Here is a 57671-nt window from a genome sequence, read left to right as displayed (position 1 = left end):
CGGGTTCGGGCAAATCGACCCTTCTGCGCTGCGTGAACGGGCTGGAGACCATCAATGACGGCGCCATCACCGTCGCCGGCGCCCAGCTCCTGCCGGACGAGGTGCACCTGCGCGCGCTCCGGCTGAAGGTCGGAATGATCTTCCAGGGCTTCAACCTGTTCCCCCACCTCACCGCGGGGCGCAACGTGATGCTCTCGCCCATGGTGGTGAAGAAGGTGTCGCAGAAGGAGGCCGAGGCCGAGGCACGGGTGCGCCTCGAGCAGGTGGGCCTTGCCCACAAGTTCGATGCCTACCCCGATGAACTCTCGGGCGGCCAGCAGCAGCGCGTCGCCATCGCGCGGGCGCTCGCCATGAAGCCGCTCGCCTTGCTGTGCGACGAGATCACCTCCGCCCTCGATCCCGAGCTGGTGAACGAGGTGCTGGCCGTGGTGAAGAAGCTGGCCGAGGAGGGCATGACCCTGCTCATGGTCACGCACGAGATGCGCTTCGCGCGGGAAGTGTGCGACCGGGTGGTGTTCATGCACCAGGGCCGCGTGCACGAGATCGGCCCGCCTGAAGATGTATTTGCGAATCCTCAGACGGCGGAGCTCAGGCAGTTTCTCGGCCAAAGCTGAGGCCCTGACGCGGGTTGCGTTACGGTCAAGCCTGACGCGGTGCGGCAATGCGGCCTATGCGCCATCCTCCCGTCATGTTGCCGCCTTGATCCGCCTGTGTTAGGCACTCCGGGATTTCGAGGGACGGGTTCAGCCCCCTCGCGAGGTCGCATAATTTTATTCCCAACAGATCAAGGGCTTGGGGAGAGGTGACGCAAGGTGCGTGACCGGCCCTGGAAGTCCGAGAGAGGTGCGGGGTGGCGGATACGATCGTGTCAGGCATGGCGGGGCGCTATGCGACCGCGCTGTTCGAACTGGCGAGGGAGGCCGGCGCCGTCGATTCCGTTAAGGCGGATCTCGATCGACTGTCGGCCATGATTGCTGAAAGCGCGGATCTGGCGCGGCTGGTGAAGAGCCCGGTCTTTTCGGCCGAGGAGCAGCTCAAAGCCATCACCGCGGTTCTTGGTCAGGCGGAGATTTCCGGTCTTGCCGGGAATTTCGTGAAGCTGGTGGCGCAGAATCGCCGTCTCTTCGCGCTGCCCCGGATGATTTCCGACTATGCCGCCCTCGTTGCCGCCCAGCGCGGCGAGACGACGGCGCAGGTGACGGTGGCCGCTCCCCTGAGCGACACCCACTTCGCCGCGCTCAAGGAAGCGCTGGCGCAACAGACCGGCAAGGACGTGAACCTCGACGTCACCGTCGATCCGTCCATCCTCGGTGGTCTCATCGTGAAGCTCGGCTCCCGCATGGTCGACGCCTCCCTCAAGACCAAACTCAATTCTATCCGGCATGCGATGAAAGAGGTCCGCTGATGGACATTCGAGCCGCTGAAATCTCCGCCATCCTGAAAGAGCAGATCCAGGGCTTCGGCCAGGAGGCCGAGGTCTCCGAGGTCGGTCAGGTGCTCTCCGTCGGTGACGGCATCGCCCGCGTCTACGGCCTCGACAATGTCCAGGCCGGCGAGATGGTCGAGTTCGAGAATGGCACGCGCGGCATGGCGCTGAACCTCGAAATCGACAACGTCGGTATCGTGATCTTCGGCTCCGACCGCGAGATCAAGGAAGGCCAGACGGTCAAGCGCACCGGCGCCATCGTGGACGCCCCGGTCGGCAAGGGCCTGCTCGGCCGCGTCGTGGACGCCCTCGGCAACCCGATCGACGGCAAGGGCCCGATCATGTTCACCGAGCGTCGCCGCGTCGACGTGAAGGCGCCGGGCATCATCCCGCGCAAGTCGGTGCATGAGCCCATGCAGACCGGCCTCAAGGCCATCGACGCGCTGATCCCGATCGGCCGCGGCCAGCGCGAGCTGATCATCGGCGACCGCCAGACCGGCAAGACCGCCGTGGCGCTCGACGCCATCCTGAACCAGAAGCCCCTCAACGCCGGCGACGCCCCCGAGAGCCAGAAGCTCTATTGCGTGTACGTCGCGGTGGGCCAGAAGCGCTCCACCGTCGCGCAGTTCGTGAAGGTGCTCGAGGAGCAGGGCGCGCTGGAATATTCCATCGTCGTCGCCGCCACCGCCTCGGACGCCGCGCCGATGCAGTTCCTGGCGCCGTTCACCGGCACCGCCATGGGCGAGTATTTCCGTGACAACGGCATGCACGCGCTCATCATCCACGACGACCTGTCCAAGCAGGCCGTGGCCTATCGCCAGATGTCGCTGCTGCTGCGCCGCCCGCCGGGCCGCGAAGCCTATCCCGGCGACGTGTTCTACCTCCACTCCCGCCTGCTGGAGCGCGCGGCCAAGCTGAACGACGCCCACGGCGCCGGTTCGCTCACCGCTCTCCCGGTCATCGAGACCCAGGCGAACGACGTGTCGGCCTATATCCCGACCAACGTGATCTCCATCACCGACGGCCAGATCTTCCTTGAGTCCGACCTGTTCTACCAGGGCATCCGCCCGGCGGTGAACGTCGGCCTCTCGGTGTCGCGCGTGGGCTCCTCGGCCCAGATCAAGGCGATGAAGCAGGTCGCCGGCAAGATCAAGGGCGAGCTCGCCCAGTATCGTGAGCTCGCGGCCTTCGCCCAGTTCGGTTCCGACCTCGACGCCTCCACCCAGAAGCTGCTCAACCGCGGTGCCCGCCTGACCGAGCTGCTGAAGCAGAGCCAGTTCGCTCCGCTGAAGGTTGAGGAGCAGGTGGCGGTGATCTTTGCCGGCACCAACGGCTATCTCGACCCGCTGCCGGTCTCCAAGGTCCGCGAGTTCGAGCAGGGCCTGCTTCTGGCGCTGCGCTCGCAGCATCCCGAAATCCTGGAAGCCATCCGTTCGTCCAAGGAAATCTCCAAGGACACCATGGAGAAGCTGACGAAGGCCATCGACGCCTTCGCCAAGAGCTTTGCCTGAACGGCGCCTGTTCCTCGAACCTGACGGACGGGCACGATGGCGAGCCTGAAAGACCTAAGAAACCGCATCGCCTCGGTGAAGGCGACGCAGAAGATCACCAAGGCGATGCAGATGGTCGCCGCGGCGAAGCTGCGTCGCGCCCAGATGGCGGCGGAAGCGGCCCGTCCCTATGCCGAGCGCATGGAGACGGTGCTGGGCAATCTTGCCGCCGGCATCATCGGCGGCGGGCAGGCGCCCGTCCTCATCGCCGGCACCGGCTCCACCCAGAAGCAGCTGCTTCTGGTGGCGACCGGCGAGCGCGGCCTGTGCGGCGCCTTCAACACCTCCATCGTCCGCCTCGCCCGCGAGCGGGCGCAGCAGCTGATCGGAGAAGGCAAGGACGTCAAGTTCTTCTGCATCGGCCGCAAGGGCTACGACCAGCTGCGCCGGGTCTATCCCGACCGCATCATCGAGCTGGTGGACCTGCGCTCCGTCCGCACGCTGAGCTTCAAGGATGCCGACGCCATCGCGTCGAAGATCCTCGCCCTGCTCGACCAGGGTGCGTTCGACGTGTGCACGCTCTTCTACGCCCAGTTCAAGAGCGTGATCTCGCAGGTTCCGACCGCCCAGCAGATCATCCCCGCCACCTTCGAGGCGCGGGACGCGGGCGCGGCCGGTCCGGACTATGAATACGAGCCGGCCGAGGAGGACATCCTCTCCGACCTCCTGCCCCGCAACATCGCGGTGCAGATCTTCCGCGCCCTCCTGGAAAACCAGGCGTCGTTCTATGGCTCGCAGATGAGCGCCATGGACAACGCGACGCGGAACGCGGGCGACATGATCAAGAAGCAGACGCTGATCTACAACCGGACGCGTCAGGCCATGATCACGAAGGAACTCATCGAAATCATCTCCGGCGCCGAAGCGCTCTGACCACGGCCTGGACGAGGACAAAGGACGACGAACATGGCGAATCCCACCGGACGCATTACCCAGGTCATCGGCGCCGTTGTCGACGTGCAGTTCGACGGCCATCTGCCGGAAATCCTGAACGCGCTCGAGACCACCAACCACGGCAACCGCCTGGTGCTCGAAGTCGCCCAGCATCTCGGCGAGAACACCGTCCGCACCATCGCGATGGATGCCACTGAGGGCCTCGTGCGCGGCCAGCCGGTCGCAGACACCGGCGCGCCGATCCAGGTGCCCGTGGGCGAGGCCACCCTCGGCCGCATCATGAACGTGATCGGCGAGCCGGTGGACGAGCTCGGCCCGGTGATCGGCGACGGCAAGCGCGCCATCCACCAGCCCGCCCCGTCCTACGCGGACCAGTCGACCGAGGCGGAAATCCTCGTCACCGGCATCAAGGTGGTGGACCTGCTCGCGCCCTATTCCAAGGGCGGCAAGATCGGCCTGTTCGGCGGCGCCGGCGTGGGCAAGACCGTGCTCATCATGGAGCTCATCAACAATATCGCGAAGGCGCACGGCGGTTATTCCGTGTTCGCCGGCGTGGGTGAGCGCACCCGTGAAGGCAACGATCTCTATCACGAGATGATCGAGTCCAAGGTGAACGTGGATCCCCACGAGCACAACGGCTCTGCCGCCGGCTCCAAGTGCGCCCTCGTGTACGGCCAGATGAACGAGCCTCCGGGCGCCCGCGCCCGCGTCGCGCTCACCGGCCTCACCGTCGCCGAGCACTTCCGTGACCAGGGCCAGGACGTGCTGTTCTTCGTGGACAACATCTTCCGCTTCACCCAGGCCGGCTCGGAAGTGTCGGCGCTGCTCGGCCGCATTCCCTCGGCGGTGGGCTACCAGCCGACGCTGGCCACCGACATGGGCGCGCTGCAGGAGCGCATCACCACCACCACCAAGGGCTCGATCACCTCGGTGCAGGCCATCTACGTGCCGGCCGACGACCTGACCGACCCGGCGCCCGCCGCCTCCTTCGCCCATCTCGACGCGACGACCGTGCTCTCGCGCTCCATCGCCGAGAAGGGCATCTACCCGGCGGTGGACCCGCTGGACTCCACCTCGCGCATCCTCTCCCCGCTGGTCATCGGCGAGGAGCACTACAACGTGGCGCGTCAGGTGCAGCAGACCCTCCAGCGCTACAAGGCGCTGCAGGACATCATCGCGATCCTGGGCATGGACGAGCTCTCCGAAGAGGACAAGCTCACCGTGGCCCGCGCCCGCAAGATCGAGCGCTTCCTCTCGCAGCCCTTCCACGTCGCGGAAGTGTTCACCGGCTCCCCGGGCAAGCTCGTGGACCTGAAGGACACCATCTCCGGCTTCAAGGGCCTGGTGGAAGGCAAGTACGACTACCTGCCCGAGCAGGCCTTCTACATGGTCGGCTCCATCGACGAAGCCATCGAAAAGGGCAAGAAGCTGGCCGCCGAGGCGGCCTGATCCCAAACACGCGGCGGAGCGATCGCGATGAACATCAAGATCGTCTGCCTCGTGCTCGGGCTGCTGGCCGGTGGCATCACCGGCTGGCTCACCCGGCCCCAGGTGGCGGAGTTGCGCCTCCCGGGAATCGATATCCGCGTACAGGGGGAGGGGCCGCGCGGCGGCCTCACTTCCGAGCAGACCCGCCACATCCTGCTCGCGGCCGTGGTGGGCGCGATCATCGGCCTGGGCGTCGGCTTCGTCGCCGACCGCCGCCGCTGACCGGACACGAGATTTCACGGAGCCGTCCGGCTCCTACCCATGGCGGAGCCGTTCCGCCGGCCTGATCCTCCCGAGGGCGGCCGGCAGGCTCCCGCGGGATCCCCGGCGGGGACGACCCGGAGATTGAACAGATGGCGACCTTACCTTTTGAGCTGGTCTCCCCCGAGCGCCTCGTCTTTTCCGGCGCCGTGACCGAGGTGATCGTGCCGGGCGCGGAAGGCGAGTTCGGCGTTCTGGCCGGCCATGCGCCCTTCATCGGCATGCTCAAGCCCGGCATCCTCACCATCAAGGCCGACGGCGGCGCCAAGCGCTATTTCGTCCGCGGCGGCTTCGCCGAGGTGAACCCGGCTGGACTCACCATCCTCGCCGAAGAGGCGAAACCGGTCGAGGAGCTTGATCTCGGTGCCCTCGCCCAGCAGATCCAGGACGCCCGCGAGGACGCGAACGACGCCACCGGCGACGACGCCAAGCAGCGTGCGGCCCGCCATCTCGCCGACCTGCAGCAGGTCTACGAGGCGCTGGAGCGCGACCGAAGCGGCGCCACGACGCACTGAGCCGTTCGGCGAGACAAATGAAGGGAGGCCCGGGCTGCAAGCCCGGGCCTTTTCTTTTGGGGTGACCTGTGGCGCGGGCTGTTGTTCCAATCAATGCGGCGTGGTCAGCTACGCGCTGCGGGGGATGCCATGACCGCTGCTGACGCGACGACGAAGAGGCGGCCCGAGCCGTCCGCAGGTGCCCCGAGCCGACGGAGCGTTGTCGCCGGACTTGCCGCCGGGGCCGGCAGCGTCCTGGCGCTCTTCCCATCCCCAACCCGCGCCGACGCGATGGTCGGGCCGCCAAGGCCCGGGGACGAGGACCTGATGCGCGAGGCCATCGCCCTGGCCGCTCAGTCGGACTTCCCTTTCGGGGCGGTGATCGCACGGGGCGGGACAATTCTGTCCCGTGGCCCCAATCTCGGCCGGCAGCTGAACGACCCCACCGCCCATGCCGAGATGGTCGCCATTCGCCGCTTCCTCGCCGCGCGGCCCGCCGAAGAATTGAAGGGGGCGACGATCTACGCCACGGCCGAGCCGTGCCCCATGTGCATGGGCGCGATTCTGTGGTGCGGCCTTTCTCGCGTGGTCTTCGGCGCATCGCTGGAGGAGGTTGCGGCGAAATACGGCCGCCAATCGCAGATCGGGCTCCCTGCCCTCGACGTTGCGCGGAGGATGGCCGATGCGGCGCCGTTCCTGAAGGTGGAGATCACCGGGGGCGTGCTGGGGTCCGAAGCGCTGGCGATCTTCGATAATAAACTAAAACGATAGACATTATATTATTATGGCTGGTATGCTTCTTGCGGCTTGGAAGTCGTCCAAACGGGAGAAACCTGCATGCAGCCCGCCCCCCTGCACGCCCAATCCGCGCCCCCCGCGTCCCCGCTTCTGGCTGGGTCCAACCCCGCGCAGGCGCTGCTGCTCACCGAGAACGCCGCCCTCACAAACGGCCCGCCCCTCCTCTTCCAGCGACTCACCGCCAAGGAGCGCGAGGAGGTGCTGCGCGAGGGCCAGAAGCGCGTCGTCTATCGCGGCAAGATGCTGTTCTCCCAAGGCACGCCGCACGATGGCATCTTCCTCATCGAGAGTGGCCGCATACGTGTTTTCTACATCGCGCCTTCGGGCCGGGAGATCACGCTGGCCTACTGGAGCGCGGGTAATTTCGTCGGCGGGCCGGAGCTGTTCGGGCAGGGGCAGCACGTATGGTCCGGCGTCGCGGCGACCAACAGCGTGGTGGTCCATCTCTCGGGCAAAACCCTGCGCCGGCTGATTGCCCAGGTGCCGGCTTTCGCCATCGGCCTCATCGAAGGGCTCACCTTCAAGGGCAAATGCTACTCGGCCCTTGCCCAGATGCTGGGCACGCGGTCCGTCACCGAGCGGCTCGCTCATCTGCTCATCCACCTCGCCGACACCTATGGCGTGAAGGAGGACGGTGCCATCGCCATCGGCTCGGCCTTCACCCACGCGGACCTCGCCCACATGGTCGGGGCCACCCGTCAATGGGTCACCATCAGCCTCAAGCGTTTGCAGGAGCAGGGGGTTCTCAGGGCGGAGAAGGCCAAGATCGTGGTCTACGACCTCGAGGCCCTCCACGTCATGCGGGGCGACCGGTAAGTCCGATAGCTGTTTGCGCGCAGCAATGCGCACGATGATGAAAAAGGAGGCGGGTCCGCAAAGGAGGCAACTAATCGACACCTCGGCCGCATCTTCCTTTGAACGGATCGAACCTGACACCCGAAGATCACCGTCGAGAGCCGTCTTAGCCCCGAGAGGTGGATCTGATGAACCCGTTTCGACCCAGCATTCTTCGCAGCATTGCCGTTGCCCTCGCCACATCGTGCGCCGTTCTCCCGGCGGCGGCGGAGACCATCACCTTCGGCATCGGCACGCAGGATACGACGACCAACACGGTGACCACCGGCGTCGTCATCAAGGAGCTGAAGCTTCTGGACAAGTACCTGCCGAAGGACGGCAAGTACGCCGGCGCCACCTACAACATCGAGTGGCAGAACTTCACCTCCGGCCCGCCCGTCACAAATGGCATGATGGCCGACAAGCTCCAGTTTGGCGGCATGGGTGATTATCCGCTGGTGGTGAACGGCTACACCTTCCAGTCCAATCCGCAGTCCAAGTCCCAGCTCATCGCGGTGGCCGCCTACAACATCTACGGCTCCGGCAATGGCGTGGTGGTGCACAAGGACTCGCCCTTTTTCGAACTGAGCGATCTGAAGGGCAAGGTGCTCAGCGTGCCGTTCGGCTCCGCCGCCCACGGCATGATCCTCAAGGCCATGCAGGACAAGAACTGGCCGGCCGACTACTTCAAGCTGGTCAGCCAGTCGCCGGAGGTGGGCTCCACCAACCTCCAGGAAAAGAAGATCGACGCCCACGCCGATTTCGTGCCCTTCGCCGAGCTGCTGCCGTTCCGCGGCTTCGCCCGCAAGATTTTCGATGGCGTCGAGACGAATGCCCCCACCTGGCACGGCGTGGTGGTGCGCACCGACTTCGCCGAGAAGTATCCGGAAGTCGTGGTCGCCTATATCAAGGCGGTCATCGAGGCCAATGACTGGGTCCGCAAGAACCCGAAGGAAGCCGCCGAGAAGATCGCCAAGTGGACCGGCATCGACAAGGAAGTCGTCTACATCTTCCTCGGCCCGGGCGGCATCATGACCATGGACCCCACCATCAAGCCCCAGCTGGTCGATGACGCCGCGCAGGACGCGAGCGTGTTGCAGAAGCTCGGCCGCATGAAGGAATTCGACGTCAAGGCCTGGGTCAACGACAGCTACGCCCGCCAAGCCTACAAGGAGTTGGGGCTCGATTACGAGGCGCAGCTGAAGAGCCTTGCCAATTACGAGATCTCCGGCGACGACACCTTCTGCAAGACCAAGATTTCCGAACCCCGCAAGGCCGGCGAGATCTGGGTGGAAGGCGAGGGCATCAAGCCTTATTCCAGCGCTGCCTGCACCCTGGGCGCCCTCGCGGAGCTGAATGCCGCCGGCAAGAAGGTCAACATGACCTATCTGTTCGACTCCTCTCGCGGTATCAAGCTGTTCGCGACGGATGCCTTCTATGCGGTCTCCACCAAGGACGGGAAGACCGAGATCCAGCCCTTCATGCTGAAGGCCGATGCGGAAGCGGCGGCGGCCAAGGGCGGCGGCAAGGTGCTGCCCTTGGCCGATGCGCTGAAGGCCGCGTCCGCGGCCCGCGGGTGAGCGTCATGAGCAGCATTGCCGTGAAGGCCGCGCCCGTGAAATCCACGACGCTCCACCTCGCCGGCGACGGCGGGGCGGCAGCCCGTCCCGTCGCGCCCGGTCATATCGTCCTGCGGCCGGAGCGGGAGGCGGTGGCGGCGATGCCGGCGCCGGACCGGTCCGTCGCGGGGCGCGCGCGGCGCTGGCTCAAGCTCAATGCCGGTACCATCCGCGCGACGCTGCTCGGGGCGCTGGCCATCGGCCTGTTCATCCTCGCCTGGCATGTGGTGACGGTGAACCGCATGTCCTTCTATGTGCGGTTCATCAACGTGCCCTCGCCCGAGCAGGTGCTGGAGAGCGCGCGCGCGGCCTTTTCCACCGGCGCCTTCCTCAACCACATCTTCATTTCCTGCCGGCGCATCTTCATCGGCTTCGCGCTCGCCGCTTTGGTGGCGGTGCCGCTGGGCCTGCTGATGGGGCGCTTCCAGTTGCTGAAGGAGTTCGTCTTTCCTGTCTCGGAAGTGCTGCGGCCCATCCCGGCCATCGCCTGGGTGCCCATGTCCATCATGCTGTGGCCGACCAACGAGGAAAGCATCGTCTTCATCACCTTCCTCGGCTCCTTCTTCCCCATCCTCATCAACACGCTGCATGGCATGGCCAATGTGGACGAGGTGCTGGTGCGCGCCGCCCGCTGCCTCGGCGCCACCGAGCGGGCGACCTTCCGCGAGGTCTATTTCCCCGCCGTGCTGCCGCAGGTGTTCACCGGCCTCACCGTGGGCATGGGCGTCGCCTGGGTCTCGCTGATCGCGGCGGAGATGATCTCCGGCCAGTTCGGCATCGGCTATTTCACGTGGGAGGCTTACTCGCTGGTGCAGTATCCGGACATCGCGCTGGGCATGATCACCATCGGCGTGCTCGGCCTCGCCTCCTCCTTTCTCATCCGCATCGCGGGCCGGGCGGTGACGCCCTGGTCGCGCGCCAAGTGAGGCCTGCCATGGCGATCCCCGCGACCCCGCCGGTGAGGACCGGCCTCATCGAGGTCACCGACTTCAACCTCGCCTATGACACCATCGACGGCGCCGTCATCGCGGTGCGCGATGCGGATCTGGTGGTGAACCCCGGCGAGTTCGTCTCCATCATCGGACCTTCGGGCTGCGGCAAGTCCACCTTCCTCAATGCGGTGGCCGGCTTCCTCAAGCCCACATCAGGCATGGTCACGGTGGACGGCGAGCCGGTGAAGGGGCCCTCCGCCGACCGGGGCATGGTTTTCCAGCAGTATTCGCTGTTCCCCTGGAAGACGGTGCGGGAGAACGTGGAGTTCGGCCTCAAAATGCGCGGCATGGGCAAATCCGAGCGGGCGGTCGCCGCGCGGACCCTGCTCGGCCTTGCCGGCCTGTCCGCGTTCGAGGACCATTATCCCGATCGCCTCTCCGGCGGCATGAAGCAGCGCGTGGGCATCGTCCGGGCGCTCGCCACCGGGCCGAAGGTGCTGCTGCTCGACGAGCCGTTCGGTGCGCTCGACGCGCAGACGCGGGTCATCATGCAGCAGATCCTCACCAACCTCTGGCAGCGGCTGGGCATCTCGGTGCTGTTCGTGACGCACGACATCGACGAGGCGATCTTCCTCTCCGACCGCATCTACGTGATGACCGCCCGCCCCGGCACCATCAAGGCCGAGGTGACGGTGCCCCTGCCACGCCCGCGCGACGCCGCCCTTCAGCTGACGCCGGAATTCGTGCAGCTTCGGGCCGAACTCGGCGCGCTTATCCGCGAGGAGAGCCTCAAGGCCATGGGTGGCGAGCTGAACGAGGACGCGCTGAAGGGTCTGGCAGTGAACCTCAATGGGGCGAGCCTCGCCGAGGTCGTGTGAGGCTGGCGCGCCTTTGCCCTGTTGCCGTCGCCCTCCGGCTTGACCGGAGGGTCTGTCTTTCCACCCTCTCTGGCTTGGTAAGACAGGGACAAACGTTGGCATGGGTCCTCCGGTCGAGCCGGAGGACGACGGCGGTTGACGTGGCACTTTCCACATCTTCACGTATTCAAAAAATCCGCAATTAATTGACCCTGCAAGGCCTTAGTCCTCAAGAGCGCGGCACTCCCCGGCTAAAATAAAATCGAACAACAACCGGACCTGCCCCATGGCCTACGTCGTCACCGACAAGTGCATCCGCTGCAAATTCATGGATTGCGTCGCCGTCTGCCCGGTGGACTGCTTCTATGAGGGCGAGAACATGCTCGTCATCAAGCCGGACGAGTGCATCGACTGCGGCGTCTGCGAGCCGGAATGCCCGGCCGCCGCCATCTCCGCCGACAGCGATCCGGCCGCCGCGCCGTGGATCGCGCTCAACGCCGAATATGCGGCCCTGTGGCCCAACATCGCCGAGAAGAAGGAGCCGCCGGCGGATGCCGCGCAGTGGATGAACGTGGACGGCAAGTTCGAAAGCGTCTTCTCCCCGGCGCCGGCTGACGCGTGAGGCGATCATGAGCAATTTGAACACCGAGACCGTGCTCGAGGTCCGCCACTGGACCGACCGCCTCTTCTCCTTCACCGCCACCCGCGACAGCGCCTTCCGCTTCAAGAGCGGCCAGTTCACGATGATCGGCCTCGACGTGAACGACAAGCCGCTGCTGCGCGCCTATTCGCTCGCCTGTGCGCCGCACGAGGAGCAGCTGGAATTCTTCTCCATCAAGGTGCCGGACGGCCCGCTCACCTCGCGTCTCCAGATGCTGCAGCCGGGCGATCCCGTCCTCGTCGGCCGCCGGCCCACGGGCACGCTGCTGCTGGACAATCTCAAGCCCGGCAAGCGCCTTTATCTGCTCGCCACCGGCACCGGCCTCGCGCCCTTCGTGTCCATCGCCAAGGACCCGGAGGCCTATGAGCGTTTCGAGCACATCATACTCGTCCATGGCTGCCGCGAGGTGGCGGAACTCGCCTACGGCGAGCAGGTGGTGGCGGACCTGAAGGCCCACGACTTCCTCGGCGAATATGCGCAGACGCAGCTGCTGCATTATCCGACCGTCACCCGCGAGCCGTTCCGCAACCGCGGCCGCGTCACTGACCTCATGGAGAGCGGCCAGCTCTTCGCCGACCTCGGCCTGCCGGACCTCGACGCCGAGCACGACCGGGTGATGCTGTGCGGCTCACCGCAGATGATCGCCGATACCAAGGCGCTGCTCGAATCCCGCGATTTCGCGGAGGGCGCGGGCAATCGGCCGGAGACCTATGTGGTGGAGAAGGCCTTCGCCGAGCGCTGAGCGTTGCACATTGCAAAATCATGCAACGGGCCGGTAACGATCCGAAGCTAGGCTGTCGCGCCAGATCCCGATGATGGAGATGCTGGTGTCGATACGTTCTGAATTTGGATCGCGCCTGCGCGCAATGGCCGGAGCGGCTGTCATGCTGGCCGGCGTCCTCGCCGCCGGAGCCGCCGCGGCGGCCCAGCCGGCGGTGGCGGTGACGAATGTGAACCTTCGGGCAGGGCCGAGCACCAGCTTCCCCACCGTCGTCACGGTGCCGGCCGGCGCGGCGCTGCAAACCTACGGCTGCCTTGCGGACTATTCCTGGTGCGATGTTGCGCTCGGCAACGTGCGCGGCTGGATGGCGGCGCAATACATCAAGGTCGTGCCCTCCGCCGGCGCCTCGCCGGTGGTGATGACGGCGGCGGTGGCGGCGGGCCTCGGCATCGCGGCGGTGGCGTTCAACCAGTCGTACTGGAACACCCATTATGTGGGTCGCCCCTGGTACGGCCAGTGGAACCGCTATTACGGCCCCTATGCGCGCGGCCCTGTCGGCCATGTAGGCGCCACCAGCTGCCGCAATGGCGTCTGCCGTCATGTGGACGCGACGCGCGGCCCGGCTGGCAACACGGTGGTGCGCCGGGGCGTGGTGGTGCGTTGATCGAATAAATCGATCAATTGTAGAAAAACAACTCGTTTGATCGATCCATGTCAGGGGGGCATCCTCGTCTCAAGAGGACCCCCTGCCATGACCGACAAGCACCTGACCGATCCCGCGCTCATTCCCCCCGTTCCCCTGCCTGCCCCCGCATCGGGTGGCCCGCTGGTGACGGCCTTCGGCGGCATCCTGCCGGGCGTCGCCTACACGGTGGTGATCGCGGCGGCGGCCTACGCCATCCGCCAGGTTCCGGGCATGGGGCTCGTCAGCCCGCTCATCATCGCCATCGTCATCGGCATGGCGCTGCACAACATCTTCGGCACGGCGGCCATCATCAAGCCCGGCGTGAAGTTCGCGCTCCGGCGCATCCTGCGCTTCGCCATCGTGCTTTTGGGCCTCCAGCTCACCTTCGAGCAGGTGCGCTCGGTGGGCGTGGTGGGTTTCTCCATCGTCGCCTTCACCCTGTTCGCCACCTTCTTCGTCACCCGCTGGCTCGGCCGCGCCATGGGGGTGGACCGGCAGCTCTCGGAGCTGATCGCCGCCGGCACGGCCATCTGCGGCGCCTCGGCGGTCATCGCCACCAATACGGTGACGCGCGGCTCGGACGAGGACGTGGCCTATGCGGTGGCCTGCGTCACCATCTTCGGCTCGCTCTCCATGCTGCTGATGCCGGCGCTGATCCCGTTCACCGGCTTCGACGCCCATGCCTTCGGCCTGTGGACCGGCGCCTCCATCCATGAGGTGGCGCAGGTGGTTGCGGCGGCCTTCCAGGGCGGCCAGCAGGCCGGCGAGTTCGGCACGGTGGCGAAGCTCTCGCGGGTGATGCTGCTGGCCCCCCTCGTCATCGGCCTTGGGGCTGCGGCGGTGATGCGGGCGCGCGGCGACAAGTCGGCCGGACATGCGAGCCCCCCCATGCCGTGGTTCGTGTTCGGCTTCATCGCCATGGTGATGGTGGCCTCCAGCGGCTACGTGCCCCCCGAAGTGAAGATGCCGGTGGCCACCACCACCACCTTCCTTCTCGCCGTTGCGCTGGGCGCCATGGGTCTGGAGACGGACATGCGCAAGCTGCGCCTCAAGGGCATCAAGCCCCTCCTGCTCGGCGCTGCCGCCTGGCTGTTCATCTCGGTGCTTAGCTTCATCCTCATCAAATCCTTCATGTGATACGAAGGCCCGTGGGCGTCGCCCACGGGCCTTTTACATTGAGCCCGCGCGGCGTTTGAGCGGGGCAAGGGTGATCGGGCGGGATGACGCTGGAGCAACTGAAGGTCTTCGTCGCCGTCGCCCGCGCGCTCCACATGACCCGCGCCGCCGAAACTCTGAACATGACCCAGTCGGCCGTCAGTGCCTCTGTCGCGGCCCTTGAGGCCTCCTGCGGGGTCGCCCTCTTCCATCGCGTCGGACGCCGCATCGAGCTGACCGAGGCGGGCCGCGTCTTCGTGCCCGAAGCCGAGGCCGTGCTGGCCCGCGCCGGCGCGGCGGAGACCATCCTTGCCGATCTGTCCGGCCTCAGGCGCGGCCGGCTGTCCATCCACGCCAGCCAGACCATCGCCAATTACTGGCTTGGCCCGCTGCTCAACCGCTTCCACAAGCTTTATCCCGACATCGCGCTGGAAGTGGTGATCGGCAACACCGCGCAAGTGGCGTCGGCGGTGCGGGCCGGGGAGGCGGATCTCGGCTTCGTGGAAGGCGAGGTGGAGGAGGCGCTGCTGGCGCGGGTCACAGTGCCCGGCGACCGGCTGGTGCTGGTGGTGGCGGCCCACGATCCCTGCGCCGACCTCAAGGCCCTAACCCCGGCCGACCTCCTCGACATGAACTTCGTGCTGCGCGAGCCGGGCTCGGGCACGCGGCAGGTGTTCGAGGATGCCCTGCGTGTATCGGGGGTCGATCCGTCCCGGCTGAAGGTGGTGCTGGAATTGCCGTCCAACGAGGCGGTGGTGAGCGCGGTCGCCGCCGGGGCCGGAGCGACGGTGATTTCCGATCTCGTCACCGCCTCAGGCCTCGCCATGGGCACGCTGAAGCAGCTGCCGCTGACCTTGCCGGCCCGGCGGTTCTACGCCCTGCGCCACGCCGACCGCTACAATTCGCGGGCGGCACAGGCGCTGCTGGCGCTGGTGCGCGAGCCGGAGGCGGCGCCCGAGGAGGCCCCGGCCGCGCCGGTCAGCCGCCCGCGGCCTCGAGCTCGGCGCTGACCTCCAGCCATTCCTCCTCCGCCTGCGCCAGCTTTTCGGCCGCCTCGGCCCGCTCCTTGGCGAAGCGGGCGGCGTCGAGCGGCTTCGCGGCATGGAGCCCGGCGTCGGAGAGCTTGGCGTCCAGTCCCTCGATCTGCTTCGTCAGCTTGTCCACGGCCCCTTCCAGCTCGCGGATGCGCTTCTTGAGCGGGCCGGTGGCGATGCGGCGGGGCGCGGGGGTGGAGGCGGCTTCCGCCTTGGTCTCGGAGCGGTCCTTGCGCCCCTTGTCGGTCATCCGGTCGCCGTCGGAGCGGGAGAGAACCTCGCTCTTGTACTGGTCGAGGTCGCCGTCATAGGCCTTCACCGTGCCGCCGCTCACGCGCCACAGCTGTTCCGCGCAGGCTTCCAGCAGATGCCGGTCGTGGGAGACGAGGATGACCGCGCCGGGGAAGTCGTTGATGGCCTCGATGAGCGCCGCGCGGGCCTCGATGTCGAGATGGTTGGTGGGCTCGTCGAGGATCAGCAGATGCGGCCCGCGGAAGGTGGCGAGCCCCAGCAGCAGTCGCGCTTTCTCGCCGCCGGAGAGGGAGGAGACCTTGGTGTCGGCCGTGCCGCCGGAGAAACCCATTTCCGCCGCCCGCGCCCGCACTCGCGCCTCGGGCGCGTCGGGCATCAGCTTGCGCACATGCTGGGCGGGGCTGTCGCCGGGAATGAGTTCGTCGATCTGGTGCTGGGCGAGATAGGCGACTTCCAGCTTGTCGGCGCGCACGACCCGCCCGCTCTCCTCCTTCAGCCGGTCGGCGAGGAGCTTGGCGAAGGTGGACTTGCCGTTGCCGTTGGGCCCGAGGAGGGCGATGCGGTCGTCCTCATCGATGCGCAAATTGAGGTTCTGGAGGATCGGCCGGCCGGGCACATAGCCCACCGCCACCTTCTCCAGCACAACGATGGGCGGGGAGAGCAGCTTTTCCGGATGGCGGATGGAAATGGCCGCCGCCTCCTCGCTCACCTGCGCGGCCAGGGGCTCCATGCGGGCGAGGGCCTTGAGGCGCGACTGCGCCTGCTTCGCCTTCGTGGCCTTGGCGCGGAAGCGGGCGACGAAGGATTCCATGTGCGCGCGCTGCATCTCCTGCTTCTTGCGCGCCTTCTGGTCCAAGAGCAGCCGCTCGCGTCGCTGCCGGTCGAACGAGGTGAAGCCGCCCTTGTAGAGGGTGAGCTTCTGCCCGGTGAGGTGGAGGATGTGGTCGACGCTCTCGTCCAAGAGGTCGCGGTCATGGGAGATGAGGATCACCGTGCGCGGATAATGCGCGAGGTAATCCTGCAGCCAGAGCGTGCCTTCGAGGTCGAGATAGTTGGTGGGCTCGTCGAGCAGCAGCAGGTCCGGTTCCGTGAAGAGCAGGGCCGCCAGCGCCACGCGCATGCGCCAGCCGCCGGAGAATTCCGAACAGGGCCGCTGCTGCGCGCTCTCGTCGAAGCCGAGGCCGGCGAGGATGGTGGCCGCCCGCGCCGGCGCCGCATGGGCGCCGATGTCGAGGAGCCGCATCTCGATCTCGCCCATGCGGTTGGGGTCCTGCGTGGTCTCCCGCTCATTGAGCAGCGCCGCGCGCTCCGTATCGGCGGCGAGCACGCGCTCGATCAGGCTGTCCGGCCCGGCCGGCGCCTCCTGGGCCACGCGGCCGATGCGGGTGCGGTTGGGCAGGCGGATGGCGCCGGATTCCAGCTCCAGCTCGCCCACCAGCGCCTTGAAAAGTGTGGTCTTGCCCGAGCCGTTGCGCCCGACCACGCCGACGCGCGCATTCTCGGGGAGGGCGACGGAGGCATGGTCGATGAGCAGGCGCCCGGCAAGGCGCAGGGAAATATCGTCGAGAACGATCATGCCCGGCTTTTCGCAGGCGAGGCCGGGCAGGGCAAGATGGCGAAGGCTCGACTAGAGGGCCTCGCCCCTGAGCAGCTTCGGCACTTCGCCGGTGAGGCCGGCCGCATCCTTGATGAACAGGCCCTTCAGGCGCGGCAGGCGGTCCACCAGCCCGAGGCCCACGTCGCGGATGGCGCGCAGCGCGTCGGAATGGTTGGAAAACAGGCGGTTGAGCCCATCCGTCGCGACGCCCATGGCCAAAGTGTCGAACCGCCGCCAGCGCTGGTAGCGCTCCAGCACGGTGGGCGAGGCGAAGTCGAGGCCGACGCGGGCCGCGTCCGTCACCACTTCGGCGAGGGCGGCGACATCGCGCAGGCCCATGTTCAGCCCCTGCCCGGCGATGGGGTGGATGACGTGGGCGGCATCGCCCACCAAAGCGAGCCGGTCGCCGACGAAGGCGCGCGCCATGGCGAAGCCGAGGGGATAGGCGCGGGGCTTGGTGACCGGCTTCACCCAGCCGAGGCGATGGCCGAAGCGCTGCTCCAGCTCCTCCTGGAAGATGGCGGAGGGCAAGGCGAGGAGCCGCTCGGCATCGGCGGTGCGCTCGGTCCACACCACCGAGCAGCGGTTGCCCGGCAAGGGCAGGATGGCGAACGGGCCGGCGGGGAGGAAATGCTCCTCGGCGCGGCCCTCGTGCGGGCGCTCGTGCTCCACCACGAAGGTGATGCCGCTCTGCCCGTAGCCCCATGAAACGGTGGAGATGCCCGCCATCTCGCGGATGCGCGAGCGCGCGCCGTCGCAGGCGACCAGCAGGCCGGCGCGCAGCGGCGCGCCCGAGGCGGAGGCCAGTTCGACACCGCCGCCCTCGCTGCGGAAGGATGTCACCGCCTCCTCGCGCAGGTCGATGCCGGCGGACCGGGAGGCCGCCACCAGCGCCTGCTGCAGATCGAGGTTCGGCACCATGAAGGCGAAGGGCTCGCCCGGTTCCACATCGCCGTCGAAGGTGAGGAAGGTGGGGCGCGCCACGTCCTTGGTGCGGCTGTCAGTCACCACCATGGTCCGCATTGGCTCGGCCTTGCCGGCAAGCTCCTGCCACACGCCGAGGCTGGTGAGCATGCGCCGCGCGCAGGCGGCGATGGCGGAGCAGCGCCCGTCATCCATGCCGGCCCGGGAGAGGGTGGGGTCGTAGAGGGTGATGTCGGCGTCGGGGCCGAGGCCCTGGCGCAGGGCGAGAGCGAGGCTCAGCCCAGCAAGCCCGCCGCCGACGATGGCGACGTCCGCCCGTTCCGCCTGCGCACGACCGGCTGCAGGATTGGCGGACCAGCCGGTCTCCGGAAGCGGTGCGTTCGGGGAGCCCATGACCTTCACTCCTGATGATTGTTCTCGTTGTACGCCGATCAAGGCCGAATGGCTCGCCTATAGGGGAGCCGGCTGACGTTTTGGGGTTGACGGTCGAGGCGTGGGCGTGGCGTCCTGCCCTCGACTGAACCGCGCGACCCGCATCCCGTTCCACCTTCTTGACGCTGCCGCCTTTGAGGCGCGCGGCGCTCGGCGAGCCCCCTGCATGACCGCCCAGAATCCCGACGTGGAGAAGCTCCTCGGTATCCTTGACCTCGAGCCGCTTGAGATCAACCTGTTCCGGGGTCGCAGCGTATCGCCCACCGGGGGGCGGGTGTTCGGCGGGCAGGTGATCGCCCAGGCGCTTGTCGCCGCCCGCCGCACGGTGGATGAGGCGCGGGTCACCCACTCCCTGCACGGCTACTTCCTGCTCGGCGGCGATCCCACCGTCCCCATCATCTACGACGTGGACCGCATCCGCGACGGCCGCTCCTTCACCACCCGGCGGGTGGTGGCGATCCAGCACGGCGAAGCCATCTTCAGCATGTCGGTGTCGTTCCAGAAGCCGGAGGAGGGCTTCACCCACCAGAGCCAGATGCCGGACGTGCCGCAGCCCGAGGAACTGCCCGGGGATGAGGTGTGGCGGGAGCGCCTGCTCTCCCGCTTTCCTGGCGCTGCCGGCCGCGACTGGATGGCCCACCGTCCGTTGGAGGTGAAGCCCACCAGCCTGGACATGTCCTATCTCGGGTCCCCGGGGGCGCGGCCGAGCATCTGGATCCGCGCCCGCGGCCCGCTGCCGGACGAATTGCCCATTCATCAGGCGGTGCTCGCCTATGCCTCGGACCTTTCCCTGTTGCAGGCGGCGCTACTGCCGCACGGCAAGTCCGTGTTCGACACGGACGTGCAGGTGGCGAGCCTCGACCACGCCCTGTGGTTCCACCGCCCGTTCCGCGCCGACGACTGGCTGCTCTATACCCAGGAGAGCCCTGCCGCCTTGGGCGGGCGCGGATTCTGCCGGGGTGAGCTGTTCTCGCGGGACGGCCTTCTGGTTGCTTCGGCGGCACAGGAAGGCCTCATGCGGCCGGTAACGCCGCGCGGATAGGCAGGCGGCGTTTTTCTGCGTTGCGGTGCGTCATCACGCAAGTGCGAACAGGACGTGTCGCTATCTTGGGCGTTAAGATTAAAAAATGGGCGTAAAAAGCGGCAAGCAGGCGGCGGAGCCCCTGTTGCGCGCGCCGTGGCGGAAAAATATGCACGGGACTCCCGGTGTCCGCTGCGCTCCCCCTCTCTTGGCACGGTAATTGATTCCGGTGTCCGCAGGCTTGCCAGCCGCGGCGCGGATCTCCCCGACCCGCTCGGCGAAGCCGCCGCGAGAAACGCCGCTCGGGCTTCATGGGAAGCGCAGTGGCATCAGGGGACAGGAACCGATCCATGAAGATCGTCATGGCCATCATCAAGCCATTCAAGCTGGAGGAGGTGCGCGACGCCCTCACCGGTATCGGTGTGCACGGTCTCACCGTGACCGAGGTCAAGGGCTACGGGCGTCAGAAGGGCCACACCGAGATCTATCGCGGCGCCGAATACGCCGTCAGCTTCCTGCCGAAGCTGAAGATCGAGGTCGCGGTGTCCGCCGACCAGGTCTCCAAGGTGGTCGAGGCGATCACCGCGTCCGCCAAGACCGGCCAGATCGGCGACGGCAAGATCTTCGTCATTCCGATCGAGCACGCCGTGCGCATCCGCACCGGCGAGACCGACGCCGACGCCCTTTGAGCCTCATCTCTTTCACGGAGCATTCATCCATGACGTCCAAGACGTGGTCCCGCGTGGGGGTTCCCGCGCTTCTTCTGGCGCTGGCGGTAGCCGCGCCGGTGCTGGCCCAGACGGCTCCCCCGGCGGCCGACGCCGCTTCCGCCGTTCCCGCCGCGGCAGCCGCCCCCACCGTGAACAAGGGCGACGTGGCCTGGATGCTCACGTCCGCGCTGCTGGTGCTGATGATGTCGGTGCCCGGCCTGTTCCTGTTCTACGGCGGCCTCGTGCGCGCCAAGAACATGCTCTCCGTGCTGATGCAGGTCGCCTACAGCGTATGCATCGTCGGCCTTATCTGGGTGCTCTACGGCTACTCGCTCGCCTTCACCGGCGGCTCGCCCTTCATCGGCGGCTTCTCCAAGGCGTTCCTGTCCGGCGTTACGGGCGAATCCCTCGCCGCCACCTTCTCGGTGGGCGTGGCCATTCCGGAGTGGGTGTACATCGCCTTCCAGATGACCTTCGCCATGATTACCCCGGCCCTCATCTTCGGCGCCTTCGCAGAGCGCATGAAGTTCTCCGCCGTGGTGCTGTTCGTGCCGCTGTGGGTGACCTTCGTGTACTTCCCCGTCGCGCACATGGTCTGGTACTGGGCCGGCCCGGATGCGATCGACGCCGCCGCCAAGGCTGTCGCCGCCGCCGCTGACGGCACCGCCAAGACCGCCGCGCAGGCTGCCCTCGACGCCGTGCTGGCTGACGCCGGCTACATCTTCTCCCTCGGCGCCATCGACTTCGCGGGCGGCACCGTGGTGCACATCAATGCCGGCATCGCCGGCCTCGTGGCCTGCATCATGGTCGGCAAGCGCCTGGGTTATGGCAAGGAGGCGCTCTCGCCCCACTCGCTGACGCTCACCATGGTCGGCGCCTCCCTGCTGTGGGTCGGCTGGTTCGGCTTCAACGCCGGCTCCAACCTCGAGGCCAACGCCGTCACCGGGCTGGCCATGATGAACACCTTCATCGCCACCTGCGCGGCCGGCATGTCCTGGATGTTCGTGGAGTGGCTGGTGAAGGGTAAGCCCTCCATGCTCGGCCTCGCCTCGGGCATCGTCGCCGGCCTCGTCGCCGTGACCCCGCCGTCGGGCTTCGCCGGCATCATGGGCTCGCTGGTCCTCGGCCTGATCGTCTCCCCGATCTGCTTCATCTTCTGCACCGCCATCAAGAACGCGCTGGGCTACGACGACGCCCTCGACGTGTTCGGCGTGCACGGTGTGGGCGGCATCGTCGGCGCCATCGCCACCGGCATCCTGGTGAGCCCGTCCCTCGGCGGCACCGGCATCTACGACTACACCACCGGTGCGGTCGCGGCCTACGACATGACCGCCCAGGTCATCGCCCAGCTCAAGGCTGTCGGCGTGACCGTGGTGTGGTCGGGCGTCGGCACGGCGGTCATCCTGTTCGTGATCTCGGTCATCGTCGGCCTGCGTCCCTCCACGGACGTGGAGCGCGAGGGTCTCGACATCAACGAGCACGGCGAGCGCGCGTATCATTCGTGATCCTGGCGGGGCGGCCTCGTCGCCGCCCCGTGGTTCTTTAAAAGAGGGGAACCAAGAAGAACCCCGGCACCGTTGGTGCCGGGGTTTTTCTTTGCCCGCCGCAGCTCGAGGGCGCTGGCGCTGCGCCGATCTGCGGGCTTTTCCCGGCCCTCCGCGCCTGATAGAAGCCGCACCATGAGCGGATTTCCTCATGATCGCGGGGCCCTGCCTCGCCGCAGCCGCCCCCTCGCGGCGCGAATTATCGGCCCGGCCCCCCGCCGGCGCGGCTGAGCGCGCGGGGGCTGCCGGGATTTTTCCGCCCCGACCCTGCCTTCATCCCCCGAGCGTTCCATGACCGAGAAGTCCGAGACCAAGCCGTCGGCCGAGGCGTCCGCCCCCGATTATTCCAAGACCCTGTTCCTGCCCGAGACCCAGTTCCCCATGCGTGGCGGCCTGCCGCAGAAGGAGCCGGAGCTGCTGGCCCGCTGGGCGCGCATCGGCCTCTACGGGCGCCTGCGCGAGGCCGGGCGCGGCCGCGACCGCTTCGTGCTGCACGACGGTCCGCCCTATGCCAACGGCAACATCCACATCGGCCACGCGCTGAACAAGATCCTGAAGGACGTGGTGACGCGCTCCCAGCAGATGCTGGGCTTTGACTCGAACTACGTGCCCGGCTGGGACTGCCACGGCCTTCCCATCGAGTGGAAGATCGAGGAGGAGAACTACCGCAAGAAGGGCAAGCAGAAGCCCGACTTCTCCGATTCCGCCGCCATGGTCGCCTTCCGCCAGGAATGCCGCGCCTATGCCGAAGAGTGGGTGGGCAAGCAGCGCGAGGAGTTCAAGCGCCTCGGCGTCGAGGGCGACTGGGATCATCCCTATACCACCATGGCGTTCATGGCCGAGGCGCAGATCGCCCGCGAGATCATGAAGTTCGCCGAGAACGGGCTTTTGTACCGTGGCTCGAAGCCGGTCATGTGGTCGGTGGTCGAGAAGACCGCGCTGGCCGAGGCGGAGGTGGAGTATCAGGATTTTACCAGCGATACGGTGTGGGTGAAGTTCCCGGTGGTGTCTGAGGGGGACCATAAAGGTGCGACCGTCGTCATCTGGACGACCACCCCCTGGACCATGCCCGGCAACCGCGCGGTGACCTATTCGCCGAAGATCGCCTATGGCGTCTACGAGGTCACCGACGCCCCCGCCGAGAACTGGGCCAAGGCCGGCGACCGGCTGATCCTCGCCGACAAGCTGGCCGAGGACGTGTTCAAGGCCGCCCGCGTCACCGCCTATGAGCGCCGCGGCGATGTTCCCGCTGATGTGGTGGGCAGCCTCATCCTCGCCCATCCGCTCGCGGACCTCGGGCTCGGCGGCTACACCTTCAAGGTGCCGCTGCTGGAAGCCGAGCACGTCACGGACGACGCCGGTACGGGCTTCGTCCATACCGCCCCCGGCCATGGCCGCGAGGACTTCGAGGCGTGGGTGAACCATCGCCGCTGGCTGGAGGAGCGCGGCATCAGCCCCGCCATCCCCTACACGGTGGACGAGGACTCTTTCTACACCTCCCAGGCCCCAGGCTTCGAGGGCAGGCGCGTCATCACCGACAAGGGCGAGAAGGGCGATGCCAACACCGCCGTCATCGATGCCCTCATCAAGGCCGGCAACCTGCTCGCGCGCGGCCGGGTGAAGCACCAGTATCCGCACTCCTGGCGCTCCAAGAAGCCGGTGATCTTCCGCAACACGCCGCAATGGTTCATCGCCATGGACCAGGACATCCGCGCGGCGGACGGCAAGGCGGCGCCCCGCCCGGCGACGCTGGCCGGCAACGCCCCCGACACCCTGCGCGCCCGCGCGCTGGCCGGCATCAAGACCGTGGAGTGGGTGCCGGCGGCGGGCGAGAACCGCATCACCGGCATGATCGAGAACCGGCCGGACTGGGTGGTCTCGCGCCAGCGCGCCTGGGGCGTGCCCATCGCCGTGTTCGTGAAGGACAAGGGCGACGGCACCGTCGAAATCCTCAAGGATGCCGCTGTCAACGCCCGCATTGCCGAGGCCTTCGCTGCCGAAGGTGCCGACGCCTGGTTCAAGGAAGGCGCCAGCGCCCGCTTCCTGGGCGAGCGCGCCTCCGAGGGCTGGCAGAAGGTGGATGACGTCCTCGACGTGTGGTTCGATTCCGGCTCCACCCACACCTTCACGCTGGAGGTGCGCCCCGACCTCAAGGCGGAACGTCCGCCCGAGGGGCGCGACAAGGTGATGTATCTGGAGGGCTCGGACCAGCATCGCGGCTGGTTCCATTCCTCGCTGCTGGAAAGCTGCGGCACCCGCGGCCGCCCGCCCTATGACGTGGTGCTGACCCACGGTTTCGTCCTCGACGAGGACGGGCGCAAGATGTCCAAGTCGCTGGGCAACGTCACCTCGCCGCAGGACGTCATCAAGCAGTCCGGCGCCGATATCCTGCGCCTGTGGGTGTGCGCCTCCGATTATGCGGACGACCTGCGCATCGGCCCGGAAATCCTCAAGACCACGGCCGACACCTACCGCAAGCTGCGCAACACCATCCGCTGGCTGCTCGGCTCGCTGCACCATTACCGGCCGGAGGAGAAGGTGGCGGTGGCTGACATGCCGTCGCTGGAGCGCTTCATCCTGCATCGGCTCGCCGAGCTGGACGGGGAGATCCGCGCCGCCTATCGCGCCTTCGACTACAAGAAGGTTCATGCGGCCCTCGCCCAGTTCATGAACATCGAGCTGTCGGCCTTCTACTTCGACATCCGCAAGGATGCGCTCTATTGCGATCCCATCTCCTCGGTGACGCGGCGCGCCTGCCTCACGGTGCTGGACGAGGTGTTCAACCGGCTCGTCACCTGGCTCGCACCCATCCTCGCCTTCACCTGCGAGGAGGCCTACATCGCCCGCACCGGGGATGAAGAGGGCTCGGTGCATCTCCTCGGCTTCCCCGAGACGCCCGCCGCATGGCGCGACGAGGCGCTGGCGGAGCAGTGGCGCAAGGTGCGCCTCATCCGCCGCGTGGTGCTGGGGGCGCTGGAAGTCGAGCGCGCCGCCAAGCGCATGGGCTCCTCGCTGGAGGCCGCGCCGGAGGTCTATGTGAGCGACGATGCGCTGGCCGATGCCCTTTCCGGCCTCGACCTCGCCGAGATCGCCATCACCTCGGATGCGAAGCTGATCCGCGGCGAGGGGCCGGCCGACGCCTTCCGTCTGCCGGACGTGCCGGGCGTTGCGGTGGTGCCCGTGCGCGCCGTGGGCACCAAGTGCGCCCGCTCGTGGAAGGTGTCGCCATTGGTGGGCACCGACCCGGAGTTCCCCGACGTGACCCCGCGCGATGCGGCGGCTCTGCGGGAACTGTACGCCGCGCGCGCCGCAACGGCCTGACATCCCGCTCCGCCCGCCGCGCGTTGCCGGGGCGGGCGGCCTCGTCTATGAACGGCCGGTCGCGTCGCCCGGCCGTGGGCCACAGAGGCCGTACCTGAGAGAGGCTCCTTGCAGCGCCGTCCCATCCTCTTCGGCCTTCTCGTCGCGCTCGTGGTGCTGGTGGCGGACCAGGCCTCCAAGAGCGTCGTCCTTGCCTGGTCGGCCTCCTGGGGGGCATCGATCAAGCCGGTCGCGCCGTTCGTGGACTTCGCCGCGCTGTGGAATTACGGCATCAGCTACGGCCTGTTTCCGCAGGGGGAGACGGGGCGCTGGGTGCTGGTGGCCATCAAGGTGGCGGCGGCGATCCTGTTCGCCATCTGGCTCGCCCGCGCCCGCAGCCGCTTCGAGGCGTTCGCGCTGGGCCTGCTCATCGGCGGCGCCATCGGCAATGCGGTGGACCGGGTGGTCTATGGCGCGGTGTTCGATTTCGTGTCGCTGCACGCCTTCGGCTACCGTTGGTACGTGTTCAACCTCGCCGATGTGGCCGTGGTTGTGGGCGTGGCGATGCTTCTTTACGATGCATTTCTCGGCGGCGCCTCAAAATCGCCGCCCTCGGCCGTGCCAATGTCGCCCCGATCCGGGGCCGAGCGGGAGCCTTGAGCGCGCGCGAGCGCGTCATCAGGTGCGCTCGATCCCGGCTTGTGGCCCGCTTTGCGGAAAAACCGTGTGATCAATCAAAGGCCTGGAGCATTCGCGGCGAAGGGGATTCGCCGCCCGGCCCAGAGGATGGCATCGAGGACGTGAGACCCATGCGAGAGATTTCCGTTTTCCCGCATAGCGCCGGACCCGCGCCGCGCGTGGCCGGTTTCATCTTGTCTCTTGACCGCCGTATCCCGCTGCGCCTTGCTGGCGGCGCGCTGCTCACTGCTTTTGTCCTCACGCTCGCCGCGCCCGCGCCCGCCGCCGCGCAGGGCCTCGACGGCAGCACCAATATCTTCGACAGCGCCATGCAGATTCTCGGCCTCAAGGAGGAAGAGGAGAAGCCGGAGATCGACTACCGCGAGCGCGCCCCCCTCGTGGTGCCGCCCCGCGTGCCGGACGCCCTGCCGCCGCCCCAGAAGAGCGCCGCCGAAAGCCACCCCAACTGGCCGAAGGACTACGATCAGCAGCGCCGCGCCGCTGCCGCGCAGGCCGCCAAGCAACCCATCGTGCGCGACGATCCGGGCAAGCCGCTGATGCCGTCCGAGCTCAACCGCGGCAAGAAGCGGGCGGTGGGCAACAGCACGGCGCCCACCGAGCCGGTGGGCGCGGGCTCCACGCGCGACGTTCTGATGCCCAGCCAGCTCGGCGCCACCAACTGGCTCGGTCTGGGTGGCAAGCAGGAGCAGCTCACCTTCAATGGGGAGCCCAACCGCGAGAACCTCATTCAGCCGCCGCCCGGCTACCAGACGCCGGCTCCCAACGCGCCTTATGGCGTGGTGGAGGACAAGAAGGAACCCTGGAAGATGCCGTCGCTGTTCGATCGCCAGTGACGAACCGGCGGACGGGCACGCGGGTCCAAGGGCCGGCAGTTGCGGGCCGATACCGCTCCGCCCGGTCCTTCTCTGCGGCGGCGGGCACCCTATCTTTCCTTGACGGACGCGCCTTCGGGCGCGTCGAATGCCGAAAGATCCTCACGTGCAGATGAGCCGTCTTGCCATGGTTGCCATTATCGCCGCTGGAGCGGCCGCATTTTCTCCCCGCCTTGCCGACGCCGCAGGTCCGGAAGTCACCGAATTCAAGCTCGCCAACGGCCTTCAGGTCATGGTCATCCCCGACCGCCGAACCCCGGTGGTCACCCACATGGTGTGGTATAAGGTGGGATCGGCCGACGAGCAGCCGGGCAAGTCCGGCATCGCCCATTTCCTTGAGCATCTGATGTTCAAGGGCACCGATGCGCACCCGCAGGGCCAGTTCTCGGCCGAGGTGGCGCGCCTCGGCGGGCAGGAAAATGCCTTCACCTCGCAGGATTACACCGCCTATTTCCAGCGCGTGGCCAAGGAGCACCTTCAGACCGTGATGGGCTTCGAGGCCGACCGCATGCGCGGCCTCAAGCTCTCCGACGAGGTTGTGCTCCCCGAGCGGGACGTGGTGCTGGAAGAGCGCCGCATGCGCACCGACAACGATCCCGGCGCGCGCCTCTCCGAGGTTCTGCAGGCGACGACCTACGTGAACCACCCCTATCAGCATCCGATCATCGGCTGGGAGCACGAGATCAAGGGCCTCAACCGCGAGGACGCGCTGGCCTTCTATCGCCGCTTCTATGCGCCCAACAACGCCCTGCTGGTGGTGGCCGGCGATGTGGACCCGGCCGAGGTGAAGGCGCTGGCGGAAAAGACCTACGGCAAGGTCACCCAGGCCGATACGCCGCCGCGCAACCGCCCGCAGGAGCCCGAGCCGCGCGCCCACCGGCGGGTGTCGCTGGCCGACCCGCGCGTCGCCCAGCCGAGCCTTCAGCGCTCCTATCTGGTGCCGTCCGCCCGCACCGCGGCGCCCGGCGATGCCGAAGCTCTGGAAGTGCTCTCGCATATCCTCGGCGGCGGCCAGACCAGCCGCATGTACCGCACGCTGGTGGCCGAGAAGGGCCTCGCGGCCGGCGCCGGCTCCTGGTATCAGGGCACGGCCTACGACGCGACGCGCTTCGTCGCCTATGCCTCGCCGCGTCCGGGCGTGAGCCTGGAGACGCTGGAAGCGGCCGTGGATGCGGTGGTCGCCGAGCTGCAGGACAAGGGCGTCGACGATCTTGAGCTCGCCCGCGCCAAGACCCGGCTCATTGCCGACACCATCTACGCGCAGGACAATCAGGCGACCCTCGCCCGCATCTATGGCGCCTCCTGGGCCACCGGCCTCTCCGCCAAGGACGTGCGCGAATGGCCGGACCGGCTCAAGGCCGTGACCGCCGATCAGGTGCGCGACGTGGCCCGCCGCTATCTCGTCACCGACCGGGCCGTGACCGGATACCTCAAGCAGGCCGAGCCGAAAGCCGGCGACGCGGGCAAGGCGGACGGCAAGAAGGACAATCGCTCGTGACGGCGGCCGTCCCGGCTTTCGAGATGTTCCGTTCGCCGGCCCGTTCGGGCCGGCGCGCCTTTTTCGCGGGCGCGGGCCTTCGCCCTGCCGCCCGGCTCTTTCTTGCGATGGTTACGATGGCCCTTTCCCTTCTCGCCGCTGACACGGCGCAGTCCCAGTCGAGCCGCATCACCGAGGTGACGAGCCCCGGCGCCATCAAGGCGTGGCTGGTCCACGACACCACGCTTCCGCTCATCGCCTTCGAGTTCGCCTTCCTCGGCGGCGCCGCCCAGGATGGCCCGGAGCATGCCGGCCTCGCCAACCTTGCCTCCTCGCTTCTGGACGAGGGCGCTGGCGCGCTCGATTCCGACGCTTTCCAGCGGGCGCTGGCCGACCATGCGGTGGAGCTGCATTTCGATGCCGGGCGCGACGAGATGCGCGGCTCCCTGCGCACGCTTTCGGAAAACCGCGACAAGGCCTTCGAACTGCTGCGCCTTGCGGTCAACGAGCCGCGGTTTGACGGCGAGGCGGTGGAGCGCATCCGCGCCTCCCTGCTGGCCATGCTGCGTCGCCGGTCCACCGAGCCGAATGCCATTGCCAACGACCGCTGGTTCGCGCTCGCCTTTCCCGGCCATCCCTATGGCCGCCCGACGGATGGCACGCTGGAGAGCGTGGCCAAGCTGACCCGCGAGGACATCGCGGGCTTCATCGGAAAGACCTTCGCCCGCTCCAACCTGCGCGTCGCCGTAGTGGGCGACATCACCGCCGAGGAACTGGGCAGGCGGCTCGACGAGGTGTTCGGCAAGCTCCCCGCCAAGGCGACGCTCGTTCCCGTCGCCAACGTGACGCCCCAGAAGATCGGCACCGTTGAGGTCATCCCCCTCGATGTCTCGCAGTCGGTGGTGGTGATGGGCACCGGCGGGCTGGAGCGGCGCGATCCGGACTTCATCCCGGCCTATGTGCTCAACCACATCCTCGGCGGCAGCGCCTTCTCCTCGCGCCTGTTCAAGGAAGTGCGCGAGGCGCGGGGGCTGGCCTATTCGGTCTATTCCTATCAGGTGGCGCTTTCCCACGTCGGCCTGTGGTTCGCGGGCACCGCGACCAAGAACGAGCGGGCGGCGGAATCCATCTCCCTCATCACCCATGAGTTCGGCCAGATCCTGAAGGACGGGCCGACCGCCAAGGAGCTGGAGGAGGCGAAGAGCTATCTGATGGGCAGCTATGCCCTGCGCTTCGATACGTCCTCCAAGGTCGCCGGCCAGCTGCTGCAGATCCAGCTCGACGAACTCGGCATCGACTATATCGATCGCCGCAACGCCCTGATCGCCGCCGTCACCCTCGACGACCTCAAGCGCGTCGCCGGCCGGCTGGCCACGTCGAAGGACGCGCTGACGGTGGTCGTGGGCAAGCCGGTCGGCCTCGGCGGCTGAGGCGCGCGCGGTAACCTTACTTTCACGGAGCCGGCGCCGGGGACCCGCAGGGGCGAGCGGGGAGTCCTCACGCCGGCTTCCCTTTGCTATAAGCGCGTCGGAATCCAGGGCGCCCATGGAGTTGAAGATATGGCGGGTGCAACACGGACGGTCGTGCAGATCCGGGCCACCGAAAGGCCCGTGACGGCAGCTTCACGCCTGTCCCCGCCCCGCCGTTTCGCCTTGCCCCGCCTGCTTCTGCCCGGCCTTCTGGCTGCGGCGCTCGCCGGCTGCGCGGCCGGAGAGGGGCTCGACGGCTCCTTCGGCGCGCAGGATACGGGCGTCGCCGGTGGCACGGCCATCTCCAATCCGGCCGCCGGCAGCACCTCCGCCGGCATCGTCAACAGCGCCAGCGCAGGCGCCCTCGTGGTGGGCACGGGTCCCGACCAGGAGACCTATGACTGCCCCATGCTCACCGTGCGCACCGGCGCCGCTAGCTGGCAGGTCACTGCCGGCGGCGGCCTGCGCTATCAGGGCACGATCGGCCGCCTGGCCCGCGAATGCTCCATAGTCAACGGCATGATGGTGGTGAGGGTGGGCATCGAGGGCCGTGTCCTGATGGGCGAAAAGGGCGCTCCGGGTCAGGTGAAGGTCCCCATCCGCATCGCCGTGGTGAACGAGGGGCCGACGCCGAAGACCATCACCACCAAGTTCTTCGCGGTGGCCGTGGACGTGCCGGCCGATCCGGGCCATGCGGCCTTCACCGTCGTCGAGGACCAGATCGCGTTCCCGCTGCTGAAGCCGTACGAGATGGAACGCTACGTGATCTATGTGGGCTTCGACCCGCAGGGCGCTCCCGAGGTCCGTGAGCGGCCCAAGCCCTCCGCTGCGCGCCCGAAGCCGAAGCCGCCGGCGACCGCGGCGCAGCCTGCCCCCGCCCCGGCGGCCGCGAGTGCTCCCGCGCCGGCAAGCTCGTCGTCCTCGTCCTCATCGTCGTCAGGCGCGAAAGATGTGTTCGGGCCGCCGCCCTCAAGCGGCAGCAGCGGTGGCGGTTTTGCGCCGCCCCCGTCGAGCGGCGGGTTCGCGCCGCCGCCCTCCACCAGCACCTTCTCGCCGCCGCCCCGGTAGGGGAGCGGCTCAGTCCAGTTTGACGCCGAGGAAGATGAAAGGCGCCGCCGGCACGAACCGCGCGGCGGCGTTGCCGCCATAGACCTTGCCACCGGCGAGATCGAGCTTCTTCACCGGCGCCCCCGGCTTCAGGTCCAGATCCGCGATCGGCACCCAGAAGGTGTTCGGGCTGGTCGCGGAATCGAAGAAAAAGACCCTGTCCTTCTGGTCGCTCACCGTCCGCCACAGGGTGGAGGCGATGTTCGGCTCACCCGGCGTCGAGAGGCCGAGCGGCACGCTCACCGAGCGCATCACGCTGACGACGCTCGCCACGGCCTGGTTGGCGTAGGTCTGGTCCGGGACCGCGGACAGGATCTCCGGCGCCGCCTTGGTGGGGATGGCCTTGATGAAGAAGCTGGCGCGGGCGAAGCGATCCGCCGCCCGGTTGGTGCCGGGCAGGAACACCGTGCCGCCGATCTCCTGCCAATAGGTGTTGAGCGCGAGCTGCTGGTCGTAGCTCGGCGAGTTGGTCATCACCTGGTATTGCCGGCCGTGGTGGACCACCAGCTTGCCGCCGAGATACTCGAAGATGGCGCTGTCGCCGGACGGGTCGGAGATGGCGAGGTGGAGCTGGGCGCCGGAGCCGTTGGGCAGGGTCGCCGTCACCACCACGAACGGCTCGGCGGAGAGCGCAGCCACTGCTTCGGAGACGGTGGCGAAATTGTCGAGCACGTATTGCGCCCACACCATAATGGAGAGGGCCGGCTTTCCGGCGGGCTTCGCGTATTCCGACTCGGCGAGATAGAGCAGGTTGGCAACGAGACCCTTCTCGTTCATGCCGTCGGCGGTGCCGGCATTATAGCCCGCGGCGATCACGCTGCCGTACTTCGACACCCATTTCGGCGTGTTGGCCCCGGCCGCCCCGTCCCGCGCCATGCCGGCCGGGAAGGCCCACAGGTCGGTGTGCATGTCCTCCATCCAGTCCATGGACCGGCCGGTGATGACGATGCCGTCGGAGCCCAGATAGACCGCGCGTGTGCAGGCCTGCGCCACCGGGGCGAGGGTGGCGGCGAGCGCTCCGGCGAGCACCGTGGCGGCGAGGGCACGCTGGCGGATGCGGGAGATACGGCTTTCGGGACGGGTCTGGACCATGGCGGCCTCCGATGCGACCGGCCCAAAATGAAAACCGCCGGTAACGAGGTCAGCCTCGTTCCGGCGGAATCATGTGCCGGCCTTCTGAAAAGGTTCGGCTGAAAGAGATACCGGCTCCGCCCACACAGCAAGGCGGAGCCGGTCATCCATGCCCTGTCTGCCCCGAAAAGACATGGACAAGTGTTAGAAACCACGCCCGCGCTCCCGATTCTCTGAGGTGGATCAAATTTGGCCGCGCTGCGGCGAAATTTTGCTATCAGCTTCGACGGAACGTTGGACACGGCGCGCCTCAGGCGTGCGGGGAGAAGGGATGCACGACAAGGGCTCGCAGATGCCAGACGGGATTCCGGTCATCCGGACCATCGCCATGCCGGCCGATACCAACCCGAGCGGGGATATCTTCGGCGGCTGGCTGATGTCGCAGATGGACCTTGCCGCCGGCAACGTGGCGGCGCGCCGTTCGCGCGGCCGCGCGGCGACGGTGGCGGTGGAGGCCATGAGCTTCCTGTCCCCCGTCGCGGTGGGCGACGAGGTGAGCCTGTTCGCCACCATCGCGCGGGTGGGCCGCACCTCGCTGCGCATCGAGGTCGAGGCCTGGCGCCGGGCGCGCGAGAGCGAGCAGTCGACCAAGGTGACGGAAGCCGTCTTCACCTTCGTCGCCATCGACGGCGAGGGTCGGCCCCGGGCCATTCCGGCGGAGTAGCAGGGCTCTTCAAGGTGCGCGCGCACAAGCCCGCGCGGCGCCGGAGCGAGGGCAAAGAAAGCCCCCGTCCCTCACGTCCCGCGCGGTTTTGCCCGCGTGGTGGGCGGCGCCTCGGCCGGGTTCTCGGGCCAGGGGTGCTTGGGATAGCGGCCGCGCATGTCGGACCGCACATCGCGCCAGGAGCCGCGCCAGAATTGCGGCAGGTCCTTCGTCACCTGGATCGGCCGATGCGCGGGCGAAAGCAGCGCGAGGGTGAGGGGCACCCGCCCGCCGGCGATGGCAGGATGGGCGGTGAGGCCGAACAATTCCTGTACCCGGACCTCCACCGCCGGCCCGCCCTCGGCGCCATAGTCGATGGCGAGGCGGGAGCCTGTGGGCGCGGTGAAATGGGTGGGCGCCTCCGCCTCCAGCCGGGACGTCAGCTCATAGGGCAGCAAGGCGTGAAGGGCGTTGCCCACGTCGGCGCCCGTGATGTCGGCCAGCGAGGTCCGGCCGGTGAGAAACGGCGCGAGCCACGCCTCCGCCGATGCCGCCAGCGCCGCGTCGGAGAGGTCCGGCCAGGGCTCGCCCTCGGCCGCGCGCAGGAACATGACCCGTTCACGCCACTGCCGGGAGGCCGCCGAAAAGGGCAGGCGTTCGATGCCGGCGTCCGCGATGCCACGGGCGAGCGCGCGGGCCGTCTCCGCGTCCGCCGGAACCGGCTGGGGCCGCGCCGCCAGCACGAGCGCCCTGAGCCGCCGAACCTCCCGCGCCCGCACGGCCATCGCTGCCGGATCGAAGGCGATCTCCAGCCCGGAGGTGATGTCGTCAGCGAACAGGGCTTCCATCTCCTCGGCCGGGAGCGCGGCGGCCAGGGTGATCCGGGCGCCCTCGGCGCGACCGGAGGCCTCCGCCACTGCAAGGAACGGGGCGCGTGCAAGCGGTGAGGTGCCCTCCAGCACCGCGCCGCGTCCATTGGCCATCAGGAACCTCACCTGGGTTTCGCCGGGCCGCCCCTCGCGCGCCTTGGCGACGCGATCGGGAAAGGCGAGCGCCAGCAGGGCGGCGGGGGAGGGGGGCGCTCCATCGCCATGCTCTCCCGTCGCCGCTTCCCGCCCCGCCATCTCCGCCCAACGGGCTGCGAGGCGGCGCGAATCTTCTGCGCGGCGGGAGCGGTCGCGGCGGAAGCCGTCGAGGCGGGCGAGCAGGTCCACGCTGTCGCCACCGAGCCCGCGCTCCACCAGAAGCGCGGCGATCTCCGCGCCGAGGCGGCCGGCCCCGCGTTCTGCGCCAATGGCGACCATGTGGGCGAGGCGTGGCGGCAAGGGCAGGCGGGCCATGAGGCGGCCGAGCGGCGTCACCGCCTCCTCGGCATCAAGCGCGCCGAGAAGGCGCAGCAGCGCCTTGGCCTCGGTGACGGCGGGCGCGGGGGGCGGATCAAGGAAGGGGAGGGCGGCGGGTTCGCGCACGCCGACGCGGGCAAGGTCGAGCACGAGGCCGGTGAGGTCGGCAGAGAGGATTTCGGGCGTGGCGAAGGCGGGCAGGCTCGCCGTCTCGCCCTCGCTCCACAGGCGATAGCAGACGCCGGGCTCGGTGCGTCCGGCGCGGCCGCGGCGCTGATCGGCGGCGGCGCGGGAGACGCGGACGGTCTCAAGCCGTGTCAGCCCCACGTCGGGCTCGAAACGCGGCACGCGGGCCAGGCCGCTGTCCACCACCACCCGCACGCCCTCGATGGTGAGCGATGTTTCGGCGATGGAGGTGGCCAGCACCACCTTGCGCCGCCCCGCCGGCGCCGGCAGCACGGCGCGGTCCTGCTCGGCGGCATCGAGCGCCCCGAAAAGGGCGACCACATCCACCTTCGGGTCGCGCACCGTGTCCAGCAGCAGCGTCTCGGTGCGGCGGATTTCGGCGGCGCCGGGCAGGAAGGCGAGGATGGAGCCGTCTTCCCGGTCCAGCGCGCGGCGGATGGCGTCGGCCATCTGGCGGTCGATGGGCGCGCGCGGATCGCGGCCGAGATAGGCCGTCTCCACCGGAAAGGCGCGGCCCTCGCTTTCGATCACCGGCGCGGGCGCGCCGGCGCCCATCAAAGAGGCGACGCGGGCGCCGTCCAGCGTCGCCGACATGGCGAGGAGGCGAAGGTCGTCCCTGAGCCCGCGCTGGGAATCGAGGGCGAGGGCGAGGCCGAGATCGGCATCGAGGCTGCGCTCGTGGAATTCGTCGAACAGCACGGCCGTGATGCCCGAGAGTTCGGGGTCGTCCAGCACCATGCGGGTGAAGATGCCTTCCGTGACCACCTCGATGCGGGTGCGGCGCGACACCTCCGAGGCGAGGCGCGTGCGGAAGCCCACCGTGCCGCCCACCGCCTCGCCGAGGGTCTGCGCCATCCGCCGCGCAGCGGCGCGGGCGGCGAGGCGGCGCGGCTCCAGCACGAGGATCTTTCCGCCCGCGGCCCACGGCTCGTCCAGCAACGCGAGGGGCACGCGCGTGGTCTTGCCGGCACCGGGCGGGGCCACCAGCACGGCGCAGGGGCTGGACGCGAGCGTCGAGCGGATGTCGCCGAGGACGGCGTCGATGGGAAGGGTGGTGTCGAACATGGCGTGCCGCCCTTATGCGACGGCTTCGCGCACAGGCAAACCCACCTTGCCAGCGGCCCGCATCGGTGCCTTAAGGAACGCCCCGTCCATCACCGGGATCAGAGCACCATGGTTTCCGCCCCGTCCAGCCTCACCGGCAAGGTCCGGCCGCTTGCCTTCGAGGCCGGCATCGTCGCCCTCGCCTTCCTCGATTCGAAGGCCGCCTTCGTCGGCACGGATGGCGCGGTTTTTCTGACGGGCCTGGAGGAGGGCGCGGTGCCGGTCACGGTGCCCGTCCATGATGGCGGCGTCCTCAGCGCGACCTCGGACGGCAAGCGGCTGGTGACCGGCGGCGACGACGGGCGGGTGATGGAAACGCGTGCGGACGGCGCCACGCGCGAACTCGCGCAGCAGAAGGGCCGCTGGATCGACCGCGTGGCTCTGGGGCCGGACGGCACCATCGCCTATTCCGCCGGCAAGGTCGCCCATGTGCTCCAGCAGAAGGGTGAGCCGCGATCGCTGGAGGTGCCGTCCACGGTCGGCGGCCTCGCCTTCGCGCCCAAGGGCCTGCGCCTCGCGGTGGCGCATTACGGCGGCGTGACCCTGTGGTTTCCCAATGCCGCGGGCGCCAAGCCGGAGGTCTACGGCTGGAAGGGCTCGCACCTCGGCGTGACCTTCTCGCCCGACGGCCGCTTCCTCGTCAGCACCATGCAGGAGCCGGCGCTGCACGGCTGGCGGGTGGTGGACGGCGCGCATATGCGCATGTCGGGCTATCCCTCGCGGGTGAAGTCCTTCGCCTTCACTGCCGACGGCAAGTGGCTCGCCACGTCCGGCTCGGGCGAGGCGATCCTGTGGCCGTTCCAGGCCAAGGACGGCCCCATGGGCAAGGAGCCCATGATGCTGGCGCCGTCGCCCACCACGCGGGTGACGGTGGTTGCGCCCCACCCGAAAGACCCCGTCGTCGCCATCGGCTATGAGGACGGCATGGTGATGATGGTGCGCATCTCGGACGGCGCGGAGATCCTGCTGCGCGCGCCCGACAGCGACCCCGTGACCGCCATGGCCTGGCACGGCTCCGGCGGGGCTGTGGGCTACGGGACGCAGAAAGGCAGCGGAGGCCTTCTCGTCTTCTGACCCGGCAGTGTCCGGACCTTCGGGTTTTCCAGGCGTGACGCGGTGCGGGACCGCATACCAAGTCCTTAGCCGTGCAGGAAACTCGTGCCGCAAGCGGCTTTTCACGGGCGCGCGTCCGCTCTACCTTGGCGGCGTCCATTCGCAGGTGCGAAACGCGACTGCCGCACGAGAGACCCGCCGATGAAGATCGCCGACGTTCGCCGCACTGCCTACTCGATGCCGCTGACCAACCCGTCGTTTCCGCCGGGGCCGTACCGGTTCATCGACCGCGAATATCTGATCATCACCTACCGCACCGATCCGGAGGCCCTGGCCAAGGTGGTGCCGGAGCCGCTCGAGATCACCGAGCCGGTGGTGAAGTACGAATTCATCCGCATGCCCGATTCCACCGGCTTCGGCGACTACACCGAGACCGGACAGGTCATCCCGGTCCGCTTCAACGGCCAGGAGGGCGGCTACGTCCACTCCATGTATCTGGACGACGAATCCCCCATCGCCGGCGGTCGCGAGCTGTGGGGCTTTCCCAAGAAATACGCCCAGCCGAAGCTCAAGGTGGAGACCGACACGCTGGTCGGCACCCTCCATTACGGCAGCGTGCTCTGCGCCTCGGGCACCATGGGCTACAAGTGGAAGGCCGGCGACAAGGAGAAGGTGCTCGCCTCCCTCCTCACCCCGAGCTTCCTGCTCAAGATCATCCCGGACGTGGACGCCACGCCCCGCATCTGCGAGCTGGTGCGCTACTATCTCGTGGACGTCACGCTCAAGGAATGCTGGGTCGGGCCCGGCGCCCTCGGCCTGTTCCCGCACGCCCTGTGCAACGTCGCGGCCCTGCCGGTGCTGGAGGTTCTCTCCGCCGTCCACATCAAGGCCGACCTGACGCTGGGCCTCGGCGAAGTGGTCTACGATTACCTGAAGGAAGGCGCCTGACGTAAGGTCGGCGCCCGACCGCGCTGCCGGCGGCGCTCCTTGCGCCGCCGGGCCTGCATAACAATTTTGAGGGGTGAGGGCCGATGACCGAGGCTGCCAACCAGCGCTCCAGCGAGCTGTGCAACATCATCGACGAGTACAAGCGCGTGGCACTGGTGTTCCAGGGCGGCGGGGCGCTCGGCGCCTATCAGGCGGGCGTTTACGAGGCGCTGTCGGAAGTGGGCTGCGATCCCAACTGGATCTCCGGCGTGTCCATCGGCGCCATCAACTCGGCCATCATCGCCGGCAACGCGCCGCAGGACCGGGTGACGAAGCTCCGGGACTTCTGGGAGACCATCACCTCCCGGCGGATCCTGCCGATCAATCTGGAAGGCGACATCTTCCGTCAGTGGCGCAATCAGCTGAGCGCCGCCCGCACGATCCTTCAGGGCCAGCCCGGTTTCTTCAACCCGCGCTTTCCCAACCCCTGGCTGCTGCCGTCGGGGGCGCCGGGCGCCACCTCCTTCTACGACACGGCACCCTTGCGCGACACGCTGCTGCGCCTCGTGGACTTTGACCGCATCAATTCCGGCGAGAAGCGCTTCTCGGTGGGGGCGGTGAACGTACGCACCGGCAATTTCATCTATTTCGACAACCAGGAGCACAAGATCGCTCCCGAGCACATCATGGCCTCCGGCGCGCTGCCGCCGGGCTTTCCGGCCATCAAGATCGATGGCGAGTTCTACTGGGACGGCGGCGTCGTCTCCAACACCCCGCTCCAGTTCCTGCTCGACCAGCCGGACCATCCGAGCGCGCTGGTGTTCCAGGTGGACCTGTTCAGCGCCCGCGGGCAGCTGCCGCGCGACATGTTCGACGTGTCGGAGCGGCAGAAGGACGTCGCCTATTCGAGCCGCACCCGCTACACCACCGACGTGTTCCGCCGCGTGCAGGATCTGCGCTCCAAGCTCTATGACGCGCTCCAGCGCATTCCCGAGCAGCTGCGCACCGAGGAGGACATCGCCCTTATCGACGATTATTCCAACTCCGGCCCGGTCAACATCTGCCACCTGATCTATCAGGAAAAGACCTACGAGCGGGAATCCAAGGACTACGAATTCTCGCAGACCTCCATGCGCGAGCATTGGCAGACCGGCTACGAGGACACGGTGAAGACCCTGCGGCGCAAGGAATGGCTGAGGAAGCCGGACGATTCCATCGGCATCGTCATCCACGACATCCACCGCCTCTCCGAGTGAGAGGCGGGGGCTGTAGGCGGCGGCCGGCTCAGATGAGGCCGCGCGCCAGCATGTAGACGCCGAGCAGGCCGAGGCCCGAGAAGAAGATGCGCCGGAACATCTGCGGCGAGGCCGCCCGGCGCACCAAGGTGCCGAGATGCATGCCGATGAAGGCCGGCAGCAGCGCGGCCGCCGAGGCGAGCGCGGTGGCCGGATCGGCCATCGGCCCGCCGCCGTCCCCCGGATGGAACAGGACCACCGCCAGCGCCGCCGTGGAGACGATGAAGGTGAGGCCGAGGGCCTGCACCAGATCGTCTCGCGCCAGCCCCAGCGACTGCAGATAGGGCGCCGAGGGCATGACCGAGACGCCGGTGGTGCCAGTGACGAGGCCGGTCAGAAAACCCATGAGCGGTGACAGCCACGGCTCGTGCCGCGCCGGCACCTTCAGCTGCACCGAGGACAGGCCGAGCAGGCCATAGGCCAGCAGCGTCGCCCCGAGCGCCGGCTGCGCGGCGGGCGAGGCGAGGCCACCGAGCAGCAGGCCTCCGGTGAGCGTGCCGGCGGCGACCATCGCCATCATCCAGCCGAATCGCCGGGCGATGCCGAGCACGTTCGGCCCGGTGAAGTATTGCCAGAAATTGGTGACCGTGGAGGGGAGGATCAGCAGGGCCGCCGCCTCGGGCGGGGCGAGGACCACGCTGAGCAGGCCGATGCCGACCGTCGGCAGGCCCATGCCGATCACGCCCTTCACCATGCCCGCCAGCACGAGCACGGCAAAGCCGATTGCGATCAGGCCAAGATTCACGGACGCGGCGGCGGCCGTCGCCGTTTCGATCACCGGAAGAGGTCCGAAAGCATCAGAACTCGGCGTCCAGCTCTTCCAGCTCCTCGGGCTCGGACAGCGCACCCTCGATCCATTCCTGGACCAGCGGCAGCGCCATGATGCGGGTGCGGTAGGCCTCGCACTGGGGATCGAGCTTCACGTCGTAGGTGGTGAAGCGGGAGCAGACGGGGGCGTACATGGCGTCGGCCAGCGTCGGTGTCGCGCCCATCAGGAACGGCCCGCCGTGGGCAGTGAGGCAGCCCCGCCAGATGGCGGCGATGCGCTCGATGTCCGCCTGTGCGCCGGCCCAGACCTTGAAGCCCGGATAGTGCGCCTTGATGTTCATCGGCAGCGCCGAACGCATGTTGGCGAAGCCCGAGTGCATCTCGCCGGAGATGGAGAGGCAGTGGGCGCGCACCGCGCGGTCGGCCGGCAGAAGGCCGGCCTCGGGGAAGACCTCGTTGAGGAAGGCGGCGATGGCCAGCGTGTCCCACACCGTCACGTCCTCATGCACCAGCCGCGGCACGAGGAAGGACGGCGACAGCAGAAGCAGCTCCGCCTTGGCGTCGGGATCGTCGGTCGGCACCCGCTCCTCCTCGAAGGAGAGGCCGGCCATCTTGCACAGCAGCCAGCCGCGCATGGACCAGGAGGAGTAGTTCTTGCTGGAGATGGTGAGCGTCGCCATGCCTGTCCCGTGCCTCGGATTTGCGATCCCTGACCTGACCGTTCCCCTCGACTTTCGCCTGTTTCTGACCGCCCGTGTCTGTTCTGGCGCAGCCGGCGGCTTCGATTTTGGTGGGGCCATCCGGCGCGGTCGCTCGGCCGTCGGCCCTATTGCTAAGGATGCGTGTTGCAATGCACCACGCATAGCTCCAATATCAACTTAACAGGTACATCCGTTCAGGCTTGCTGCAAAGCGGAAAGCTGGGCCTGCGACAACTACTTAATGCTTCCGCCGGCCGTCGGGGGCCGGGCGTGGGGGACGCGGAGCAGAAGGACCTTTCGGCATCATGCTGCAGACTTCTTCCAGGTTCATTCCTCTGGCACCGTGGTGCCGGACGGTTCGGCGTTCGCTGCCATGATGTACTCCGCCTATCAGGCCCAGGCCGACCTCATGAGCCCGATGAGGTTCTTCGCCAGCCTCGCGCGGCAGACCCTCAACGGCCCCCTCGTCAACGGCTACGGCCATCTCGGCTTCCGCCAGCTCGCGGCCGCCTACGAGCTGGTCGAGCGCGCCGCCCTCTCCCATGGCCGGCCGTCTTTCGGCATCAAAACGGTTGAAGTCGGAAATCGCGAAGTCCAGGTGACGGAGGAGAACACCGCCGTCCTGCCCTTCGGCACCCTGTTGCGCTTCAAGAAGGACGTGGAGGTGCCACAGCCCCGCGTCCTCGTGGTCGCGCCCCTGTCGGGTCATTTCGCGACGCTGCTCGTCAACACCGTGAAGACGATGCTGCCGGACCATGACGTCTACATCACGGACTGGCACAATGCCCGCGAGGTGCCCCTCTCGGCGGGTCCGTTCGGCTTCGACGATTACGTCGAGCACGTCATCCGCTTCCTGGAGATCATGGGCCCCGGCGCCCATCTGGTGGCGGTGTGCCAGCCGTGCGTGCAATCCCTCGTGGCCGCAGCGGTGATGGCGCAGGAGAAGAACCCGGCCGTGCCGGCCTCCATGACGCTCATGGCCGGCCCCATCGACTGTCGCATCAACCCCACCAAGGTGAACGAGCTCGCCACCTCCAAGCCCATCGCGTGGTTCGAGAAGAACCTGATCTCGACCGTGCCGAAAGGCTTCGCGGGGTCCGGGCGCCGGGTCTATCCCGGCTTCATGCAGCTCACCGCCTTCGTGAACATGAACCTCACGCGGCACATCAAGGCGCACCTCGATCTCTACAACGCCCTCGCCGAGGGCGACGAGGAGAAGGCCGAGACCACCAAGGCCTTCTACGACGAATATTTCGCGGTGCTCGATCTCGCCGCCGAATTCTATCTGGAGACCGTGCGCTACGTGTTCCAGGAATACCGTCTGCCCAAGGGCGAACTGACCTATCGCGGCCGGCCCATCGATTTCCGCGCCATCCGCAAGACGGCGCTGCTCACCGTGGAAGGCGAGCGGGACGACATCTGCTCCATCGGCCAGACCATGGCGGCGCAGGACATCTGCTCCGCTCTGCGCCCGCACAAGAAGCGCCACCACATGCAGGCCGGCGTCGGCCATTACGGCGTCTTCTCGGGCCGCAAATGGGCAAGCCAGGTCTATCCCATCGTCCAGAACCACATCCTGGCGAGCGACTGAACGGCGCGCATCTGAACCCCGCGTGAGCGGACGCAGGGGCAGGAGTTGCCAACCCTCGCCTGGGGCGGTACGCGGGCAGGGATCAAGCATCGTCCGGCGCGCGGACGTGCCACCGCGCGGACCTGCCCCGTGACCTTTCGCGAGACCTCGCCCCGACCCTCGTCCCAACCTCTGCCGCCGTCGTGACCGCGAGCGCACCCCCCGCCGGGATGCGGCTGCGGGAGCATCCCGCCTTCATCCTGTTCTGGATCAGCCGGGTCGCATCGGCGCTGGCCTTCCAGATGCTGGGAGTGGTGGTCGGCTGGCTGGTCTACAGCCTCACCGGCAGCGCCGCCGCCCTCGGCCTCGTGGGGCTCGCGCAATTCCTGCCCATCCTGTTCCTCACCCTGCTGGTGGGGCACGCGGCCGACACCTTCGATCGCCGCCGCATCGTGCTCGCCTGCCAGACGCTGTCGGCGCTCACCGTGGGGGCCCTCGCCCTTGCGGAAGGCGCGGGCCATGCCGGTCTCCTGCCGATCTATGCCGCCGTCGTCACCATCGGCGCCTGCCGCGCGTTCGAGGCGCCGACCATGGCGGCGCTGCTGCCGCGCCTCGTGCCGGGCGAAATGCTGCCGCGCGCGCTGGCGGTGGCCTCCTCCGCCATGCAGATGGCGACCATCGCCGGCCCCGCCGTGGGCGGCTTCGCCTATATCTTCGGCCCGGCGGTGCCCCTGACGCTGGCGGCCATCTGCTACGCGGTGGCCGCCGGCGCCATGGCCTTCATCCGCCATGTCCATGCGCCCGGGCCGCGCAGCGCGATGACGCTTGAGACGCTGCTCTCCGGCCTCGCCTTCATCCGCCGCAGCCCGGTGGTGCTGGGCTCCATCTCCCTCGATCTGTTCGCGGTGCTGCTGGGCGGCGTCACCGCGCTGCTGCCCATCTATGCCGCCGAGATCCTGCATGTGGGAACGCAGGGCCTCGGCGCCCTGCGCGCCGCGCCGGCGGTGGGGGCGGTGCTCATGTCCATCGTGCTGGTGCGCCGACCGCCCACGCGGCGGGTCGGGGCCGTCATGTTCGCCGCCGTGGCGGTGTTCGGGCTGGCGACGGTGGTGTTCGCGCTCTCCTCCAGCTTCCTTTTGTCGCTGGGCGCGCTGTTCGTGCTCGGCGCGGCGGACAATGTGAGCGTCGTCATCCGCTCCTCCCTCGTGCAGCTCTCCACGCCGGACGAGATGCGCGGGCGGGTCAGCGCGGTGAATTCCCTGTTCGTCGGCACCTCCAACCAGCTCGGCGAATTCGAATCCGGCATGGTCGCCGCGCTCATCGGCGCGGTGGGCGCCGGGGTGGCGGGCGGCGTCGGCACGCTGATCGTGGTGGCGCTGTGGACCCGGCTCTTTCCCGCGCTCTTCCGTGTCGATGCCATGCCGGTGAAAGTCGCGACCCGGCGCTGAACCAAATCCCCGCCGCTGCTTGGTTTGCCGGCTTTGCTCAAGCTCTTCGGTTGACGCCGGGCCGCGCTTTTCCCATGGTGCGCCCGCCCGCGCCTGCGCGCGGCGCTTACACCCACGCCGTGCCCTTGCGCGGCATCGTTTTCACGCCGCGCGGATGCCAGGGGGTTCCCCGCTTTCGCGCGTCCTGTGACTTTCGCGGCGCCCCGACAGGTCGGCGCCGCCACCCCGAGGAGTGTTTCACCATGAGCGACTGGCCGGTCCACGCGAAGATCGACGGCCCCATCGTGATGATCGGATTTGGCTCCATCGGCAGGGGCTGCCTGCCGCTGATCGAGCGCCATTTCGATTTCGACCGCGAGCGCATGGTGGTGATCGATCCGGTGGCGGACCACCGCAAGCTGCTCGATTCCCGGGGCATCCGCTTCGTCCAGTCCGAAGTCACCGCCGAGAACTACCGCGACCTGCTCACCCCGCTGCTGACCAACGGCCCCGGTCAGGGCTTCTGCGTCAATCTCTCGGTGGACGTGTCCTCGGTGGCGGTCATGGAGCTGTGCCGCGAGATCGGCGCGCTCTACATCGACACCGTGGTGGAGCCCTGGAAGGGCTTCTATTTCGACGAGGACATGCCCACCGCCGCGCGCACCAATTATGCGCTGCGCGAGAGCCTGCTCGCCGCCCGCCGCCGCAATCCGGGCGGCACCACCGCCGTGTCCACCTGCGGCGCCAATCCAGGCATGGTGTCCTGGTTCGTGAAGCAGGCGATGCTCAACATAGCCGCCGACACCGGTCTCGACCGGCCAGAGCCGACCACCCGCGAGGAGTGGGCGCAGTTCGCCCGCAGCCTCGGCATCAAGGGCATCCACATCGCCGAGCGCGACACCCAGCGCGCCCGCGAGCCCAAGGTGATGGGCCAGTTCTGGAACACCTGGTCGGTGGAGGGCTTCGTTTCCGAAGGCCTGCAGCCCGCCGAGCTGGGCTGGGGCACGCACGAAAAGAGCCTGCCGCCGGACGGCCGCACCCACGAGGCCGGCTGCGGCGCGGCCATCTATCTCCTCTCCCCCGGAGCGGCCACCCGCGTGCGCTCGTGGACGCCGACGCCGCAGGCCCAGTACGGCTTCCTCGTCACCCACAACGAGGCCATTTCCATCGCCGACTACCTCACGGTGCGCGACGGGGACGCGGTGGTCTACCGCCCGACCTGCCACTACGCCTATCATCCCTGCAACGACGCGGTGCTGTCGCTGCACGAGATGTTCGGCAACGGCGGGCACTTCCAGGAGAGCTGGAAGATCCTCGACGAGCACGAGATCGTGGACGGCATCGACGAGCTGGGCGTGCTGCTCTACGGCCACGCCAAGAACGCCTACTGGTTCGGCTCCCAGCTCTCCATCGAGGAGACACGCGAGCTTGCTCCCTACCAGAACGCCACCGGCATGCAGGTGACCTCCGCCGTGCTCGCGGGCATGGTGTGGGCGCTGGAGAACCCCGAGGCGGGCATCGTCGAGGCGGACGAAATGGACTTCCGCCGCTGCCTCGAAGTGCAGACGCCCTATCTCGGCCCGATGATCGGCACCTACACGGACTGGACGCCCCTCACCGGCCGGCAGAAGCTGTTCCCCGAGGATCTCGACCTCGAGGACCCGTGGCAGTTCAAGAACATCATCGTGCGGTGAGGCCTGCGAAGGTCTCCCGTGCTCTCTTTTTTGGAGTCAGAGGGCGATTCACCGATCACGTTGGTTCAACGTGATCGGATCGCGCTCTGAGGGAGACCTTCGATGGCGGTCGATGCCGCGCGGGTTCGGGAGATGGCCCTCGCTCTGCCTGAGGCGAGCGAGGCGCCGCACGTCGACCGCAGGGCCTTCCGCACGCCACGCAAGATCTTTGCGACATTGGGGCCGGGCGGGCGCGATCTCAACCTGATGTTCGATCCCGACCTGCGCGATTTCTATTGCGAGCAGGAGCCCGAAGCCTTCGCGCCGGTGCCGGGCGGATGGGGACGAATGGGCGCGACCCGCTGCAACCTCACCGTGGTGGATGAGGCGACGCTGGCCTCGGCGCTTCAGGCCGCGCACCGCCTCGCGGCTCCCAAGCCGAAGCGGCGCCGGGGCGGCTGACATAAATCCGGACCCAGAAACAAAAATCCCCGGCGCGACGGATCGAGCCGGGGATTTTCTTTGCGTCACACGCTCAGGCGGTCTTCAGCAGCGCCGGCGCCAGAAGCTCTTCCAGCGACGGCAGCGCGATGCGGGCGCCGGTGGGGCTGATGAGGCCACGGGCGCCGTCCAGCGCGCCGGTCTTCAGCTCCAGCGCCAGCAGGCGGTTGCGGTCATAGGCGCCGGGCATCCACAGCTCCCCGGTCTTCTCCGCCGAGAAGCCGAAGCGCTCGTAATAGGCCGCGTCGCCCACCAGCAGGATGGCGCCATGGCCCTTGGCCCGCGCCGCCGCGATGGAGGCGCGCATCATGTCGCCGCCGAGGCCGCGGGCGCGGAACCACGGATGGACCGCGAGCGGGCCGAGCAGCAGCGCCGGACGGGCGGGGCCCGCCGTCACGTTCCACAGGCGCACGGTGCCCGCCAGGCGGCCGTCCGGGCCGTGGGCGGAGAAGGCGAGGCCCTCCGCCGGCAGGCGGCCCTCGCGCAGACGCTCGGACGACTTGGCCTTGCGCTCCTCGCCCATGGTGAGGTCGAGAAGGGCCTCGCGGGGGGCCACATCTTCCACGGATTCAAGCACGATCTCGGTCATCGGCAACTCCTGCGCCAACGTGAGAGGTGAAGAAGCCCGTCCCGGCTGCATCACAGCCAGGCGAAATGCCTTCAGGGACGGGTGCGGAAGACGAGGGGACACATCCCCTCCTCACGCCCCGGACGGCGGGAAGCCGATGCCGGGGGACCTTCTGCGGCCGGGTCGCGGAATACGCTCGGGCGCCGCGCGGGCAGTTCTCCGCGTGGCTCCGCTCAGGGGGCCACGGGAGTTTGGATCTTTCGGCGGCGGAAGCCGCCCTCAGATCACGTAGGACTTCAGCGGCGGGAAGCCGTTGAATGCCACCGCCGAATAGGTGGTTGTGTAGGCGCCGCACGCCTCGATGATGATCTTGTCGCCGATGGAGAGCGACAGAGGCAGCTCGACCGGGGTCTTCTCATACATCACGTCGGCCGAATCGCAGGTCGGGCCGGCGAGCACGCAGGGGGCGGTGTCGTCGCCGTCGCGCGGGGTGCGCAGCGGGTAGCGGATCGCCTCGTCCATCGTTTCGGCGAGGCCGCCGAACTTGCCGATGTCGAGATAGACCCAGCGCATGGCGTCCTGCTCGGACTTCTTCGAGATGAGGACGACCTCGGTCTCGATCAGGCCTGCATTGCCCACCATGCCGCGGCCCGGCTCCATGATGGTTTCCGGGAGCGCGTTGCCGAAGTGACGGCGCAGGGAGGCGAAGATCGCCTCGCCGTAGGAGATGGCGCCCGGCACCTCCTGCAGATAGCGGGTGGGGAAGCCGCCGCCCAGATTGACCATGGACAGCGAGATGCCCCGCTCGGCGCAGGCGCGGAAGATCGCGGCGGCGGAAGCGAGCGCGCCGTCCCAGGCGTGCACGTTCTTCTGCTGCGAGCCCACGTGGAAAGACACGCCATAGGCGGCGAGGCCCAGGCGATGGGCGTGCTCCAGCACGTCCGCCGCCATCTCCGGCTCGCAGCCGAACTTGCGCGACAGCGGCCATTCGGCGCCGGCACCGTCGCAGAGGATGCGGCAGAACACCTTGGCGCCGGGGGCGACGCGGGCGATCTTCTCGACTTCCTCGTAGGAATCGACCGCGAACAGGCGCACACCCAGCTTGAAGGCGCGCTCGATGTCGCGCTCCTTCTTGATGGTGTTGCCGAAGGAGATGCGGTCGGCGCCCGCGCCGGTGGCGAGCACCATGTCGATCTCGCCGGTGGAGGCGCAGTCGAACGAGGAGCCGAGCTCCTCCAGCGCCTTCAGGATGGCGGCATCGGGATTCGCCTTCACGGCATAGAACACGCGGGTGTCCGGCAGCGCGCGGGCGAACGAGAGATAGTTGGTACGGACCACGTCGAGGTCCACCACCACGCAGGGGCCATCCTCTCGCCGGGTACGCAGGAATTCGCGGATGCGATCGGTCATGGATACCTCCCCGTGACCTGAAGCCAGTGAAGCGCAGGGATCTGCGCGACGACAGGACGGACGCTCCTTTCAGGGAGAGCCCGGGGCACGCGCTCGCATCCGCCCGGCGATGTGGACACGCCGAACGTCTGCGGGCCGTACCCGCTTCGCCGGGGCTTTACCCGGCCGCATCATCGGACCGAACGGCAGCAGAACCGCCCGCTTGGCCGCAAGGCAAAGCAGGAGCGAGGACGACTGCGCACGATTGGAGAGGGAAGTCCCGCTCCGCACGGCCGGCAAGATGTAGTGCCTCTTTAGTAACGCCGACCTTTGGAGGGCCGACCGAGACCAAAAAAGCCCTTACGTCGTTGCTTCAAGTCACGTCCCCCGCATTGAGGAGCGGGGTGGGCCGGTTCCCTCCGGCTTGTCGATCGTCCTGGCAGCTTTCCGGCCTCTTGTCCGGAGATCCTACCGACCGACACGCGACCACAGGCACGTGCGAATTTGGGCAACGCGGATGTAGGGGATTCGTACCGCCTTCGCAAGGGGCAATTTGATGAAGATCAGTGCAGGCGCGCAGGGCAGATCTGACGCTCGCGCGCAGCTCGCCGCGCGATCCGCCCGATGCCGCCGGTTTCGTGCAAGTTCCAGGTCGGGCCAGGCGGCTACCGTCTTCCGAGCGGCTTGTTGCGCTGCGGCATTTGTGCAGTCCCGGCACGGGGTTGCGCCGGATCGCCGCGCGTCACGCTCGGTACTTGATTGGCATCAATACAAGGAGCAAGCTGGCTGCATAATCTTAGAACAATGAGGATCCACCCGCGATCCCGTCTGCCGCCGCAGGGTTCGGAATGACCTACGACCACTTCTTTGCCGACGCCATCGACGCCCTGCGCAAGGAGCGCCGCTATCGCACCTTCGCCGAGATCGAGCGCGATGCCTCGCGCTTTCCGCGGGCGGTGTGGCACTCGCCGGGCGGTCCGCGCGACATCGTGGTGTGGTGCTCCAACGACTATCTCGGCATGGGCAGCCATCCGGATGTGGTCGCCGCCATGTGCGAGGCGGCCCAGGCGCGCGGCGCCGGCGCCGGGGGCACCCGCAACATCTCGGGCAACAGCCATGAGATCGTGATGCTGGAGCGCGAGCTGGCCGACCTGCACGGCAAGGAATCCGGCCTCGTCTTCACCTCCGGCTACATCTCCAACGCCACCGGCATCTCCACCATCGTCAAGCTGATCCCCGATTGCGTGGTGATCTCGGACGAGCTGAACCACAATTCCATGATCGAGGGCGTCCGCCACGGCGGCCGGCAGAAGGCCATCTTCCGCCACAACGACCTCGACCACCTCGAAGAGCTGCTGAAGGCGTCCGGCGACCGGCCGAAGCTGGTGGTGTTCGAGAGCGTCTATTCCATGGACGGCGACATCGCCCCCATCGGCGCCATCTGCGAGCTGGCCGAGCGCTACGGCGCCATGACCTATCTTGATGAGGTTCATGCCGTCGGCATGTATGGCGCGCGCGGCGGCGGCGTCGCCGAGCGTGACGGCGTGATGCACCGGGTGGACGTGATCGAGGGCACGCTGGGCAAGGCCTTCGGTGTGGTCGGCGGCTACATCACCGGCAAGCGCCTCATCATCGATGCCGTGCGCTCCTACGCGCCGGGCTTCATCTTCACCACCGCTCTGCCGCCGGCCGTCGCCGCCGCGGCCACCGCCTCGGTGCGCCATCTCAAGAATTCGCAGGCCGAGCGCACCGGCCAGCGCACCCAGGTGGCGAAGGTGAAGGCGGCGCTGGCCGCCGCCGGCCTGCCGCAGATGGAGACGCCCACCCACATCGTCCCGGTGATGGTGGGTGATGCCAAGGCCTGCAAGATGGCCAGCGACCTGATGCTGGCCGAGTACGGCATCTACATCCAGCCCATCAACTACCCCACCGTGCCGCGCGGCACGGAGCGCCTGCGCATCACCCCCACCCCGTTCCACGACGACGCGCTGATCGCCCATCTGGCGACCGCTTTGTCGGACGTGTGGGAGCGGCTGGAACTGCCTTATGCCGATCGCGTGGCGCAGCACACGGCCTCGCGCAGCACCGCGGCCGGCCCGGCGCCCATCCCGCTGCCGATGGCTGGCGGCTGAGACGGGCGATCCTGTCTTCCCCGACTGAAAAGCCCCGGCTCGACCGGGGCTTTTTGTTTGTGGCGCTCACTCCGGCGTGCCGATGGCCTTGCCGTCCGGCCCGAAGAAGGGGTGCGGGCCGGAAAAGCCGCCGATGAAGCTGCGGTGGGTCACGAGCCGCCCCTCCGCGAACAGGTGCAGCGAGAGGCTGGGCGGCTCCATGTGGAAGGTGGGCGCCGCATCCGCGTCGAGTGCGAGGCTCACGGAATGGGCCGGGGCCGGCGCGATGGTGGCGGCGATGCCGGCGAAGGTGGTCGTTACCGCCCGGTGCACATGGCCGCAGGTGAAGCCCACGACCTGCGGATGCCGCCGCAGCACAACCTCCAGCCCTGCGGCGTCGAACAGGTTCTGCACGTCCATGTGGCGGATGCCGGTCAGGAACGGCGGGTGGTGAGCGCACACCAGCGCCGGCCGGCCGGGCGCGGCCGCCAGCGTCGTATCTAGGAAGGAGAGACCTTCCGCGCCGAGGGTTCCGTGGGGCCGGCCATGGACGGTGGAATCGAGCATCACCAGCCGGAGCGGGAAGTCCTCCACCACATAATTCACGCGCCCGCCCGCGCAGCGCGCCGCGATCTCGGGAAAGGCGGCGAGCAGCCCGGCGGAGCTGTCGTGATTGCCGGGAATGGGGAAGAGCGGCAGGCCGAGGGGCGCGGCGATGGCGCGAAAGCGGGCGTATTCCTCCGGGTCGTCGAAGTCGGTCACGTCGCCGGTGACGATCACCGCATCGGGGCGGGGCGATAGGGCGCCGATGTGCGCGATCGCGGCTTCCAGATAGGTGGCGGTATCCACCACCCCATAGGCCAGCGTTCCGGGGCGGCGGATATGGGTGTCGGTGAGCTGGGCGATCAGCATGGGTCAGGCCAGAGTGTAGCGGTTGGCATCAAGGACAAGGCCGATGGCTGTGCCGGCGGTGAGGGGCAGGTCGGCCGGCGCCTCGGCGATGATGCGGGTTCCGTCGCCGGCATTCAGCGTCACCCGCTGGCGCGGGCCCTGGAACTCCACCTGCGCCACCTGAAACACCAGCGTCGCGTCCGCCGGACTCACGAGGCGCACCGCCTCGGGCCGGAACAGCAGCCGCGCCTTCGCCCGGTCGGGCGCGGTGACGGGCAGGATGCCGGCGGCGGTCTCGAAGCGGCCGTTGCGCACCATGCCCTCCAGCCGGTTGGTGATGCCGACGAAGCCGGCGACGTAATCGTCCGCCGGCTGGAAATAGACCTGCCGTGGCGTGCCCACCTGGGCGATGGCGCCGTTTTTCATCACCACGATGCGGTCGCCCAGCGCCAGCGCCTCGGCCTGGTCGTGGGTGACATAGACGGCGGTGATGGCGAGCCGGCGCAGAAGCGCGTCGATCTCGCTGCGCAGATGTTCGCGCAGGGCGGCGTCGAGGGCGGTCAATGGCTCGTCCAGCAGCAGCACGCGCGGCCGCACGGCGAGCGCCCGGGCGAGGGCGACGCGCTGGCGCTGGCCGCCGGACAATTGGTCGATGCGCCGCTCGGCCAGCGCCTCGATGCGCATCATGGCGAGCACGGAGGCCGCCTGCGTCCGCCGCGCGGCCGTCCCCACGCCGCGCACGCGCAGGCCATAGGCCACGTTGTCGATGACGCTCATGTTGGGGAACAAAGCGTAGGACTGGAACACCATGCCCACGTTGCGCTTCTCGATGGGCAGGGCCGTCACGTCGGCGCCGTCGAAGGCGATGCGCCCGCCGGCGTCGGGTGTCTCCAGCCCGGCGATGAGGCGCAACAATGTGGTCTTGCCGCAGCCGGATGGGCCGAGCAGGACCAGCGTCTCGCCCGCCTTCACCTCCAGATCGACCGGCGAGAGCGCCCGCGTGCCGTCCGGATAGGTCTTGCCGCAGCCGGCGATGGAAATGGCGGCGCCGGTGGTCATCGCGCGCTCCCCGTGGTGCGGCCGAACATCTGGAGGGCAAGGAGCAGGGGCACGATCATGACGAAGAAGACCAGCGTGTAGGCGCTCGCGATTTCGAGGCGCATGGAGGCGTAGCTGTCGGCGAGACCCACCGGCAGCGTCTTGGTCAGCGGGGTGTGCAGCATCCAGGTGAGGTTGAACTCGCCGATGGAGAGGGTCACCACCATCAGCGCTCCGGCGAGGATGCCGCCCTTCGCATTGGGCAGCACCACATGGAAGAAGCGCTGCAGCGGCGAGGCGCCCAGCGACGCCGCGCCTTCCTCCAGCGAGCGGATGTCCACGGCGGCGAGCACCGCCATCACCGCGCGGAGCATGAAGGGCAGGGTGTAGAGCACGTGGCCGGTGAGGATGAAGGCCGGGCTCATGCGGAATTCGCGGATGGCGCCATAGGCGAGGATGAGCGCCAGCGCGAGCGCGAGGCCCGGCACCGCCACCGGCAGCGTCACCACCTCTTCCACGATGCGGGCGAGCCGCGAGGGCCGCCGCACCAGCGCCCAGGCGGCGGGCACGGCGATGACGAGCGTCGCGGCCAGCGTGCCCAGCGCGATGCCGATGGAGAGCCAGATGGTGCCGGAATAAAGCGCCAGCACCTGCTTCACCCAATCCAGCGTGAGGCCGGAGGAGACGCCCCGGAAGTAATTGGCCGTGAAGCCGGCGAGAATGGAGGCGCCGGCCGGCACCATCAGGAAGGCAGCGGCCAGCAGGGTGACGAACAGCTGGAAGGCGAAGGTGAGGCGGTGGGTTTTCATGGCTTGCCTCAGCCCGCCGCCGCCACGCCGCCACCGGCGAGGTTGCGCGACAGGGCGAGCACCGCCCAGGTGATGAGGCCGAGGGCGATGGAGAGCGCCGCCGCCGTGGCGAAGTTCGCGTTGAGGGTGAACTCCGTATAGATGGTCATCGCCAGCACATCGATGCGCGTCGCCAGCGTGAAGGCGGTGCCGAAGGCCCCCATGGCGGTGGCGAAGGCGATGGCGCCGGAGGCCATCAGCGCCGGGGCGATGCCGGGCAGGGTCACGTCCCGCAGCACCTCGAAGCGCCCCGCACCGAGCGAGCGGGCCGCCTCCTCCAGCGCCGGATCGAGCTTCTCCACGGCCGCCATGAGCGTCACGAGCACCCGCGGCAGCGAGAAATACACATAGCCGGCGAACAGGCCGGCCATGGAATAGGCGAACACCCATCGCCCCATGCCGAGGCCCATGGACAGGCTGGCGAGGAGCCCCTGCCGGCCGGCCAGCAGGATCACCATGAAGCCCACCACCACGCCGGGGAAGGCCAGCGGCAGCGTGAGGCAGGAGACAAGCAGCGGCCGGCCCCAGAAACGGTTGCGGGCAAGGAATAGCGCGACGACGGTGCCGATGGCGAGGGTCGCCGCCGTCACCGCCGCCGAGAGGGCGAGCGTCGCGAGAAGCGTCGCGAAATGCCGGGGATTGGTGAGGATGGCGACATATTCCGCCATCCCGTTGGGGCCGGACCCCGCCACGCCGATGAGCCGCACCATGGGCAGCAGGAAGAAGGCCGCCACGAACAGGAACAGGGGCAGCAGGAACAGGCGGGCGAGGCGATCGGCGCTGTGCATGGCGTCAGGCTTGAGCCCGCCTCACTTCACGGCGTTGAGGTAGGCGTCGGAAAAGGCCTTCTGCGCCGTCTCCATGCGGGCATAGTCCACGGGCTTGGCGCGGGCGTAGTCCGAGGCGGGCAGGAAGCGGCTGGCGATGTCCGCCGGCAGCTCGATGGCGCGGGCGGGGCGCAGGTAGGCCTTCGCCCACATGGCTTGGCCCTTGTCGGAGAGCACGTAGTCCAGCACCTTTTTGGCGGCTTCCGGGTGCGGCGCGCCCTTCACCATGGTCATCACGTAGGGGACGACCACCGAGCCCTCGCAGGGGATGACGAAGGCGAAATTGCCCTTCTCGTTATACTTCGCGCGATAGGCGTTGAAGTCGTAGTCGAACAGGATCGGGATCTCGCCGGAGACCACGCGGGCGTAGGACGTCTGCTTGGGCACGATAGGCTGGTTGGCCTGAAGCTTCTTGAAGTATTCGATGCCCGGCTTGAAATCGTCGAACGAGCCGCCCATGGCGCCGTTCACCGCCACCGCGCCCACATAGCCCACGAAGGCGGATGTGGGATCGAGATAGCCGACGAGGCCCTTGTATTCGGGCTTCAGCAGGTCCGCCCAGCAGGCCGGCACCGGCGCGCCGCCCAACGCATCCTTGTTCACGAACAGGCCGAGCGTGCCGGAATGGATGGTGAACCAGTTGCCGTCCTTGTCCTTCAGGCCTTCGGGAATGTCGGCGAAGCCCTTGGGCTCATAGGGCTGGGTGACGCCGGCATCCTTGGCCTTGATGCCGAAGGTGACGCCGAGATAGGCGACATCCGCCACCGGGCTCGCCTTCTCTGCGAGGATCTGGGCGAGGGACTGGCCGGAATTCTTGTTGTCCTGCGGCACGTCGATGCCGGTATCGGCCTTGATGGCCTTCAGCATGGCGCCCCAGTCGGCCCATTCGGGCGGGCAATTGTAGCAGATGGCATCCGCCGCCGCGGCCGGGCGGGCCGGAACGATGGCTGCGACGGCGGCGAGCGCGAAAGCGGAAAGCGTCACGGCGGACAGGGTCTTGAGGGGACGCATGGCGGGCCTCACGGGTTGAGTGGGGTCGGCGGGGTAGGGTCTTGGCGGCGGGAACGCTTCGGCGCGGCGGCAAGCGTGCCGCCGGGCCGCAGGCTGAAGGGCAGCCGCTCCACGCGGGGGGCGGCACCGGTCTCGATCATCTCGAACAGCATCTCCACGGCCCGCTCCCCCATCATGCGGGTGGGCGTGTCCACGGTGGCGAGGCTCGGGCTCATGGCGCGGCCGAGGGCAATGCCGTCGAAGCCGGCTACCGAAACATGGTCCGGCACGCGGATGCCGAGGTCGCGCAGCGCGCCGGTCACGGAGAGGGCGAGCAGGTCGTTAGAGCACAAGGCGGCGGTGGGGGCGGAGGCCTCGCCGAACAGGCCGGCGAGCGCCGCCGCATGGCTCGGGGCGTCGCCCAGATAGTCGAGCTCCAGCGGCGCTGCGGCGACGAGCCCGGCCTTCTGCATGGCCGCGCGATAGCCCTCGTAGCGCCTCAGCGAGCGGTCCGATGTGGCGAAGCGGCCGGCGAGATAAGCGATGCGCCGGTGCCCGGCGGCAATCATCGCCTCGGTGAGGGCGGACGTGGCGGCCGCGTTGTCCACGCAGACGGCGGCGCGGGCGTCGCCCTCCGGCTCGTTGTGGACCAGCACGAAGGGGATGCTTTCGGCCTCCAGCAGGTCCAGCGTGGCGTTCTGGCTGGCGCAGGCGACGGTGAGCACGAGGCCGGCCACGTTCTGCGCCACCAGCGTCTCCACCAGCTCCGCCTCGGCGCCGGGATCGTAATCGGTCGCGGTGAGGAGCAAAGTGTGGCGCCGCTCGCGGGCGGCGGCCTGCATGCCAGCCACCGAGGCCGCGAACACCGGATTGGTGAGGCTCGGGATCAGGACGCCGACGGTGCGGGTCTTGAGCGTCTTCAGCGCCCGGCCGATCTCGCTGGGGCGGAAGCCCAGTTCGTCGATGGCCGCCCGCACCCGGGCCTCCACGTCGGCGCTGGTGGGCGCCGAGCGGTTGATGACGCGGCTGACCGTGGCGATGGAGCAGCCCGCCCGTTCGGCGACGGTCCTGATGGTGACGATGCGCGGCACGTGCGACCCCGGTTGGCTTCACCCGGCTGTTTCAATCGAGCGTGAAACCGTTTTCAGGATCAGTAAAGGGGGCGCGCGACAGGCGTATGACGGGGCGCGGATGGGCTCAGGTTGAAATGCGGACAGCGGGCGTGCCGAGGCACGCCCGCTGCGGGGAAGGGAAGATCAAGGGCGGCGAGATTCCCTTCCTTCCGGTGGCTACCGAGGCGGGTCGCGCCTCGTGGTTTTCAGCCTGTCGCGAGGATGGCGGCCGCTGCGAGCAAATTGACGTCGGGGCGGTATCGGAAAATGTCCGGCGCGGCAGATTTTGTGACGCAGTGTTGCCAGCATGGTCCTGGCAATGCTTCGACGCACGCGGGTCTGGCGCGGCAGGGGCGGCGCGCTAGCATCGGCGCGAACGGAGGAACGGGTGCAACAGGACGGGCCGCACATTCTCGTCGTCGACGACGACCTCGAAATCCGCAAGCTTCTCAGCCGGTATCTCACCGCCCAGGGCTTCCGCGTCACCGCTGCCGGAGACGGGCGGGAGATGGAGGAGAAGCTCGTCACCCAGCGCATCGACTTCGTGGTGCTGGACCTCATGCTGCCCGATGCGTCCGGCCTCGACCTGTGCCGTGCCCTGCGCGCCCGCTCGCGGGTGCCGGTCATCCTGCTCACCGCCCTCAAGGAGGATGTGGACCGCATCATCGGCCTCGAGATCGGGGCCGATGACTACCTCGGCAAGCCGTTCAACCCGCGGGAGCTGGTCGCCCGAATCCGGGCCGTCCTGCGGCGGACCAGCGCCGCCGAGCCGGCATCGCCGCAGGTGCGCGCCTACGCTTTCGCCGGCTTCAGGGCCGAGCCGGAGCTGCGCCGCGTCACCTCGGCGGGCGGCGCTGAGGTGGGGCTGACCGGGGCGGAGTTCGATCTGCTGATGGCCTTCCTGGAACGGCCCGGCCGCATTCTCTCGCGCGACCAGCTGCTCGACATCACCCGCGGCCGGGAGGCCGGCCCCTTCGACCGCTCCATCGATGTGCTGGTCAGCCGGCTCCGCCGCAAGCTCGGCGATCAGGGCGCGTTCCAGATTCTCAAGACCCTGCGCAATGGCGGCTATCAGCTCTCGGTGCGGGTGGATGTGGAGACGGCGCCGTGAGGACGCTGCGGGCGCAGGTGACGGCCATCCTCGTGGCCGCCGTGCTGGTGGTGATCGCGCTCGCCAACGGCGCCGCATTCTTCATTGCCCGCCCGCAATGGCCGCCGTTCGGGGCGGGCGTCATCGCGCCCGCCATTCTCGATGCCGTGGCGCTCGCGGCCAAGCTTCCGCCGGGGACCGATGCGCCGGCGCTGCGGCCTGCGCCGCCCGCCGGTCCCCTCGACGAGATGGCGAGCCGGCAGCTTTCCGATGCACTCGCCCGGCTCGGCCAACCCCATCCGGTGCGGGTACTCAGGCCCGAGGGCGGGTCGCCGGTGACCGCAATCGGCCTCGCCGACGGGCGGTGGCTCGTGCTGTCGGGCGGCGGCATCCCCCCTCCGCCGCGCGGCCCGCCGGGCGGGACCTTCGGCTTCGCCGTCTGGCTGGCGTTGATGATTCTCGGCGTGACTGGCGTCGTGGTTCTCGCCGTCCGGCGCCTGACCCGTCCGCTGGCGCTGGTGGAAGAGGCCGCACGGCGCATCGGGCCGGACGGCGAACTGCCCGTCCTGCCTGAGCGGGGGCCGGCCGAGGTGCGCGCCGCGGCCGCCGCCATCAACCGGCTGTCGGCGCGGCTGAAGGCCTCCATGGACAGCCGCATGCGCATCGTCGCCGGCGCGGCGCACGATTTGCGCACCCCGCTCACCCGGATGCGCCTGCGCGCGGAATTCGTCGCCGACGAGGAGGATCGCGCCCAATGGCTCTCGGACCTCGCGGAGCTGGACCGCATCGCCGACAGCGCCATCCGCCTGGTGCGCGAGGAGGTGGAGGGCGGCGCGCTGGAGGCGGTCCGCTTCGACCGGCTGGTGGAGCAGGTGGCGACCGAACTGCGTGAGATCGGGCTTGGCGTCGCCGTGCGCGGCACCGTGCCGGGCCTCGTCTCCGGCCGGCCGCTTTCCCTCAAGCGGGCGGTGCGCAATCTCGCGGTCAATGCCGCTACGCACGGTGCGAGCGCCGCCCACGGTGCGGGCCTTGGCGGCGGCGCGCGCCTTGCCGTCAGCGCCGATGCGGAGCGGGTGGTGCTGGTGATCGAGGATGATGGCCCCGGCATTCCCGAGGCGCTGATGGGGCGGGTGTTCGAGCCGTTCTTCCGGGTCGATCCGGCGCGGCAGGTGAAGATCCCCGGGGCGGGCCTCGGCCTCGCCATCGCCAATGAGATCATCGCCCGTCATGGCGGGGGTCTCACCCTCTCGAACCGCCCGGGGGGCGGACTGTTACAGCGGGTGGAATTGCCGGCCGCCGACGCGGGGCAGGATGGCGATGAGTGATCGAACGCCCGGTCGCCTTCGGCCGGGCTGATCTTTGGGCGAGGCCGATGCCGGCCTCCGCGTCCCCCGCCTCAGCGCGTGGGGACGGGCTTCTCGCCGCGATAGTCGTAGAAGCCGCGCTGCGTCTTGCGGCCGAGCCAGCCGGCCTCGACATACTTCACCAGCAGCGGGCAGGGCCGGTACTTGGAATCGGCGAGGCCCTCGTGCAGCACCTGCATCACCGCGAGGCAGGTATCGAGGCCGATGAAGTCGGCGAGCTGCAGCGGACCCATGGGATGGTTGGCGCCAAGCTTCATGGCGCGATCGATGGAATCCACCGAGCCCACGCCCTCATAGAGGGTGTAGATG

At 68.4% G+C, this 57671-nt stretch carries 52 protein-coding genes (2 of these 52 cut by a window edge); 37 read left to right on the top strand and 15 right to left on the bottom strand.

Annotation, left to right across the window (positions count from 1 at the left end; genetic code table 11):
- The 17 genes from J2126_RS10725 to J2126_RS10645 all read left to right on the top strand — a co-directional run.
- Nucleotides 1-614, top strand: the 3' portion of a protein-coding gene (locus J2126_RS10725) for an amino acid ABC transporter ATP-binding protein (protein ID WP_209486645.1). The gene continues 112 nt to the left of window position 1, outside the view; the window shows 614 of its 726 coding nt (coding positions 113-726); its start codon lies off the left edge, out of view; its stop codon occupies nt 612-614.
- 236 nt (nt 615-850) lie between these two features.
- Complete coding sequence (locus J2126_RS10720; RefSeq protein ID WP_209486643.1) at nt 851-1405, top strand: F0F1 ATP synthase subunit delta; 555 nt, start codon at nt 851-853, stop codon at nt 1403-1405.
- On the top strand, nt 1405-2937 hold the full coding sequence (atpA, locus tag J2126_RS10715; RefSeq protein ID WP_209486636.1) for a F0F1 ATP synthase subunit alpha: 1533 nt from the start codon (nt 1405-1407) through the stop codon (nt 2935-2937). The genes J2126_RS10720 and atpA overlap by 1 nt, the downstream gene beginning before the upstream one ends.
- Nucleotides 2938-2973: 36 nt before the next feature.
- Nucleotides 2974-3849 (top strand): F0F1 ATP synthase subunit gamma, encoded by an 876-nt coding sequence (locus J2126_RS10710; RefSeq protein ID WP_209486634.1) that lies wholly within the window; start codon nt 2974-2976, stop codon nt 3847-3849.
- A gap of 33 nt (nt 3850-3882) precedes the next feature.
- A complete protein-coding gene (gene atpD / locus J2126_RS10705; protein ID WP_209486632.1) occupies nt 3883-5319 on the top strand; it encodes a F0F1 ATP synthase subunit beta in 1437 nt (478 codons plus the stop codon).
- Nucleotides 5320-5346: 27 nt separating this feature from the next.
- A complete protein-coding gene (locus J2126_RS10700) occupies nt 5347-5580 on the top strand; it encodes a hypothetical protein (RefSeq protein WP_168457145.1) in 234 nt (77 codons plus the stop codon).
- A 131-nt stretch (nt 5581-5711) separates the two neighbouring features.
- Nucleotides 5712-6134, top strand: a complete 423-nt coding sequence (locus J2126_RS10695) for a F0F1 ATP synthase subunit epsilon (RefSeq protein WP_209486630.1) — start codon at nt 5712-5714, stop codon at nt 6132-6134.
- A gap of 306 nt (nt 6135-6440) precedes the next feature.
- Nucleotides 6441-6884, top strand: coding sequence for a nucleoside deaminase (locus J2126_RS10690; protein ID WP_209486628.1), 444 nt, complete (start codon nt 6441-6443; stop codon nt 6882-6884).
- Between the two features lie 66 nt (nt 6885-6950).
- Entirely contained in the window at nt 6951-7727 is a 777-nt protein-coding gene (locus tag J2126_RS10685; RefSeq protein ID WP_209486621.1) for a Crp/Fnr family transcriptional regulator, read from the top strand.
- 167 nt (nt 7728-7894) lie between these two features.
- A complete protein-coding gene (locus J2126_RS10680; protein ID WP_209486619.1) occupies nt 7895-9325 on the top strand; it encodes an ABC transporter substrate-binding protein in 1431 nt (476 codons plus the stop codon).
- 140 nt (nt 9326-9465) lie between these two features.
- Nucleotides 9466-10290: an ABC transporter permease gene (locus tag J2126_RS10675; RefSeq protein ID WP_245327841.1), complete on the top strand. Its 825-nt coding sequence runs from the start codon at nt 9466-9468 to the stop codon at nt 10288-10290.
- Nucleotides 10291-10298: 8 nt separating this feature from the next.
- Nucleotides 10299-11174, top strand: a complete 876-nt coding sequence (locus J2126_RS10670) for an ABC transporter ATP-binding protein (protein ID WP_209486615.1) — start codon at nt 10299-10301, stop codon at nt 11172-11174.
- Between the two features lie 265 nt (nt 11175-11439).
- Complete coding sequence (gene fdxA / locus J2126_RS10665) at nt 11440-11775, top strand: ferredoxin FdxA (protein WP_209486613.1); 336 nt, start codon at nt 11440-11442, stop codon at nt 11773-11775.
- A 7-nt stretch (nt 11776-11782) separates the two neighbouring features.
- Entirely contained in the window at nt 11783-12556 is a 774-nt protein-coding gene (locus tag J2126_RS10660; protein WP_209486611.1) for a ferredoxin--NADP reductase, read from the top strand.
- A gap of 142 nt (nt 12557-12698) precedes the next feature.
- Entirely contained in the window at nt 12699-13199 is a 501-nt protein-coding gene (locus tag J2126_RS10655) for an SH3 domain-containing protein (RefSeq protein WP_209486609.1), read from the top strand.
- Between the two features lie 87 nt (nt 13200-13286).
- On the top strand, nt 13287-14357 hold the full coding sequence (locus tag J2126_RS10650) for a YeiH family protein (protein ID WP_209486606.1): 1071 nt from the start codon (nt 13287-13289) through the stop codon (nt 14355-14357).
- Nucleotides 14358-14440: 83 nt separating this feature from the next.
- On the top strand, nt 14441-15385 hold the full coding sequence (locus J2126_RS10645) for a LysR substrate-binding domain-containing protein (RefSeq protein WP_209486604.1): 945 nt from the start codon (nt 14441-14443) through the stop codon (nt 15383-15385).
- On the opposite strand, the gene J2126_RS10640 is transcribed toward J2126_RS10645, so the two are convergent.
- Together J2126_RS10640 and J2126_RS10635 are read right to left on the bottom strand one after the other, a co-directional pair.
- On the bottom strand, nt 15354-17237 hold the full coding sequence (locus tag J2126_RS10640) for an ABC-F family ATP-binding cassette domain-containing protein (protein WP_209486602.1): 1884 nt from the start codon (nt 17235-17237) through the stop codon (nt 15354-15356). The two genes, J2126_RS10645 and J2126_RS10640, sit on opposite strands and share 32 nt — an antisense overlap.
- A 51-nt stretch (nt 17238-17288) precedes the next feature.
- On the bottom strand, nt 17289-18575 hold the full coding sequence (locus J2126_RS10635) for a ubiquinone biosynthesis hydroxylase (RefSeq protein WP_209486594.1): 1287 nt from the start codon (nt 18573-18575) through the stop codon (nt 17289-17291).
- A gap of 205 nt (nt 18576-18780) precedes the next feature.
- Here J2126_RS10635 and tesB point away from each other — a divergent pair, with 205 nt between their 5' ends.
- From tesB to J2126_RS10590, 9 genes are all read left to right on the top strand, one after another.
- Nucleotides 18781-19656, top strand: coding sequence for an acyl-CoA thioesterase II (gene tesB, locus J2126_RS10630; RefSeq protein WP_209486592.1), 876 nt, complete (start codon nt 18781-18783; stop codon nt 19654-19656).
- Between the two features lie 329 nt (nt 19657-19985).
- Nucleotides 19986-20324 carry a P-II family nitrogen regulator gene (locus tag J2126_RS10625; RefSeq protein WP_024276769.1) on the top strand — a complete coding sequence of 113 codons (339 nt, stop codon included), beginning with the start codon at nt 19986-19988 and terminating at the stop codon, nt 20322-20324.
- A 29-nt stretch (nt 20325-20353) separates the two neighbouring features.
- Nucleotides 20354-21850: an ammonium transporter gene (locus tag J2126_RS10620; protein ID WP_209486590.1), complete on the top strand. Its 1497-nt coding sequence runs from the start codon at nt 20354-20356 to the stop codon at nt 21848-21850.
- Nucleotides 21851-22180: 330 nt separating this feature from the next.
- Complete coding sequence (gene ileS, locus J2126_RS10615; RefSeq protein WP_209486588.1) at nt 22181-25210, top strand: isoleucine--tRNA ligase; 3030 nt, start codon at nt 22181-22183, stop codon at nt 25208-25210.
- Nucleotides 25211-25318: 108 nt separating this feature from the next.
- Entirely contained in the window at nt 25319-25849 is a 531-nt protein-coding gene (gene lspA / locus J2126_RS10610) for a signal peptidase II (protein ID WP_209486586.1), read from the top strand.
- A 197-nt stretch (nt 25850-26046) separates the two neighbouring features.
- Nucleotides 26047-26721 carry a hypothetical protein gene (locus J2126_RS10605; protein WP_209486584.1) on the top strand — a complete coding sequence of 225 codons (675 nt, stop codon included), beginning with the start codon at nt 26047-26049 and terminating at the stop codon, nt 26719-26721.
- A 166-nt stretch (nt 26722-26887) separates the two neighbouring features.
- Complete coding sequence (locus J2126_RS10600) at nt 26888-28258, top strand: M16 family metallopeptidase (protein ID WP_245327268.1); 1371 nt, start codon at nt 26888-26890, stop codon at nt 28256-28258.
- Nucleotides 28259-28374: 116 nt separating this feature from the next.
- Entirely contained in the window at nt 28375-29667 is a 1293-nt protein-coding gene (locus J2126_RS10595; RefSeq protein ID WP_245327267.1) for a M16 family metallopeptidase, read from the top strand.
- Nucleotides 29668-29847: 180 nt separating this feature from the next.
- The gene (locus J2126_RS10590) at nt 29848-30774 is read left to right on the top strand and encodes a hypothetical protein (protein WP_209486578.1); all 927 of its coding nucleotides are present in this window, start codon (nt 29848-29850) and stop codon (nt 30772-30774) included.
- 9 nt (nt 30775-30783) lie between these two features.
- Here J2126_RS10590 and J2126_RS10585 read toward each other — a convergent pair whose 3' ends face one another.
- Nucleotides 30784-31905 carry a linear amide C-N hydrolase gene (locus J2126_RS10585; protein WP_209486576.1) on the bottom strand — a complete coding sequence of 374 codons (1122 nt, stop codon included), beginning with the start codon at nt 31903-31905 and terminating at the stop codon, nt 30784-30786.
- 310 nt (nt 31906-32215) lie between these two features.
- Here J2126_RS10585 and J2126_RS10580 point away from each other — a divergent pair, with 310 nt between their 5' ends.
- The gene (locus J2126_RS10580) at nt 32216-32608 is read left to right on the top strand and encodes an acyl-CoA thioesterase (protein WP_209486574.1); all 393 of its coding nucleotides are present in this window, start codon (nt 32216-32218) and stop codon (nt 32606-32608) included.
- A gap of 71 nt (nt 32609-32679) precedes the next feature.
- On the opposite strand, the gene hrpB is transcribed toward J2126_RS10580, so the two are convergent.
- Entirely contained in the window at nt 32680-35181 is a 2502-nt protein-coding gene (hrpB, locus tag J2126_RS10575) for an ATP-dependent helicase HrpB (RefSeq protein WP_209486572.1), read from the bottom strand.
- Nucleotides 35182-35289: 108 nt separating this feature from the next.
- Between hrpB and J2126_RS10570 the strand changes: the two genes are divergently transcribed.
- From J2126_RS10570 to J2126_RS10560, 3 genes are all read left to right on the top strand, one after another.
- Complete coding sequence (locus tag J2126_RS10570; RefSeq protein ID WP_209486570.1) at nt 35290-36294, top strand: WD40 repeat domain-containing protein; 1005 nt, start codon at nt 35290-35292, stop codon at nt 36292-36294.
- 180 nt (nt 36295-36474) lie between these two features.
- Nucleotides 36475-37221: an acetoacetate decarboxylase gene (locus tag J2126_RS10565; RefSeq protein ID WP_209486569.1), complete on the top strand. Its 747-nt coding sequence runs from the start codon at nt 36475-36477 to the stop codon at nt 37219-37221.
- A gap of 83 nt (nt 37222-37304) precedes the next feature.
- A complete protein-coding gene (locus J2126_RS10560) occupies nt 37305-38456 on the top strand; it encodes a patatin-like phospholipase family protein (RefSeq protein ID WP_209486567.1) in 1152 nt (383 codons plus the stop codon).
- Nucleotides 38457-38484: 28 nt separating this feature from the next.
- Here J2126_RS10560 and J2126_RS10555 read toward each other — a convergent pair whose 3' ends face one another.
- Together J2126_RS10555 and J2126_RS10550 are read right to left on the bottom strand one after the other, a co-directional pair.
- Nucleotides 38485-39273 (bottom strand): sulfite exporter TauE/SafE family protein, encoded by a 789-nt coding sequence (locus tag J2126_RS10555; protein ID WP_348634277.1) that lies wholly within the window; start codon nt 39271-39273, stop codon nt 38485-38487.
- Nucleotides 39274-39292: 19 nt separating this feature from the next.
- Nucleotides 39293-39943 carry a glutathione S-transferase family protein gene (locus J2126_RS10550; protein ID WP_209486565.1) on the bottom strand — a complete coding sequence of 217 codons (651 nt, stop codon included), beginning with the start codon at nt 39941-39943 and terminating at the stop codon, nt 39293-39295.
- Nucleotides 39944-40336: 393 nt separating this feature from the next.
- On the opposite strand from J2126_RS10550, the gene J2126_RS10545 reads away from it, so the two are divergent.
- From J2126_RS10545 to J2126_RS10530, 4 genes are all read left to right on the top strand, one after another.
- Nucleotides 40337-41554: a polyhydroxyalkanoate depolymerase gene (locus J2126_RS10545; protein ID WP_209486563.1), complete on the top strand. Its 1218-nt coding sequence runs from the start codon at nt 40337-40339 to the stop codon at nt 41552-41554.
- Nucleotides 41555-41763: 209 nt separating this feature from the next.
- Nucleotides 41764-42981 carry an MFS transporter gene (locus J2126_RS10540; protein ID WP_209490035.1) on the top strand — a complete coding sequence of 406 codons (1218 nt, stop codon included), beginning with the start codon at nt 41764-41766 and terminating at the stop codon, nt 42979-42981.
- 242 nt (nt 42982-43223) lie between these two features.
- A complete protein-coding gene (locus J2126_RS10535; RefSeq protein WP_209486561.1) occupies nt 43224-44654 on the top strand; it encodes a homospermidine synthase in 1431 nt (476 codons plus the stop codon).
- A gap of 102 nt (nt 44655-44756) precedes the next feature.
- Nucleotides 44757-45095 (top strand): MmcQ/YjbR family DNA-binding protein, encoded by a 339-nt coding sequence (locus J2126_RS10530; protein WP_209486559.1) that lies wholly within the window; start codon nt 44757-44759, stop codon nt 45093-45095.
- Between the two features lie 73 nt (nt 45096-45168).
- On the opposite strand, the gene J2126_RS10525 is transcribed toward J2126_RS10530, so the two are convergent.
- Together J2126_RS10525 and J2126_RS10520 are read right to left on the bottom strand one after the other, a co-directional pair.
- Nucleotides 45169-45723, bottom strand: a complete 555-nt coding sequence (locus tag J2126_RS10525; RefSeq protein WP_209486557.1) for a GNAT family N-acetyltransferase — start codon at nt 45721-45723, stop codon at nt 45169-45171.
- Nucleotides 45724-45981: 258 nt separating this feature from the next.
- Nucleotides 45982-47112, bottom strand: coding sequence for a type III PLP-dependent enzyme (locus tag J2126_RS10520; protein ID WP_209486555.1), 1131 nt, complete (start codon nt 47110-47112; stop codon nt 45982-45984).
- 827 nt (nt 47113-47939) lie between these two features.
- Between J2126_RS10520 and hemA the strand changes: the two genes are divergently transcribed.
- On the top strand, nt 47940-49223 hold the full coding sequence (gene hemA / locus J2126_RS10515) for a 5-aminolevulinate synthase (protein WP_209486552.1): 1284 nt from the start codon (nt 47940-47942) through the stop codon (nt 49221-49223).
- Nucleotides 49224-49289: 66 nt separating this feature from the next.
- On the opposite strand, the gene J2126_RS10510 is transcribed toward hemA, so the two are convergent.
- The 6 genes from J2126_RS10510 to J2126_RS10485 are packed head-to-tail and all read right to left on the bottom strand — an operon-like array spanning nt 49290 to nt 54887.
- Entirely contained in the window at nt 49290-50114 is an 825-nt protein-coding gene (locus J2126_RS10510; protein ID WP_209486545.1) for a phosphodiesterase, read from the bottom strand.
- 3 nt (nt 50115-50117) lie between these two features.
- Nucleotides 50118-51152 carry an ABC transporter ATP-binding protein gene (locus tag J2126_RS10505; RefSeq protein ID WP_209486543.1) on the bottom strand — a complete coding sequence of 345 codons (1035 nt, stop codon included), beginning with the start codon at nt 51150-51152 and terminating at the stop codon, nt 50118-50120.
- Nucleotides 51149-51940: an ABC transporter permease gene (locus J2126_RS10500; RefSeq protein ID WP_209486541.1), complete on the bottom strand. Its 792-nt coding sequence runs from the start codon at nt 51938-51940 to the stop codon at nt 51149-51151. Before J2126_RS10500 ends, J2126_RS10505 begins: the two co-directional genes overlap by 4 nt.
- An 8-nt stretch (nt 51941-51948) precedes the next feature.
- The gene (locus tag J2126_RS10495; protein WP_209486539.1) at nt 51949-52767 is read right to left on the bottom strand and encodes an ABC transporter permease; all 819 of its coding nucleotides are present in this window, start codon (nt 52765-52767) and stop codon (nt 51949-51951) included.
- Between the two features lie 21 nt (nt 52768-52788).
- Entirely contained in the window at nt 52789-53817 is a 1029-nt protein-coding gene (locus J2126_RS10490; protein WP_209486537.1) for an ABC transporter substrate-binding protein, read from the bottom strand.
- An 8-nt stretch (nt 53818-53825) separates the two neighbouring features.
- A complete protein-coding gene (locus tag J2126_RS10485; RefSeq protein ID WP_209486535.1) occupies nt 53826-54887 on the bottom strand; it encodes a substrate-binding domain-containing protein in 1062 nt (353 codons plus the stop codon).
- A 409-nt stretch (nt 54888-55296) separates the two neighbouring features.
- Here J2126_RS10485 and J2126_RS10480 point away from each other — a divergent pair, with 409 nt between their 5' ends.
- Both J2126_RS10480 and J2126_RS10475 read left to right on the top strand, forming a co-directional pair.
- Entirely contained in the window at nt 55297-56019 is a 723-nt protein-coding gene (locus tag J2126_RS10480; protein ID WP_348634276.1) for a response regulator, read from the top strand.
- Nucleotides 56016-57323: an ATP-binding protein gene (locus J2126_RS10475; protein ID WP_209486531.1), complete on the top strand. Its 1308-nt coding sequence runs from the start codon at nt 56016-56018 to the stop codon at nt 57321-57323. Before J2126_RS10480 ends, J2126_RS10475 begins: the two co-directional genes overlap by 4 nt.
- A 71-nt stretch (nt 57324-57394) precedes the next feature.
- Here the strand turns inward: J2126_RS10475 and J2126_RS10470 are convergent, their stop codons facing one another.
- Nucleotides 57395-57671: the final stretch of a 3-hydroxybutyryl-CoA dehydrogenase gene (locus tag J2126_RS10470; protein ID WP_209486529.1), read on the bottom strand. 605 nt of this gene lie beyond the right edge of the window; the window shows 277 of its 882 coding nt (coding positions 606-882); the start codon falls outside the window, past its right edge — the gene reads right to left on this strand; its stop codon occupies nt 57395-57397.

Origin of the sequence: Xanthobacter flavus (genome assembly GCF_017875275.1) — a bacterium.
Lineage (GTDB): Bacteria > Pseudomonadota > Alphaproteobacteria > Rhizobiales > Xanthobacteraceae > Xanthobacter > Xanthobacter flavus_A.
The sequence above is the reverse complement of the archived record's forward strand: the minus strand, read 5'-3'. Positions and strand labels throughout refer to the sequence as shown.

Coding starts and splice junctions, on each gene's coding strand:
- atpA (WP_209486636.1), top strand. CDS start 1,405: ATGGACATTCGAGCCGCTGAAATCTCCGCCATCCTGAAAGAGCAGATC.
- J2126_RS10710 (WP_209486634.1), top strand. CDS start 2,974: ATGGCGAGCCTGAAAGACCTAAGAAACCGCATCGCCTCGGTGAAGGCG.
- atpD (WP_209486632.1), top strand. CDS start 3,883: ATGGCGAATCCCACCGGACGCATTACCCAGGTCATCGGCGCCGTTGTC.
- J2126_RS10700 (WP_168457145.1), top strand. CDS start 5,347: ATGAACATCAAGATCGTCTGCCTCGTGCTCGGGCTGCTGGCCGGTGGC.
- J2126_RS10695 (WP_209486630.1), top strand. CDS start 5,712: ATGGCGACCTTACCTTTTGAGCTGGTCTCCCCCGAGCGCCTCGTCTTT.
- J2126_RS10690 (WP_209486628.1), top strand. CDS start 6,441: ATGCGCGAGGCCATCGCCCTGGCCGCTCAGTCGGACTTCCCTTTCGGG.
- J2126_RS10685 (WP_209486621.1), top strand. CDS start 6,951: ATGCAGCCCGCCCCCCTGCACGCCCAATCCGCGCCCCCCGCGTCCCCG.
- J2126_RS10680 (WP_209486619.1), top strand. CDS start 7,895: ATGAACCCGTTTCGACCCAGCATTCTTCGCAGCATTGCCGTTGCCCTC.
- J2126_RS10675 (WP_245327841.1), top strand. CDS start 9,466: ATGCCGGCGCCGGACCGGTCCGTCGCGGGGCGCGCGCGGCGCTGGCTC.
- J2126_RS10670 (WP_209486615.1), top strand. CDS start 10,299: ATGGCGATCCCCGCGACCCCGCCGGTGAGGACCGGCCTCATCGAGGTC.
- fdxA (WP_209486613.1), top strand. CDS start 11,440: ATGGCCTACGTCGTCACCGACAAGTGCATCCGCTGCAAATTCATGGAT.
- J2126_RS10660 (WP_209486611.1), top strand. CDS start 11,783: ATGAGCAATTTGAACACCGAGACCGTGCTCGAGGTCCGCCACTGGACC.
- J2126_RS10655 (WP_209486609.1), top strand. CDS start 12,699: ATGCTGGCCGGCGTCCTCGCCGCCGGAGCCGCCGCGGCGGCCCAGCCG.
- J2126_RS10650 (WP_209486606.1), top strand. CDS start 13,287: ATGACCGACAAGCACCTGACCGATCCCGCGCTCATTCCCCCCGTTCCC.
- J2126_RS10645 (WP_209486604.1), top strand. CDS start 14,441: ATGACGCTGGAGCAACTGAAGGTCTTCGTCGCCGTCGCCCGCGCGCTC.
- J2126_RS10640 (WP_209486602.1), bottom strand. CDS start 17,237: ATGATCGTTCTCGACGATATTTCCCTGCGCCTTGCCGGGCGCCTGCTC.
- J2126_RS10635 (WP_209486594.1), bottom strand. CDS start 18,575: ATGGGCTCCCCGAACGCACCGCTTCCGGAGACCGGCTGGTCCGCCAAT.
- tesB (WP_209486592.1), top strand. CDS start 18,781: ATGACCGCCCAGAATCCCGACGTGGAGAAGCTCCTCGGTATCCTTGAC.
- J2126_RS10625 (WP_024276769.1), top strand. CDS start 19,986: ATGAAGATCGTCATGGCCATCATCAAGCCATTCAAGCTGGAGGAGGTG.
- J2126_RS10620 (WP_209486590.1), top strand. CDS start 20,354: ATGACGTCCAAGACGTGGTCCCGCGTGGGGGTTCCCGCGCTTCTTCTG.
- ileS (WP_209486588.1), top strand. CDS start 22,181: ATGACCGAGAAGTCCGAGACCAAGCCGTCGGCCGAGGCGTCCGCCCCC.
- J2126_RS10600 (WP_245327268.1), top strand. CDS start 26,888: ATGGTTGCCATTATCGCCGCTGGAGCGGCCGCATTTTCTCCCCGCCTT.
- J2126_RS10595 (WP_245327267.1), top strand. CDS start 28,375: ATGGCCCTTTCCCTTCTCGCCGCTGACACGGCGCAGTCCCAGTCGAGC.
- J2126_RS10585 (WP_209486576.1), bottom strand. CDS start 31,905: ATGGTCCAGACCCGTCCCGAAAGCCGTATCTCCCGCATCCGCCAGCGT.
- J2126_RS10580 (WP_209486574.1), top strand. CDS start 32,216: ATGCACGACAAGGGCTCGCAGATGCCAGACGGGATTCCGGTCATCCGG.
- hrpB (WP_209486572.1), bottom strand. CDS start 35,181: ATGTTCGACACCACCCTTCCCATCGACGCCGTCCTCGGCGACATCCGC.
- J2126_RS10570 (WP_209486570.1), top strand. CDS start 35,290: ATGGTTTCCGCCCCGTCCAGCCTCACCGGCAAGGTCCGGCCGCTTGCC.
- J2126_RS10565 (WP_209486569.1), top strand. CDS start 36,475: ATGAAGATCGCCGACGTTCGCCGCACTGCCTACTCGATGCCGCTGACC.
- J2126_RS10560 (WP_209486567.1), top strand. CDS start 37,305: ATGACCGAGGCTGCCAACCAGCGCTCCAGCGAGCTGTGCAACATCATC.
- J2126_RS10550 (WP_209486565.1), bottom strand. CDS start 39,943: ATGGCGACGCTCACCATCTCCAGCAAGAACTACTCCTCCTGGTCCATG.
- J2126_RS10545 (WP_209486563.1), top strand. CDS start 40,337: ATGATGTACTCCGCCTATCAGGCCCAGGCCGACCTCATGAGCCCGATG.
- J2126_RS10540 (WP_209490035.1), top strand. CDS start 41,764: ATGCGGCTGCGGGAGCATCCCGCCTTCATCCTGTTCTGGATCAGCCGG.
- J2126_RS10535 (WP_209486561.1), top strand. CDS start 43,224: ATGAGCGACTGGCCGGTCCACGCGAAGATCGACGGCCCCATCGTGATG.
- J2126_RS10530 (WP_209486559.1), top strand. CDS start 44,757: ATGGCGGTCGATGCCGCGCGGGTTCGGGAGATGGCCCTCGCTCTGCCT.
- J2126_RS10525 (WP_209486557.1), bottom strand. CDS start 45,723: ATGACCGAGATCGTGCTTGAATCCGTGGAAGATGTGGCCCCCCGCGAG.
- J2126_RS10520 (WP_209486555.1), bottom strand. CDS start 47,112: ATGACCGATCGCATCCGCGAATTCCTGCGTACCCGGCGAGAGGATGGC.
- hemA (WP_209486552.1), top strand. CDS start 47,940: ATGACCTACGACCACTTCTTTGCCGACGCCATCGACGCCCTGCGCAAG.
- J2126_RS10510 (WP_209486545.1), bottom strand. CDS start 50,114: ATGCTGATCGCCCAGCTCACCGACACCCATATCCGCCGCCCCGGAACG.
- J2126_RS10505 (WP_209486543.1), bottom strand. CDS start 51,152: ATGACCACCGGCGCCGCCATTTCCATCGCCGGCTGCGGCAAGACCTAT.
- J2126_RS10500 (WP_209486541.1), bottom strand. CDS start 51,940: ATGAAAACCCACCGCCTCACCTTCGCCTTCCAGCTGTTCGTCACCCTG.
- J2126_RS10495 (WP_209486539.1), bottom strand. CDS start 52,767: ATGCACAGCGCCGATCGCCTCGCCCGCCTGTTCCTGCTGCCCCTGTTC.
- J2126_RS10490 (WP_209486537.1), bottom strand. CDS start 53,817: ATGCGTCCCCTCAAGACCCTGTCCGCCGTGACGCTTTCCGCTTTCGCG.